The sequence below is a fragment of the Mesorhizobium sp. CNPSo 4688 genome, from assembly GCF_057784295.1.
The window spans coordinates 57672-112893 of record NZ_JBWLUY010000017.1; the positions used below are offsets into that span (position 1 = coordinate 57672).

General features: G+C 63.3%; 57 protein-coding genes and 1 pseudogene (1 of these 58 running past the window's edge). 29 read left to right on the forward strand and 29 right to left on the reverse strand.

The window, feature by feature from the left end:
- From AC04SH_RS27250 to AC04SH_RS27260, 3 genes are all read left to right on the forward strand, one after another.
- Positions 1-146, forward strand: partial view of a superoxide dismutase gene (locus AC04SH_RS27250; protein WP_477342469.1) — the 3' portion only. 457 nt of this gene lie to the left of the window's left edge; only the last 146 of its 603 coding nucleotides appear in the window; its start codon lies beyond the left edge, outside the window; the stop codon is at positions 144-146.
- Positions 147-307: 161 nt separating this feature from the next.
- Entirely contained in the window at positions 308-745 is a 438-nt protein-coding gene (locus AC04SH_RS27255; protein WP_112564124.1) for a c-type cytochrome, read from the forward strand.
- 9 nt (positions 746-754) lie between these two features.
- Positions 755-1705 carry a cytochrome c gene (locus tag AC04SH_RS27260; protein ID WP_488577298.1) on the forward strand — a complete coding sequence of 317 codons (951 nt, stop codon included), beginning with the start codon at positions 755-757 and terminating at the stop codon, positions 1703-1705.
- Between the two features lie 6 nt (positions 1706-1711).
- On the opposite strand, the gene AC04SH_RS27265 is transcribed toward AC04SH_RS27260, so the two are convergent.
- The 3 genes from AC04SH_RS27265 to AC04SH_RS27275 form a co-directional block, all read right to left on the reverse strand.
- Positions 1712-2101 (reverse strand): SET domain-containing protein, encoded by a 390-nt coding sequence (locus AC04SH_RS27265; protein WP_477302481.1) that lies wholly within the window; start codon positions 2099-2101, stop codon positions 1712-1714.
- A 147-nt stretch (positions 2102-2248) separates the two neighbouring features.
- The gene (locus AC04SH_RS27270) at positions 2249-2875 is read right to left on the reverse strand and encodes a LysE family translocator (RefSeq protein WP_488577299.1); all 627 of its coding nucleotides are present in this window, start codon (positions 2873-2875) and stop codon (positions 2249-2251) included.
- On the reverse strand, positions 2872-5016 hold the full coding sequence (locus tag AC04SH_RS27275) for a S9 family peptidase (protein WP_488577300.1): 2145 nt from the start codon (positions 5014-5016) through the stop codon (positions 2872-2874). Before AC04SH_RS27275 ends, AC04SH_RS27270 begins: the two co-directional genes overlap by 4 nt.
- A gap of 128 nt (positions 5017-5144) precedes the next feature.
- On the opposite strand from AC04SH_RS27275, the gene AC04SH_RS27280 reads away from it, so the two are divergent.
- Together AC04SH_RS27280 and AC04SH_RS27285 are read left to right on the forward strand one after the other, a co-directional pair.
- Complete coding sequence (locus AC04SH_RS27280; protein ID WP_488577301.1) at positions 5145-5516, forward strand: SH3 domain-containing protein; 372 nt, start codon at positions 5145-5147, stop codon at positions 5514-5516.
- 415 nt (positions 5517-5931) lie between these two features.
- Entirely contained in the window at positions 5932-6357 is a 426-nt protein-coding gene (locus tag AC04SH_RS27285) for a Ros/MucR family transcriptional regulator (RefSeq protein WP_023673680.1), read from the forward strand.
- A gap of 60 nt (positions 6358-6417) precedes the next feature.
- On the opposite strand, the gene AC04SH_RS27290 is transcribed toward AC04SH_RS27285, so the two are convergent.
- Both AC04SH_RS27290 and AC04SH_RS27295 read right to left on the reverse strand, forming a co-directional pair.
- A complete protein-coding gene (locus tag AC04SH_RS27290; RefSeq protein ID WP_352585234.1) occupies positions 6418-6846 on the reverse strand; it encodes a SufE family protein in 429 nt (142 codons plus the stop codon).
- A 115-nt stretch (positions 6847-6961) separates the two neighbouring features.
- The gene (locus AC04SH_RS27295; protein WP_488577345.1) at positions 6962-7336 is read right to left on the reverse strand and encodes a DUF5330 domain-containing protein; all 375 of its coding nucleotides are present in this window, start codon (positions 7334-7336) and stop codon (positions 6962-6964) included.
- Positions 7337-7873: 537 nt separating this feature from the next.
- Here AC04SH_RS27295 and AC04SH_RS27300 point away from each other — a divergent pair.
- From AC04SH_RS27300 to AC04SH_RS27310, 3 genes are all read left to right on the forward strand, one after another.
- On the forward strand, positions 7874-9619 hold the full coding sequence (locus tag AC04SH_RS27300; RefSeq protein WP_488577346.1) for a PAS domain-containing sensor histidine kinase: 1746 nt from the start codon (positions 7874-7876) through the stop codon (positions 9617-9619).
- Positions 9594-10382 carry a peptidoglycan-binding domain-containing protein gene (locus AC04SH_RS27305; protein ID WP_488577302.1) on the forward strand — a complete coding sequence of 263 codons (789 nt, stop codon included), beginning with the start codon at positions 9594-9596 and terminating at the stop codon, positions 10380-10382. The genes AC04SH_RS27300 and AC04SH_RS27305 overlap by 26 nt, the downstream gene beginning before the upstream one ends.
- 73 nt (positions 10383-10455) lie before the next feature.
- Positions 10456-10803 (forward strand): DUF1491 family protein, encoded by a 348-nt coding sequence (locus tag AC04SH_RS27310; protein ID WP_488577303.1) that lies wholly within the window; start codon positions 10456-10458, stop codon positions 10801-10803.
- On the opposite strand, the gene AC04SH_RS27315 is transcribed toward AC04SH_RS27310, so the two are convergent.
- From AC04SH_RS27315 to AC04SH_RS27335, 5 genes are all read right to left on the reverse strand, one after another.
- Positions 10790-11788 (reverse strand): hypothetical protein, encoded by a 999-nt coding sequence (locus AC04SH_RS27315; protein WP_488577304.1) that lies wholly within the window; start codon positions 11786-11788, stop codon positions 10790-10792. The two genes, AC04SH_RS27310 and AC04SH_RS27315, sit on opposite strands and share 14 nt — an antisense overlap.
- Positions 11789-12190: 402 nt before the next feature.
- Positions 12191-12739 carry a DUF1254 domain-containing protein gene (locus AC04SH_RS27320; RefSeq protein ID WP_488577305.1) on the reverse strand — a complete coding sequence of 183 codons (549 nt, stop codon included), beginning with the start codon at positions 12737-12739 and terminating at the stop codon, positions 12191-12193.
- Positions 12732-13316, reverse strand: a complete 585-nt coding sequence (locus tag AC04SH_RS27325; RefSeq protein WP_112564152.1) for a DUF1214 domain-containing protein — start codon at positions 13314-13316, stop codon at positions 12732-12734. The genes AC04SH_RS27320 and AC04SH_RS27325 overlap by 8 nt, the downstream gene beginning before the upstream one ends.
- 80 nt (positions 13317-13396) lie before the next feature.
- Positions 13397-15556 (reverse strand): transglycosylase domain-containing protein, encoded by a 2160-nt coding sequence (locus AC04SH_RS27330; protein WP_488577306.1) that lies wholly within the window; start codon positions 15554-15556, stop codon positions 13397-13399.
- A gap of 152 nt (positions 15557-15708) precedes the next feature.
- On the reverse strand, positions 15709-16347 hold the full coding sequence (locus tag AC04SH_RS27335) for a TetR/AcrR family transcriptional regulator (RefSeq protein ID WP_488577307.1): 639 nt from the start codon (positions 16345-16347) through the stop codon (positions 15709-15711).
- A gap of 111 nt (positions 16348-16458) precedes the next feature.
- Here AC04SH_RS27335 and AC04SH_RS27340 point away from each other — a divergent pair.
- Together AC04SH_RS27340 and AC04SH_RS27345 are read left to right on the forward strand one after the other, a co-directional pair.
- Positions 16459-16710, forward strand: a pseudogene (locus AC04SH_RS27340) (FAD-dependent oxidoreductase); the annotation flags it as partial.
- Between the two features lie 33 nt (positions 16711-16743).
- Entirely contained in the window at positions 16744-18297 is a 1554-nt protein-coding gene (locus AC04SH_RS27345) for a trimethylamine methyltransferase family protein (RefSeq protein ID WP_488577308.1), read from the forward strand.
- A gap of 170 nt (positions 18298-18467) precedes the next feature.
- Here the strand turns inward: AC04SH_RS27345 and AC04SH_RS27350 are convergent, their stop codons facing one another.
- The 4 genes from AC04SH_RS27350 to AC04SH_RS27365 form a co-directional block, all read right to left on the reverse strand.
- Entirely contained in the window at positions 18468-18827 is a 360-nt protein-coding gene (locus AC04SH_RS27350) for an SPW repeat protein (RefSeq protein WP_142866629.1), read from the reverse strand.
- A gap of 194 nt (positions 18828-19021) precedes the next feature.
- Positions 19022-19186, reverse strand: coding sequence for a hypothetical protein (locus AC04SH_RS27355; RefSeq protein ID WP_477234187.1), 165 nt, complete (start codon positions 19184-19186; stop codon positions 19022-19024).
- Between the two features lie 131 nt (positions 19187-19317).
- Complete coding sequence (gene groL, locus AC04SH_RS27360; RefSeq protein ID WP_488577309.1) at positions 19318-20946, reverse strand: chaperonin GroEL; 1629 nt, start codon at positions 20944-20946, stop codon at positions 19318-19320.
- A gap of 31 nt (positions 20947-20977) precedes the next feature.
- Entirely contained in the window at positions 20978-21292 is a 315-nt protein-coding gene (locus AC04SH_RS27365; RefSeq protein ID WP_488577310.1) for a co-chaperone GroES, read from the reverse strand.
- Positions 21293-21541: 249 nt separating this feature from the next.
- Between AC04SH_RS27365 and AC04SH_RS27370 the strand changes: the two genes are divergently transcribed.
- Positions 21542-21805, forward strand: a complete 264-nt coding sequence (locus tag AC04SH_RS27370; protein WP_488577311.1) for a hypothetical protein — start codon at positions 21542-21544, stop codon at positions 21803-21805.
- On the forward strand, positions 21802-22068 hold the full coding sequence (locus tag AC04SH_RS27375; RefSeq protein WP_142866625.1) for a DUF1488 family protein: 267 nt from the start codon (positions 21802-21804) through the stop codon (positions 22066-22068). Before AC04SH_RS27370 ends, AC04SH_RS27375 begins: the two co-directional genes overlap by 4 nt.
- A gap of 23 nt (positions 22069-22091) precedes the next feature.
- On the opposite strand, the gene AC04SH_RS27380 is transcribed toward AC04SH_RS27375, so the two are convergent.
- Both AC04SH_RS27380 and AC04SH_RS27385 read right to left on the reverse strand, forming a co-directional pair.
- The gene (locus tag AC04SH_RS27380; protein WP_477234196.1) at positions 22092-22283 is read right to left on the reverse strand and encodes a hypothetical protein; all 192 of its coding nucleotides are present in this window, start codon (positions 22281-22283) and stop codon (positions 22092-22094) included.
- A 7-nt stretch (positions 22284-22290) separates the two neighbouring features.
- On the reverse strand, positions 22291-22506 hold the full coding sequence (locus tag AC04SH_RS27385) for a hypothetical protein (protein ID WP_192256604.1): 216 nt from the start codon (positions 22504-22506) through the stop codon (positions 22291-22293).
- Between the two features lie 280 nt (positions 22507-22786).
- On the opposite strand from AC04SH_RS27385, the gene AC04SH_RS27390 reads away from it, so the two are divergent.
- Positions 22787-23194 (forward strand): DUF3168 domain-containing protein, encoded by a 408-nt coding sequence (locus AC04SH_RS27390; RefSeq protein WP_488577312.1) that lies wholly within the window; start codon positions 22787-22789, stop codon positions 23192-23194.
- 97 nt (positions 23195-23291) lie between these two features.
- Here AC04SH_RS27390 and AC04SH_RS27395 read toward each other — a convergent pair whose 3' ends face one another.
- Positions 23292-23678 carry an ester cyclase gene (locus AC04SH_RS27395; RefSeq protein ID WP_488577313.1) on the reverse strand — a complete coding sequence of 129 codons (387 nt, stop codon included), beginning with the start codon at positions 23676-23678 and terminating at the stop codon, positions 23292-23294.
- 281 nt (positions 23679-23959) lie between these two features.
- Here AC04SH_RS27395 and AC04SH_RS27400 point away from each other — a divergent pair, with 281 nt between their 5' ends.
- The 13 genes from AC04SH_RS27400 to AC04SH_RS27460 all read left to right on the forward strand — a co-directional run bounded on the left by AC04SH_RS27400 (position 23960) and on the right by AC04SH_RS27460 (position 38760).
- A complete protein-coding gene (locus tag AC04SH_RS27400; RefSeq protein ID WP_488577314.1) occupies positions 23960-24220 on the forward strand; it encodes a hypothetical protein in 261 nt (86 codons plus the stop codon).
- Positions 24221-24284: 64 nt separating this feature from the next.
- Positions 24285-24950 (forward strand): response regulator transcription factor, encoded by a 666-nt coding sequence (locus AC04SH_RS27405; protein WP_112564177.1) that lies wholly within the window; start codon positions 24285-24287, stop codon positions 24948-24950.
- The gene (locus AC04SH_RS27410) at positions 24934-26355 is read left to right on the forward strand and encodes an ATP-binding protein (protein WP_488577315.1); all 1422 of its coding nucleotides are present in this window, start codon (positions 24934-24936) and stop codon (positions 26353-26355) included. The genes AC04SH_RS27405 and AC04SH_RS27410 overlap by 17 nt, the downstream gene beginning before the upstream one ends.
- Before the next feature lie 175 nt (positions 26356-26530).
- Positions 26531-26974 carry an RT0821/Lpp0805 family surface protein gene (locus tag AC04SH_RS27415; RefSeq protein WP_142866619.1) on the forward strand — a complete coding sequence of 148 codons (444 nt, stop codon included), beginning with the start codon at positions 26531-26533 and terminating at the stop codon, positions 26972-26974.
- 106 nt (positions 26975-27080) lie between these two features.
- Entirely contained in the window at positions 27081-28220 is a 1140-nt protein-coding gene (gene ccmI, locus AC04SH_RS27420; RefSeq protein ID WP_488577316.1) for a c-type cytochrome biogenesis protein CcmI, read from the forward strand.
- A 3-nt stretch (positions 28221-28223) separates the two neighbouring features.
- Positions 28224-28664, forward strand: coding sequence for a cytochrome c maturation protein CcmE (gene ccmE, locus AC04SH_RS27425; RefSeq protein WP_488577317.1), 441 nt, complete (start codon positions 28224-28226; stop codon positions 28662-28664).
- A 2-nt stretch (positions 28665-28666) separates the two neighbouring features.
- Positions 28667-30658: a heme lyase CcmF/NrfE family subunit gene (locus AC04SH_RS27430; RefSeq protein ID WP_488577318.1), complete on the forward strand. Its 1992-nt coding sequence runs from the start codon at positions 28667-28669 to the stop codon at positions 30656-30658.
- Positions 30655-31122: a cytochrome c-type biogenesis protein gene (locus tag AC04SH_RS27435; RefSeq protein WP_488577319.1), complete on the forward strand. Its 468-nt coding sequence runs from the start codon at positions 30655-30657 to the stop codon at positions 31120-31122. Before AC04SH_RS27430 ends, AC04SH_RS27435 begins: the two co-directional genes overlap by 4 nt.
- Before the next feature lie 124 nt (positions 31123-31246).
- Positions 31247-32800, forward strand: coding sequence for a Do family serine endopeptidase (locus AC04SH_RS27440; protein WP_488577320.1), 1554 nt, complete (start codon positions 31247-31249; stop codon positions 32798-32800).
- A gap of 200 nt (positions 32801-33000) precedes the next feature.
- Positions 33001-33672 carry a response regulator transcription factor gene (locus AC04SH_RS27445; RefSeq protein ID WP_142866613.1) on the forward strand — a complete coding sequence of 224 codons (672 nt, stop codon included), beginning with the start codon at positions 33001-33003 and terminating at the stop codon, positions 33670-33672.
- Positions 33673-33780: 108 nt separating this feature from the next.
- On the forward strand, positions 33781-35256 hold the full coding sequence (locus AC04SH_RS27450; RefSeq protein WP_488577321.1) for a sensor histidine kinase: 1476 nt from the start codon (positions 33781-33783) through the stop codon (positions 35254-35256).
- 11 nt (positions 35257-35267) lie between these two features.
- Positions 35268-38222, forward strand: coding sequence for a bifunctional [glutamine synthetase] adenylyltransferase/[glutamine synthetase]-adenylyl-L-tyrosine phosphorylase (locus AC04SH_RS27455; RefSeq protein ID WP_488577322.1), 2955 nt, complete (start codon positions 35268-35270; stop codon positions 38220-38222).
- Positions 38223-38286: 64 nt separating this feature from the next.
- Complete coding sequence (locus AC04SH_RS27460) at positions 38287-38760, forward strand: EF-hand domain-containing protein (protein WP_477234226.1); 474 nt, start codon at positions 38287-38289, stop codon at positions 38758-38760.
- A 55-nt stretch (positions 38761-38815) separates the two neighbouring features.
- Here the strand turns inward: AC04SH_RS27460 and AC04SH_RS27465 are convergent, their stop codons facing one another.
- From AC04SH_RS27465 to pepN, 4 genes are all read right to left on the reverse strand, one after another.
- A complete protein-coding gene (locus AC04SH_RS27465; protein WP_477234228.1) occupies positions 38816-39253 on the reverse strand; it encodes a type II toxin-antitoxin system PemK/MazF family toxin in 438 nt (145 codons plus the stop codon).
- The gene (locus AC04SH_RS27470; RefSeq protein WP_477234230.1) at positions 39250-39510 is read right to left on the reverse strand and encodes a type II toxin-antitoxin system prevent-host-death family antitoxin; all 261 of its coding nucleotides are present in this window, start codon (positions 39508-39510) and stop codon (positions 39250-39252) included. Before AC04SH_RS27470 ends, AC04SH_RS27465 begins: the two co-directional genes overlap by 4 nt.
- Positions 39511-39598: 88 nt before the next feature.
- Positions 39599-41920, reverse strand: a complete 2322-nt coding sequence (locus AC04SH_RS27475) for a PAS domain-containing sensor histidine kinase (protein ID WP_488577323.1) — start codon at positions 41918-41920, stop codon at positions 39599-39601.
- 320 nt (positions 41921-42240) lie between these two features.
- Complete coding sequence (gene pepN / locus AC04SH_RS27480) at positions 42241-44880, reverse strand: aminopeptidase N (protein ID WP_488577324.1); 2640 nt, start codon at positions 44878-44880, stop codon at positions 42241-42243.
- Between the two features lie 314 nt (positions 44881-45194).
- On the opposite strand from pepN, the gene AC04SH_RS27485 reads away from it, so the two are divergent.
- Positions 45195-46097 (forward strand): DMT family transporter, encoded by a 903-nt coding sequence (locus AC04SH_RS27485; RefSeq protein ID WP_488577347.1) that lies wholly within the window; start codon positions 45195-45197, stop codon positions 46095-46097.
- A gap of 33 nt (positions 46098-46130) precedes the next feature.
- Here the strand turns inward: AC04SH_RS27485 and AC04SH_RS27490 are convergent, their stop codons facing one another.
- The 3 genes from AC04SH_RS27490 to AC04SH_RS27500 all read right to left on the reverse strand — a co-directional run bounded on the left by AC04SH_RS27490 (position 46131) and on the right by AC04SH_RS27500 (position 48810).
- On the reverse strand, positions 46131-46943 hold the full coding sequence (locus AC04SH_RS27490; protein WP_488577325.1) for a helix-turn-helix domain-containing protein: 813 nt from the start codon (positions 46941-46943) through the stop codon (positions 46131-46133).
- Between the two features lie 255 nt (positions 46944-47198).
- Complete coding sequence (locus AC04SH_RS27495) at positions 47199-48077, reverse strand: uracil-DNA glycosylase (protein WP_477234240.1); 879 nt, start codon at positions 48075-48077, stop codon at positions 47199-47201.
- A gap of 94 nt (positions 48078-48171) precedes the next feature.
- Positions 48172-48810, reverse strand: a complete 639-nt coding sequence (locus tag AC04SH_RS27500) for a hypothetical protein (protein WP_488577326.1) — start codon at positions 48808-48810, stop codon at positions 48172-48174.
- A gap of 219 nt (positions 48811-49029) precedes the next feature.
- Between AC04SH_RS27500 and AC04SH_RS27505 the strand changes: the two genes are divergently transcribed.
- The gene (locus AC04SH_RS27505) at positions 49030-50709 is read left to right on the forward strand and encodes an electron transfer flavoprotein-ubiquinone oxidoreductase (RefSeq protein ID WP_488577327.1); all 1680 of its coding nucleotides are present in this window, start codon (positions 49030-49032) and stop codon (positions 50707-50709) included.
- A 148-nt stretch (positions 50710-50857) separates the two neighbouring features.
- Positions 50858-51457: a DUF922 domain-containing protein gene (locus AC04SH_RS27510; RefSeq protein WP_488577328.1), complete on the forward strand. Its 600-nt coding sequence runs from the start codon at positions 50858-50860 to the stop codon at positions 51455-51457.
- A gap of 25 nt (positions 51458-51482) precedes the next feature.
- Here the strand turns inward: AC04SH_RS27510 and AC04SH_RS27515 are convergent, their stop codons facing one another.
- From AC04SH_RS27515 to AC04SH_RS27535, 5 genes are all read right to left on the reverse strand, one after another.
- Positions 51483-52496 carry an endonuclease/exonuclease/phosphatase family protein gene (locus AC04SH_RS27515; RefSeq protein ID WP_488577348.1) on the reverse strand — a complete coding sequence of 338 codons (1014 nt, stop codon included), beginning with the start codon at positions 52494-52496 and terminating at the stop codon, positions 51483-51485.
- Between the two features lie 122 nt (positions 52497-52618).
- Positions 52619-54079 (reverse strand): AMP nucleosidase, encoded by a 1461-nt coding sequence (locus AC04SH_RS27520; protein ID WP_488577349.1) that lies wholly within the window; start codon positions 54077-54079, stop codon positions 52619-52621.
- Positions 54080-54205: 126 nt separating this feature from the next.
- Positions 54206-54400 (reverse strand): hypothetical protein, encoded by a 195-nt coding sequence (locus AC04SH_RS27525; protein ID WP_488577329.1) that lies wholly within the window; start codon positions 54398-54400, stop codon positions 54206-54208.
- A 39-nt stretch (positions 54401-54439) separates the two neighbouring features.
- A complete protein-coding gene (locus AC04SH_RS27530; protein ID WP_488577330.1) occupies positions 54440-54598 on the reverse strand; it encodes a hypothetical protein in 159 nt (52 codons plus the stop codon).
- Positions 54599-54821: 223 nt separating this feature from the next.
- A complete protein-coding gene (locus AC04SH_RS27535; RefSeq protein WP_488577331.1) occupies positions 54822-55163 on the reverse strand; it encodes a DUF2147 domain-containing protein in 342 nt (113 codons plus the stop codon).
- Between the last annotated feature and the right edge of the window lie 59 nt (positions 55164-55222).

A 55222-nucleotide genomic window follows, 5' to 3' on the forward strand; every position in this document is an offset into this window, starting at 1 on the left:
CCTCGCCGATCCTCGGCGTCGATGTCTGGGAGCACTCCTATTACATCGACTATCGCAACGCGCGGCCGAAATATCTCGAGGCCTTCGTCGACAGCCTGATCAACTGGGACCATGTCCTCGAAATGTACGAAAAGGCGAAAGCCTGATCGATCCAGAAAGCCCCGGCATCCCCGGGGCTTTTCTTTTTTCAGATCGAAACGGAGGCATACTGCAAAGCGGCAGTTTCCGTGCGGCGAGCACGGAATAATCTCAGCCCGCCATCCGTTAACGTCAGGTCGCGACCTCTCATCATCCTGGAGCCAATTGAATGAGAAAGCTTGTCATCGCCATCTCTATGCTCAGCCTGGCCGCCTCGGCCGCCTTTGCCGACCCGATCCTCGACCGACAGGGACTGATGAAGGAGCGCGGAAAACTCGTCGGCGGCCTGTCGAAAATCGCCAAGGGGGAAGCAGACTTCGATGCCGCCGCCGTGTTGACGGCGCTGCAGGCGCTGCAGGTCAATGCCGAGAAGGTCGATGTCGATGCGCTGTTCCCGGCCGGCAGCGACAGTGGTGACACCACCGCTTCGCCGAAAATCTGGCAAGACATGGCGGGCTTCAAGACCACGAACGAGAAATATGTCGCCGACGTCAAGGCCGCTGTCGCCGCCGCACCTGCCGATGTCGATGCGCTCAAGGCGCAGATCGGCACCCTCGGCAACGATTGCGGCACCTGCCACCAGACCTATCGGGTGAAGAAGGGCTGATCCCGGGCAATGGCCCTATTGAAAAAACTCGTCGGCGCCGCCCTTGTCCTGGGCGTCGTCGGCGCCGGCGCCGGCTGGTTATTGTCGGCGCCAGTGAAACTCGACACTGAAACCCTGGCACAGCTTGGCTCCGGCGACGCCGCCAGGGGCAAACGCATTTTCTATGCCGCCGGCTGCACCTCCTGTCACGCCAAGCCCGGCTCGCAAGGCGAGGCCCGTCTCCAACTCGTCGGTGGCCTTGAACTCAAGACGCCGTTCGGCACCTTCGTGCCGCCCAACATCTCGCAGGATCCCAAGGACGGCATCGGCGCCTGGACGGTCGAGGACCTCGCCAACGCTATGCTGAAAGGCGTGTCGCCTTCCGGCGAGCATTTCTATCCGGCCTTTCCCTACGCGTCCTACGCCCGCATGAAGCCCGCTGACATTGCCGATCTCTATGCGTTCCTCAAGACGCTGCCGGCGGTCGCCGGCAAGGCGCCGGACAATTCCTTGAGCTTCCCCTTCAACATCCGCCGCGGTCTCGGCTTGTGGAAGCGGCTCTATCTCAGCAACCAGCCGGTGATTGCCTTTGCCGACGGCACGCCGGACCCGGTGCTGGCCGGCCGCTACCTGGTCGAAGGACCCGGCCACTGCAGCGAATGCCACACGCCGCGCGACTTCACCGGCGGTACCAGGAAAGGCCAGTGGCTCGCGGGTGCGGCGGCCGCCGAAGGCAGCGGCATCGTGCCGAACATCACATCGGGCGAAGGCGGCATCGGTGACTGGTCGGAAGCCGATATCGCCAACTATCTCGAAACCGGCTTCACGCCCGATTTCGATTCCGTCGGAGGCGCCATGGTCGACGTGCAGCGCAACATGGCCGAACTGCCGCCGGAAGATCGCGCGGCGATCGCCGCCTATCTCAAGGCGGTGCCGCCGCATCCCAACGGCTATCCGGCGCGCAGCAAGCCGGCTAAGTGATCCCGACTACAGGTGGCGGTCACCGAGGAAGTCGAAGCCCGTCTCGAAGAAGTGACTGTAATTGCAGGTCAGTTCCTCGCCGGGAGCGATGTCGCGCAAGGCATAGGTCTCTTCAGGGGAGGAGACATCGCAATTAGGTTCGTCGTCATGGTTCATGTAACGGGCGTCGTCGGCTTCGAAGACGATATAGGCCGGATCTCGCCGGTCGGGATAGGAATAGCGGTCGAGATAGCTCTTCACCGGCCCGCTCTCGCCCTCATAGGTCTCGACGTCGATGATCCGGTCGAATCTTGGGTCGAGCTTCCAGACCAGCGTGCCCTTGGCAATGTGTTCCTTGGCAAACACACCGATGCCCTGGATCGGCGATTTCTCGAGATAAGTGTCGACGAGCAGCATAGTGGACCCTTTTGCGTATGTCGTGATCTGGAAGGCGCCGCGCATTGGGTAACGCGCAGCCATTGCAATTGCGAGTGAAAATGAGCAGCGCGGAATTCAAAAAGTGATGATCGGCACGCCTCGGCGGCGCGCGCCTTCGCTCCGACGTCAGCGCTGCTGCAAGGCTAGGCGAATGCCCAGGGCGCAGTAGATGCCGCCAACGACCTTGCCTTGCCATTTCACCACCGATGGATTGCGGCGCAGGAACGTGCCAAGCCGGCCCGCGCTTACGGCAAAGACCACTGTGCTGAAAAGGCCGAGCAAAACAAAGATTATGCCCAGCGTCATCAGCTGGAGCATCACCGATCCGTTTTCAGGCCGCACGAACTGGGGCAGGAAGGCGAGGAAGAAAAGCGCGGTCTTTGGATTGAGCACCTCGGTCAGGACAGCCTGTCGAAACGCCTTGCCGGCGGAGATCGCAAGCGCGCCGGCAGCAGGGTTGGCCGGTGTTCTTTCGATGATCGCGCGAATGCCGAGGTAGACCAGATACGCCGCGCCAATGTATTTCACGATGCTGAACAGCGTTGCCGACGTGGCGATGATCGCCGAAATGCCGACCATCGCCATGACGGTATGGAACACATCGCCAGCCGCGACGCCGGCGCCCGTCGCGATGCCAACCCGGGTCCCGGAACTCGTCGCTCGCGCCACCGTCAAAAGTGTGGCTGGGCCTGGAATGAACACAAAGCCAAGCACAACCGCCACGTAGGCCATCAAGGTGGATAGATCGATCACGACGCCTCCTTTGCAATCTCGGCCTTGCCCATCACCTCAGGTTCGAGCTTGCTCGTAACCTTCAGCGCAAAGGAGTAGGTGTAGGCGATCTCCTCCAGCCTCGAAAACCGGCCCGACGCGCCGGCATGGCCGGAATCCATGTTGATCTTGAACAGCACCGGATTGTCGCCGCTCTTGCGTTCGCGCAGCCGCGCCACCCATTTGGCCGGTTCCCAATAGGTGACGCGCGGATCGGTCAGGCCGGCCAGCGCCAGGATCGGTGGGTAGTCGTGGTCCGCGACATTGTCATAGGGCGAGTAGGCGGCGATGATCCGATAGTCCTCCGCCGATGCGATCGGATTGCCCCATTCGGGCCATTCCGGCGGCGTCAGCGGCAAGCTTGCGTCGAGCATGGTGGTCATCACGTCGACGAAGGGAACCTCGGCAACGATGGCGCCGAAATTTTGCGGCGCCATGTTGGCGATCGCGCCCATCAGCATGCCGCCGGCCGAGCCGCCTTGTGCGACGATGCGGTCGTGTTGCGTATAGCGTTCGGCGACGAGGTGCTGCGCGACGGCGATGAAATCGGTGAAGGTGTTCATCTTGTGCGCCCGCTTGCCGTCGTCATACCAGCCATAGCCCTTGTCCTTGCCGCCGCGGACATGGGCGATGGCAAAGACAAAGCCGCGGTCGACCAGTGAGAACCAGTTGGTGTTGAAGGCGGCCGGAATGGCGATGCCGTAGGAGCCGTAGCCGTAGAGCAGGCACGGCGCCGAGCCATCGAGCGGCGTGTCGCGATGATGCAGGAGCGAGATCGGCACAAGTTCGCCATCGGCGGCGGGCGCCATCAGCCGGCGCGTGACATAGTGCTCCGGATCATGGCCGGAGGGCACTTCCTGGGTCTTGAGGAGCACGCGCTCCCGGCTGCGCATATTGTAGTCGAAGACCTGCGCCGGCGTCGTCATCGACGAATAGGTGAAGCGCATGATCTCGGTGTCGTATTCATAGGATCCCGAAAGGCCGAGCGAGAAGGCCTCTTCGTCGAACGAGATCAGGTGCTCCTCGCCGCTGCGGCGGTCGCGCACGACGATGCGCGGCAGGCCTTCCTTGCGCTCGAGCCTGACCATGTGGTCCTTGAAGCCGACCACGGACAGGATCAGTCGGCCCGGTTCGTGCTCCACCAGCTCTTCCCAGTTCGCGCGCACCGGGTCATCGGCCGGCGCCGTCATGATCTTGAAGTCCTTGGCGCCGTCGGCATTGGTGAGGATGAAGAAGACGTCGCCGCCTTCTTCCAGATCATATTGCAGGCCGGTCTCGCGCGCCGCCACCAGTTTTGGCTCGGCGGACGGCTCATCGGCGCGCATCAGCCGGTATTCCGAGGTTTCGTGATCGTTGATGCCGATCATGATCCATTTATTGGAGCGCGTGCCGCCGACATCCATGAAGAAGCCGGGATCGGTTTCCTCATAGATCAGCCGGTCATTTTGAGGGCTGTCGCCGAGCGCATGAAACAGCACCTTGGACGGGCGATGATTGTCGTCGAGCTTGGTGTAGAAGAAACCGTCATCAGCGGCATTCCAGGTGCCACCACCACTGGTGGCGTCTATCTGGTCAGGCAATTCCTTGCCGCTGGTGAGGTCGCGCACGCGCAGCGTGAAGAATTCGGAGCCCTTGTCGTCGAACGCCCACAAGAGCTTGCGGTGATCGGCCGAATGGTCGACGCCGCCGAGGCGGAAATACGGCTTGCCCTCGGCTTCGGCGTCGCCGTCGAGGAGGATCTGCTCATCGCCGCCATCGCGCGGCATGCGGAAATAGCGTGGTTGTTCGCCGCCAAGCTTGAAGGATGAGCCATAGGCATAGGGGCCATCCTTCATCGGCACCGTCGAATCGTCTTCCTTGATGCGCCCCTTCATCTCGCCGAACAGTTGCTTCTGAAGCTGTGCGGTATCGGCCATCAGCACTGTCTGATAGGCGTTCTCGGCTTCGAGATGGGCGCGGATGCTGCTATCGAGCAGGGAAGGATCTCGGAACATCGCCTGCCAGTTATCCGCCCTCAGCCAGACATAATCGTCGGTGCGGGTGAAGCCGTGATGCGTGTCGAAGACTGGGTGTTTCTCAGGGCTCGGCGGGCGAGCGGTCGGAAAGGCTGGGGTCTTGGTCATTGCGTCTCACTGAAGAAGTTACTTGAATGGCAAATGAACACGCCGATCAGCGCGGGTTCAAGGGCAGGCAGGCATTGGTGGCGGCGGGCTCGGGAAGATGAGCCGCAGAAGATGTACGGGAGGAGAGCATGACGAATTTCTATGTCAGCACCGCTGCGGCTCTCGCCGTCGCTTCGACCGTTCTGGCTTTCACCGGCCAGTCTCATGCAACCGCGTTCGCCGCTTGGCAAGTGGCTGGCGTGCCGTTCGGCGATACGCTCAACGTTCGCAAATATCCGTCCAACGCATCCCAGAAGCAGGCGGCCTATCCCAACGGGACCATCCTGCAGATGACCGGCAAGTGCACCGGGGGGCTGAACCTTCTGGAGATCGCCGGCAAGCCGGACTGGAAACAGAAACAGGCAATTCGCTACCAATGGTGTCAAGTTTGGCACGACCCGGCGCAAAATGGTGGTTTCGTTGCTGGCTGGGTCTACGGAAAATACCTCGTTCCCTATTGAATCCGGTCTAAAGCAGGTCTTCCTGCGGCGGGTTTCGTAAACACCTTGCAACTTCTGATTTTGTACGCATCCAGCAATTCAGCTATTCGAGCCTACAAAGCATAGGCTAAGCATCGCAATCCATTTTATGAGTCCTTGCTGATTTAGTGATGCATGACCCTACGTCATGCCAGTCCTGGTCCGACCAGAAAATATCGCGAAGTTACAGAGTGCACGAAAGATTGAAGCTGAAGAGCGACTATTCGATGAATATCGTTGAATATAGCGCAAGATGCGAATTGACTTACTTGGTCAGTAGGCTCATTAAGATGCCCGGACGCGAATCCATGAAGCTCTTCCCGCGTGAAATTCGCGCCATGCCCGATCTCTCAAAAAGGGCGCAAACAGAAACATCTTTCGTTGGGGCCTGAACACCATGGATATCGTCGAAACACCTTCCAGAAATAGCGATGCGCTGATCGAGCTGACCGCCGATGTGGTCGCCGCCTACGTCAGCAACAATCCCGTGCCAGTCGGCGAACTGCCGAATCTTATCGCCGACGTCCATGCTGCTCTCGGGCGCGTGGGCGGAGCAAGCGAACAGCCTCCGGCCGACAAACAGAAGCCAGCGGTAAACCCGAAGCGCTCTGTCCATGACGACTACATCGTCTGTCTCGAAGACGGCAAGAAATTCAAGTCACTGAAGCGTCATTTGATGACTCACTACGGTCTGACGCCCGATGAATACCGCGAGAAGTGGAACCTGGACGCCAGCTACCCGATGGTTGCCCCCAATTATGCCGCTGCCCGTTCGCAGCTGGCCAAGAAGATGGGCCTCGGTCGCAAGCGCAAGGGTCGGTAGCACCGGCTCCAGTTCGACAAGATCAACGGCGCCTTCGAGGCGCCGTTTTTGTTTCCGGAATTATGCGGTCTGCTTGAGCGCCATTTCGGCATCGCGCTTGATGCGCTTGACCATCGAGCGCAGACCGTTGGCGCGCTGCGGCGACAGATGTTCGTCGAGGCCGAGCGACTTCAGCGTCGCCTCGGCGTCGGTTTCCAGGATCTGGCTGGCGGACCGTCCCGAAAACAACGCCAGCATGATGGCGACCAGGCCGCGCACGATATGGGCGTCCGAATCGCCAGTGAAGGTGATGACGGGATCGGCGCCCGGGGCTTGTTCAGTGGTCAGCCAGACCTGGCTGACGCAGCCGGGCACCTTGTTCACGGCATTGCGTTCGGCGTCGGGAAATGGCGGCAGCGCTTCGCCGAGCTCGATCACATAGCGATAGCGGTCTTCCCACTCGTCGAGCAGGGAAAAGTCGTCGCGGATCGTCTGGATCGTCGTGGCCATTGCTTGGGATATAGTCATCCGCGGCCGCGGCGTCACGGAAAAAGAAGAAAAGCACCGCAGGCGCCGAGAGGTCCGACCGGCCTGCGGTGTCGCTGTAGAGACAGCGGAAACGGTGTTAGTTCTTCGCCACCAGCTTGGCAGGGATGTTGACGGTCGCCGGCAGCACAATGTCCTCGGCGACGCTGCCGGTGGCCAGTGAGGTATCGGGCGACGTCTCGGGCTCGGTGCCCTGGTCGTCCAGCATGGCGGCGGCGATCTTGGCGGTTTCCTTGGCCCGGGCGGTGATCGTATGCATCGCCGACTTGCCGGTCTCGCAGACATCGGGCTTGCGCTCGCAAATACCGGCGATGTCGCCGACCGCCTCGCGCGCCGCAAACAGTGCCTGGATCGGCCCGACGCTCTCGTGGCCCTCTTCGTCGGAGCCGGCGCTCAGTGGCAGCGCCAGCAGCACCAGCGAAAACCAGAACGCCATTCTTATCAGAAAGCCCATCGAATTGCCCTCTCGTCCATGACGGATCATGCGTCCATGCGCCATGACCTCTTTTATCACAGCGACAATTGACACATGAGGCGCAAAGGACGGCTTGCTTGCTCAGCGAAAATTTTCCTCAAATTTTAGGCAAATTCGAAACGAAGCACTTTGCAATGCATTGGCTTCAAATGCCGGCGGTTCTCTTCACCTTGCACTAACCATCTAAGCGATTGTTATGAATGGATATATCCAGAGGTGCTGGCATGCCGGCTCAGGATTTTGCCGCCGCAGGCACGCCTTTTGCACATAACGCTCCGTTTACTATGGCCGCAAATGACGGTGCATTCTGGCGCCTGCGCCGCGATTTTTGCCGCAGGGAGGTCGTTGTTCCGGTCAGCCTTATTCATTCCTTAAACGCTCGATGCGAGTTTCAAACAAACAAAAACGACCTGCAAAGCAGGGGCAGTCACGACCGGGTGCGAGTGCGTTGAGTTGAGTTTGATAAAGGCCAGATATCTTGAACTGCCTGGCGCGCTGGCGGCCGGTTGCGAACGCATGGTCCATCCGGCCATCGTTGGCCGGGACCACCGCCTGCGCCAGCGCCGGTTCATCGGCATCATGCTTGCCGCTCCGTTCTTTGCCGCGGGTGCCGCGGTGACACTGGTCACCTCGGGCATGGGCGCCGCCGTCACCGTCGCAACTATCTTTGCTGCCTTCGGTCTTTGCTGGTTCGCCGCCTTGCTGGTGGCGGCGTCGGGCAAGATGGCGCTGGTCGCCCAGGTCGCGCTTGCCGCCGGCGGTCTTGCCCTTGCCGGCGCCATCGCGGCAGCAGGCGGCCTGGCGTCGCCGGTAGCGCTGCTGGCTCTGGCGCTGCCATTCGAAGCCTGGTGGATCGCTGGTTCAAAGCGCGCGGCACTTTGGGGCGGCATTTCCGCCCTTGCCGCAGTGCTGCTGCAGCCCTTTGTCGGCACTGTCGTCCCGCTCGGCGCGGTGCAAGTCGCGGTGTGGCACTGGCTTCTGCCGTTGGCCTGGGGGCTGACGCTGGTTCCCCGGCTTGCAGCCCTTGGCGATGCCGCACGCGCGCAGCCCGCGCTCCTTCCAAGCGACCGCCTCGAGGACATGATCGACGCCGTTGTCCTGCATGTCGCCCGGCATGGCGAGGTTCTGGATGCCTCGGCCAAGGCGCGCACCATCCTGAAGCTGCCGCCGGAACTGCTTTTCGGCGCCGGCCTGTTTGACCGCATCCATCTGTCCGACCGCGTTGCTTATCTGAGCGCGCTTGCCGACCTGCGCGACGGCGCCTTGGCGCGGCGGCTCGATCTTCGGGTACGGCTGCCCCAGGACGGCAATGCTCCGATGGCCGACAATTACCGGCCATTCCAGCTCGAACTGGTTCGGGCCGAAGAGCATCAGGAAACCTTCACCCTGCTGCTGCGCGAGAACGACGAGATCGCCGAACTGCGCGACGAGCTTGCCGCCGCCAATGAGGCTGCAGCGTCGGCCGAGGTGGCGAAGGGCCGCTTCCTGGCGGTCGTCAGCCACGAGCTTCGCACGCCGCTCAACGCCATCATCGGTTTTTCCGATATGCTGCTGCACGAGATGTTCGGCGGCTTCAAGGACCCGCGCCAGAAGGAATATGTCGGCCTGGTCAGGGATTCGGGCCAGCATTTGCTTGCCGTCGTTACCTCGATCCTGGACGTGTCGAGGATCGAGGCCGGCGCCTATGCAACCGAGCCCGAACCGTTCCGCTTCATCGAGGCGGTCGAGATGTGTCAGTCGATGATGCAGCTGCAGGCCAACGCCAAGAACATCGACCTCCAGGCGCAGATTGCGCCCGATGCCGGTGAGATCAATGCCGACCGTCGCGCCGTGCAGCAGATCCTGATCAACCTCGTCTCCAATGCGATCAAGTTTACGCCCGACGGCGGTGATGTCGTCGTTGGCGCCAAGCGGATCGGCTCGCGGCTGCATTTCTGGGTCAGGGACACCGGCATCGGTATCGCCGAAGAGGATTTCGCCAATCTCGGCAAGCCGTTCATGCAGATCCAGAATGACTATACGCGCCGCTTTGAGGGCACCGGGCTCGGCCTGTCGCTGGTCAAGGGCCTCGTGGCCTTGCACGACGGCACGATGTCGATCGAGAGTATGCCGGGCGAGGGGACCACGGTCACGATCAGCCTGCCGGTGAACGGGCCGAAGAAGCGCACGACCGACAGGAACGGCGTGCTGCCGATGCCCGCGACCAGGACGAAGGGCGACGCGAAAGGGGACAGGAATGGCTCGCTCCGCAAAACAGCCTAAGGCGGTCAAGCGCCGCAGCGGCGCTTTCGAGGCCGGCGCGGTTGCGCTTGGCGGCGCGATCTCGCGCAATCCGGTCCTGGTCGGCGGCTCGACAGCCTTTCTGGTGACGCTGTTCTACGTTTCCGCCAACGCGCTGTGGTACCAGCCGTTTCCGCATGCCGGCGCCTTCTTCGCCACCCGCAGCATCGAGGGTTTTCCGCACCCCGGCGCGGACGAACCCGAAACCACCATCAACATACTGCGGCCTGGCCCGGCGCCGGCCAAGAGCGACCCGACGGTCGAGCAGGTGCAAGGCATCCTCAAGGACCTCGATTTCTACGCAGGCACCGTCGACGGCATTTCCGGGCCGAATACCCACAAGGCCATCCAGGCCTACCAGCAGAAGGTCGGTCTGCCGGCATCGGGAGAGATCGACGCCGTCCTGCTCGACCAGCTCGGCGCCAAGCAGACGACGGCCGGTATTCCCCATCCGGCGCCACGGCCCGTGGATATGGCCGCTGCTCCCGCTGCCGCGCCCGAGGCTGCCCCCGCGCCAATTCCGGTCTCAGCACCGGCATCCGCCCAGGCGCCCGATCCTCGCATCGTCAAGATCCAGGCCGGGTTGAAGGCATTCGGCAATGACGACATGCAGCTTGACGGCGTCGTCGGCGCCCGCACCAAGGCCGCGATCAAGGAATTCCAGTCGCTGTTCGGCCTGCCGCAGACCGGCGAGCCGGACGAGGTCGTCTACGTCAAGATGCGCGAAATCGGCCTGACCAACTGAGCAGACCGGACGACCGCTCGCCGATGGGCGAAAATCCGGCTAAGACCCTGCGCATGTCGTCCGGAACCATGCCATGCGCGTAACCACCGATCTTTGGGTGTCGGCCCTGTTGCGTCGCGTGTTCGGCGCCGGCGGCTTTGCGGCCGTCGTCAAGCGCGGCGCGACCGAGGCCGGCGCTGTCTTCGTGCTGTCGCGCGGCCGGCTGGGCGAGGTCTCCCTGTTCGGCCCGGCGCCGCAGACGAGCTACGATTCGGCCAAACCGGATGACCGGTTTTTCACGCTGCTCGGCGCCGGCGGAGATGCCAGCGTGCTCGACGCCAGGCTGGAGCGGGAAAAAAAATTCGATCCCGATATCTGGGTGGTCGAGATCGAGGCCGGCTCGGTTCCGGTCGAGGAGCTTCTCTCCGTCAAGATGCCTTGAGGCTGGCTTTGTTGTCGTCGGGCGTCTGGTCGGCGTTTGCGGCGACTGGTGCGTTGCCGCGCACCGCTCGCGACACTGTTTCGACCTTCCAGCCGCGGAGCTTTTCGAGGGCTGCCTCGTGGTGCAGCAGGCGGTAGCGGTCGAGGAAGATGCGGATCGCCTGCGGGTGCGGGAACTCCCGGGGGTAGACCGCGACCGTGATCAGGAACGCCCTGTCCTCGCTGAGGTCGAGCGCCCGCAAGGCGGCAAGCAGCGAGAGGTAGCTCGACTGCTCGGTCAGCGCGCGCGCCGTCGAAAAGTCCATGTCGAGCGCGTCGGCAAGCGCGGTCTGGAAGAAAGCGGCGTTGCCGGTCAGCGCCGTCTCCCGCAGCTTGCCGTAGGTTGCTGAGCCGACGAAGGGATTGACCGAGGTCGCCTCGCCCTCGGCGAGCATCATCGAGCGTAGCCGGCGCCTGGCGTTTTCGGCAGCGCTGCCGGGTAGTTTTGGCGGGCTGGGAGCGGGGGCAGCGAGTTCGGCACTGTCGCCCGCCACCTCGGCGATCGGCTCGGGCTGCCGCACCCGCACCAGCGTCGGTTTCTCCAGCGCCTTGATCAGCTGCGCGATGGTCGGGTTCAAATCCTTGCGGCGGGCAATGGCGCGCGCGTGCGGCAGGCCGTGCCGGCCGATCAGCGCAATCAGGTCGATATCGCTCAGGGCGCGGGAGCGGACCAGCAAGGGCGCGCAGACATCGACCGGCTCCTCGCAAAGCCGCCGCACCAGGGCAGCCGGCGCATATTCGCATTCAGAGAGGGCAGCGGCGACATAGCGGCGCGATTCGACCGACACGCTGTCGAAGAGCGGCAGCGTCAGATCCTCGAGCTGGGCGATCTCGCGGCGCGATGGGCGGGTCAGCGAGCAGAACGCCGACACCGCGGCACGAAACAGCCTTTCGGCTTTTCCCGATTCCGTCCGTATAGCGATTTGCCTGAAATCCGAAACTGACACGGAAGATACGCCCGATACTCGACACGACCCGGACCATGCTCAACCGCAACTGTGTCGGTTTCGCGTGAGGTCTGGAACAAACATCAAATTAGCGGCGATCCGTTAGCGCTCCGTTAACCCTCTGCCTGCCTTAATCACATTTGGAGGCGTTGCGTTGTGCTCCGGGGCAACCGAGAGGAATACGCGAACCATGGGCATGGTACTGTCTTTCGTGCCGCGACCGGCACCAGTCAATCGAGCAGTTCAGGACACCGGCACGCCGGCGGCGGTGATCATTTTCCCAGGCGTCCGCTACGAGCATCCGCCATTGGCGGGCGAGGCGCGGCCGGCCGGTTCGGACAAGCCAGGCACACCAAGCAAGCCTGTTCCGCACCACTGAGCAGGCTCTCTTCGGGGCTAAAATCAGTAGTCCTGTAGTTCGCAGGAGCTCTGGTCCAGGAACTGCGACACAACCGGCTTCCAGCTATCGTCAGGCACGAAAGCACGGATGACGAAGATGCCTTCCTCGATCGGCGCTTCGACGAAGATCGCCCCTTGCAGGTCTTCTGGAAGTTCCCGTCGCACGTCGATCATCTGCGCCGGCGTCAGCACCACGGTGTCGAGCTTGTTGTCGGTCGCGGTGTGGTCGTTGAAGGAATAGAAATTGTGGCCGTTGCGGTCATAGACCGAAACCGACCAGAATGGCACGCTGCCCGGCGCCTTGATCCGCACCATGCCTTCGGCAAGGTCGAAGCGGCAGGCGGCGGCGTAAAACAACGGATCGACCGACTTCACCACGGGCGCGCCGCCGGCCTCGGCGTCGAGCCTGGTCATCTTGTAGAGGTCTGAAGCCATCGCCAGCCGCGACCAGGCGTCGCGCTCGGTAAACTCCGGCACCAGCAAAAGCACCACGATGTGGACGATGCCGGCACCGAGCAGGCCGAGCAGGATGGCGTGCAGCAGCCTACGCATTGCAGCCCGCCTTGACGATACGGGGCAGCGTCACGTCGGAAAGGCCGGTGCTTGAGGCGATCGGCGTGTCGTAGAAGGTGAGCACGAAATACATCCGGCCAAAGCCTTCGGTCAGAAGCCAGTTGCCGGGCGCCGGGCGATTGCCGACGGCAATGATCACCGAATTGTCGGGCTGGCGCAGCACCTGGTAGGATTGCAGCGCCGCCAGGCGCGGCTTGCCGGTGTCGACCACGCCGAGCGACTGGTCGGCGGCATAAAGCGTCCAGAACCGGGCGGTCGGGAAACTGCCTTCGATCCTGTAGTCGCATTGCCGCTGAAGCTCATCGCCGGCCGCATCGCGTTCGGCGATGAAGGACAAGCCTTCCGCCTTGCCGAGCGCCAGTACGCCCTCGCGCGCCACGCGCGCCTTCGAATAGGGGTCGGCATCTTGCGTGCCGATCTCGGGGAAGGCGGTCCATTGGCCGATGCTGATCGCGCCGACACCGCTCTGCGCCTGCAGCGCATACCAGACACTGCCGCCGCCGCCGCCGATGGCAATGGCAAGCGAAAGCAGCGTGAAAAAGGCGGTCTTGAGCATGAAGAACCGGGACGAGAGAATTGTCGTTCGGGGATATAGCGGGGCAGGCCGCAGGGCAAGCGGCCCTGTGGAATGACGGATCAGAGCGCCGACAAGGTCTCCGGCGCCGATGGTGCGACCAGCACGGGCGCGGCCTGGAACACCTTGGTCATTTCGCGCAGTGTCTGCGTCGTGCGGCTGGACAGCACGGGCGGGCGCTCGGCGGCGGCATCCGCTGCCGTCTGATCGGCATTTTTCTTCTCCGCCTCCTCGGCCTTGGCGGCGATTTCTTCGTCGACAAAAGGCTTGTCGAGGCCGGGGATTGGCTTCAAGTCGATGTTCTGGTGCGCGTAGACCATCAGTCGCTGCCACACCATCGCCGGCAACGTACCGCCCGTCATGTTGCGGGTCGGGGTGAAGTCGTCATTGCCGAGCCAGACAGCGGCCGTGTAGTTGCCGGTGAAGCCGACGAACCAGGCGTCGCGGTAGGATTGCGTCGTTCCGGTCTTGCCGGCAACGACGATGTTGGGCAGCTGCGCACGCCGCGCCGTACCGATCGCCGGTACCGCAGCCAGCATGGTGTTCATGTATTTCAACGCCTGTTCCGACAGCACCCGATGCGGCGCAGGCGCATCCTTGGCCCAGTCGTAGACGACATCGCCGGTGCGGGTGACGAGCTGGGTAATGCCGTGGCGGGAGCCGGCGAAGCCGTCCTGCGCGAACACGCTGTAGCCCGTCGCCTGGTCCATCACCGTCATGCCCGATGTGCCGAGCACCATGGTCTTGTGCGATTCCAGCGGCGATTCCACGCCGAATGATTCCGCCATCGCCTTGATCGGACCGATGCCGAGATAGTCCTTGGCCAGCCGCACCGGCACGGTGTTGATCGACTTGGCGATCGCCGTGATCAGCGTCACATTGCCGGCCGAGCCGCCATTGTAATTGTGCGGCGACCAGCCGCCCCAGCTGATCGGCCCGCCTGAGACGACGGAGTCCGGGGTGAAGCCATGCTCCATCGCGGTGGCGTAGACGTAAGGTTTGAAGGACGAACCGGTCTGGCGCAGCGCCTTGGTGGCGCGGTTGAACTGGCTGGCGCCATAGTCGCGGCCGCCGACAATGGCGCGCACCGCGCCATTGGTCTCGATCACTACAACGGCGCCTTCGGTGACGTTGTATTCCTTGCCGAACTGGCGGAGATGGAATTCAACCGATTCTTCCGCCGCCTTCTGGATGTTGGCGTCGAATGTGGTGTGCGCGACCAGCGAATGCTGGCCGGGCTTGGCGATCTTCTTGACCTCGTCGAAGGCCCAGTCGAGGAAATAATCCGGGCTCTTCTGCTCGCCGCGGTCGACGATCTCGGCTGGATGCAGCCTTGCTTGCAGCACCTGGCCTTCGGTCATGAAGCCGGAATCGACGAGGTTGGACAGCACCACATTGGCGCGGGCGCGGGCAGCCGGCAGGTTGATGTGCGGCGCGTATTTGGTCGGCGCCTTGAACAGGCCGGCCAGCATCGCCGCCTCGGCGAGGTTCAGATCCTTGACGCTCTTGCCGAAATAGAAATCCGCCGCCGCCTCGATGCCGAACGTGCCGCCGCCCATATAGGCGCGGTCGAGATAGAGTTGCAGGATCTCCTTCTTCGACAGATTGGCCTCCAGCCACAGCGACAGGAAGGCTTCCTTGATCTTGCGCTGCAAGGTCCGCTCATTCGACAGGAACAGGTTCTTGGCCAGCTGCTGGGTGATGCTGGAGCCGCCCTGGACCACGGAATTGGCCCGTACATTCTCGAAGATGGCGCGCGACAGGCCGAGCACGTCGATGCCGTAGTGCTCGAAGAAACGCCGGTCCTCGGTCGCCAGCACCGCCTTGATGACATGGTCCGGCATCTCGTCGACCGGCACCGAATCGCGCTGGATGATGCCGCGCTGGCCGATCTCGTTGCCGTAGCGGTCGAGGAAGGTGACGGCGAAATCGCCCTGGCTGCGCCAGTCGCCTGTGGTGATCTGGAAGGCCGGCATGGCCAGCGCCAGGAGCACGACGAAGCCGCCGGCGCCCATGGTGAAACTTTCGCTCAGCACCTCGATGATGCCGCGCCGCCAACCGGTGACGCGGAAGCGCCGCGAAAAAATGGTCGCCGATTCCCAGAACTGGCCGGCCTTGAAGCGGATTTCGTAGAGTGAGGAATCGATCCACGCATCCACCGCCAGCAGCGCTGCGGCGATCGGGCCTCTTCTCCTTGGACGTCGTTCTAAAGGACTGGCCATTCCCGAAACTCACCCCACCCAAGACCTGAGAACCGCAAGCGGGCAATTTCAGGGCGGGCACACCCGGCGAAGACTATTCATCCATTTCAGCCCGGCTCACAAGGGCAGCCAGGCCACACCGCACGGATTGTTGGCCGCCAACCGCTATTCGATCAGCGCGCGGCGATGAAGTGCATGAAATGCGCTACATCCGCATCGCTCGGCTCCTGGCCGGTGAAGGCGCGCAGATAGGCGGCGAGATGGCTGACCCGCGCCTCGACCGGCTCCTTGAGGTCGAGCACGTAATAGCCGATCTGCATGTAGTAGAGGACGCGTGCCCGGATGAAAGCGTCTTCCTCGTCATAGCCGTGGCGACGATACATCTCGCGGATGGCGCCAAGACGGTCGTTGTCGGCCTGGTCGATGGCGGCACGAACATCGTCTGAGCGCCGTGCCCATTCGCGGATGGCGAAATCGAGCCTTGGATCGAACAGGCGCTCGTCGGCCCAGCATTCGAAGACATTCATGACGGCCATGATGATCGTATCGGCCGCCCGCTTTGCGCGCTCGACGATCGCCTTGGTGTTGGTGTCATGCCAATGGGCGAGCAACTGGTCGAGCAGGTCCTGGCGGCTCTGGAAATACCAGTAGAAGCTCGAGCGCGAGACGCCGAGTTTCTGGCCGAGCGTCAGCACCCGCACGCTCTCTATGCCGTCCGAGATCAGCGTCTGCAGCGCCAGATCGATCCAGTCCTGGCGGGTCACCTTGATGTTGCCGGGCGCCGGTTCGTCCTGCGGTGCGATCATGATCATGGACACACAAGTGGCATGGCGCGCAGCATCGCGCAAGCTCTGGACATAAGTGCCTAGACACATGTGTCCAGTATATGTATCGTGTGGGCATCGAACGGGAGGGAGAGGCCCGTGAAGTCGCATTATTGGGCGGTCGTCATCGGCGGAGGCGTGGTCGGCGCCTCGGTGCTCTACCATCTGGCGCGCTTCGGCTGGAGCGAGGTGGCGCTGATCGAGCGTGCTGAGCTGACCGCTGGTTCGACCTGGCATGCGGCGGCCGGCTTCCACGCCCTCAACGCCGATCCCAATGTCGCGGCCCTGCAGGACTATACGATCAAGCTCTATCGCGAGATCGAGGCCGAGTCCGGCCGGAACGCCGGCCTGGGTAAGGCAATGCGGCAATGAGGAGTTTTGGCCATGGTCGATGATGTCATAAGGGAGACCAGGCGTGAGCGCCGGCGCGGACACACCGGTGAGGCCGGCAGCGGGTCGAGCCGCCACCCGAATTATCGTTCGCTCAAAAACCCGTTCCTGCCGCAGCCGGTGTTTTCGGACGATCGCGTCGCTGCCATCCACGACACGGCGCTGCGGGTGCTGGAAGAGCTCGGCATCAAGGTGCTGCTGCCCGAGGCGCGCGCGATTTACGCGAAAGCCGGTGCGCTGGTCGATGAGGACAGCCAGATGGTGCGCGTCGGCCGCGATATCGTAACGGCCGCGCTGGCCTCGGCGCCCAAATCCATCCGGGCGCTGGCCGGCGATCGCAGCCGCGACCTCACGCTCGAACTCGGCTCGATGACGTTTCTGGCCGGCGCCGGCGCGCCTAACGTCACCGATCTCGAACGCGGCCGCCGGCCAGGCACGCTCGCCGCCTTCGAGGAATTGACCAAGCTCATCCAGCATTTCGACGTGCTGCACATGCTGTGCCCCTGCATCGAACCTCAGGACATCGACAACCGGTTGCGCCACTATGCCGCCAACCGGGCGCAGCTGACGCTGTCGGACAAGTTTCCCTTCGTCTTCGCGCGCGGCACGCCGCAGGTCGAGGATGGGTTTGAGATGATCCGGCTGGCGCGTGGCCTGTCGCAGGACGAGTTCCTTGCCGGCGTCCATTGCTACACCGTCATCAACACCAACTCGCCGCGCCAGCTCGACATCCCGATGGCGCAAGGCATCATCGACTTTGCCAGGGCGGGCCAGGTCTCTGTCATCACACCCTTCTGCCTGGCCGGCGCCATGGCGCCGATCACCGTGGCGGGCGCATTGACGCTGCAGCATGCCGAAGCGCTGGCTGGTCTCGCGCTGGCGCAGGTGGTGCGGCCGGGCGCGCCGGTGGTGTACGGCTCTTTCTCCTCCAATGTCGACATGAAGTCGGGCGCGCCGGCCTTCGGCACGCCGGAGCATGTCAAGGCGACGCTGGGCGCCGGCCAGCTGGCGCGCTTCACCGGCCTGCCCTGGCGCTCCGGCGGTGGAAGTGCGGCCAACATCTCGGATGTGCAGGCAGCGCATGAGACGCAGTTCGCGCTGTGGGGCTCGGTGCTTGCCGGCGCCACCGTCTGCATCCATGCCGCGGGCTGGCTGGAGGGCGGCCTCAGCGTCTCCTACGAGAAGCTGATCACCGATATCGAGGCGTTGCAGACAGTCGCCGAACTCTGTGGGGCGACCCCGGGCGATGAGGACGCGATCGGCTTCGAGGCCATCGCCGAAGTCCAGCCGGGCGGACATTTCTTCTCCGCCGGCCACACCATGGCGCGCTACCGCACCGCCTTCTACGAGCCACTGGTTGCCGACTGGTCGAATTTCGGCAACTGGACGCAGTCCGGCTCGAAGTCGGCCACCGAGCGCGCCACCGGCATCTGGAAGCGCACGCTGGCCGACTTCCAGCCGCCGGCTTCGGCGGCTGCTACATCAGGTATTCTCGATGAATTCATAGCGCGGCGCACCGAACAGGGTGGGGCAGCACCGGTCTCGTGAAGGGAACGCAACCGGCAATGATGGTCTGCTGCGCCGCCGGAATATTGAGCGGGCGGTCCTGTTTTTCACGCTATACGCACGCGGCCCGGCTCACGGGCCGACGTATCGCTCTCAGCGATCAGCGGAGCCCGCCGCTCACGCGCCGGGCTCCTCCCTTTTGTCGTCACCGATCACGCATGCGCGTGCGGGTGACGGAAGTCCCAGACTGCCCAGGCCGATGCGAGAACCACCAGCACGCCGAGAACCACATGGGTCCCCATTGCGTTTGCGTTCGCCATAAAACCAAGCAGCCAGGGCGAGACGATCAGCCAGAGTCCGAGAACCATGTTCACCCACTCTTCCCACTCGGCGAATACGGAAAGCGTCGCGACAGCCAAGGCCCCGATCACAACGCCGACAATCCAGGCGTTATATGCGGGAGTCATTTCAGCAGCGAAGCCGACTACCCAGGGTGAGATGAACAAGCAAACGGCAAGGATCAGATTAATCAGATCCTGGGCCCGTTTTCCTTCCATGAGTTTATTGGCCATGACAACCTCCATAGAGAAGCTTGACCAAAGCACTACGTTTCGCGTGCACCGCACGCTTAGTTGTTGATATAATTACGCTTCAAATGACCTTCAAGGACCTGCCCCAGGGCGGTCGATGGCTGCGAATTCATAGCGCAGTACACCGAAACAGGGTCGAGGCAGCCCCGGCCTCTTGAGGGAATGCGGCGCGCGCCTCACATGGGCCGCTTGTCGCCGGTCTTCGGTGGTTCGCGGCGTATCGTGCCGGCATCGGTCTGCCTGTGCTTGTCGGCGGCAAGCCGGCGAATGCGATCGAAGCGGCTTTCCTCGGCCGGCTTGGTCGCGGGCACAGCATTCGGCTTCGGGGCGAAATTGATCATCTGTCGATCTCCCTGTCGTTGCTGACTGCTGACTGACGGAAATCCTTGGGCGCGCCGGGGAAATGCCCCCGGCGGCCGCTGTTCTGTTTACGCCCGTCCGGCTTTCCCGGGCAGGCCTTTCAGGCGGGTGGTCAGTAGCCGCCCATGCCGCCGCCAGCGCCCGCAGGTGCTGCATCCTTGGCCGGGACGTCGGTGATCATGGCTTCGGCGGTGATCAAAAGCGCTGCGATCGAACCGGCATCCTGCAGTGCGGTGCGCACCACTTTCGCCGGGTCGACGATGCCGGCCTTGATCATGTCGACATAGACCTCGTTCTGGGCATCAAAGCCCTGATTGTGATCCTTGCTGTCGGACAGCTTGCCGACGACGATCGAGCCTTCGACGCCGGAATTCTCGGCGATCTGGCGGATCGGCGCTTCGAGTGCCCTGAGCACGATCGAAATGCCGGCGGTCACATCGTCATTGGCGCCGGTCAGTCCGGCCAGAGCCGACCTGGCACGCAGCAGTGCGACGCCGCCACCGGGGACGATGCCTTCTTCCACTGCCGCGCGCGTGGCGTTCAGTGCGTCGTCGATGCGGTCCTTCTTTTCCTTCACTTCCGACTCGGTGACGCCACCGACGCGGATGACGGCAACGCCGCCGGCGAGCTTGGCCAGCCGCTCCTGCAGCTTCTCCTTGTCATAGTCGGACGTCGTCTCTTCGATCTGCCCCTTGATCTGGGCGATGCGCGCCTGGATGGTCGCCTTGGTGCCGGCGCCGTCGATGATCGTGGTGGTGTCCTTCTCGATCAGCACCCGCTTGGCGCGGCCGAGCATCTCGATGGTGACGTTTTCGAGCTTGATGCCGAGATCCTCGGAAATCATCTGGCCCGATGTCAGCACCGCGATGTCTTCCAGCATCGCCTTGCGGCGGTCGCCGAAGCCTGGCGCCTTGACGGCCGCGACCTTGAGGCCGCCGCGCAGTTTGTTGACGACCAACGTCGCCAGCGCTTCGCCCTCCACGTCTTCCGAAATGATCAGCAGCGGCCGGCCGCTCTGCACCACCGCCTCAAGGATCGGCAGCATCGCCTGCAGATTGCCGAGCTTCTTCTCGTGGATGAGAACGTAAGGCTCTTCCAGTTCGACGCGCATCTTGTCGGCATTGGTGACGAAATAGGGCGAGAGATAGCCGCGGTCGAACTGCATGCCTTCGACGACGTCGAGTTCGGTGTCGGCGGTCTTGGCCTCCTCGACGGTGATGACGCCGTCATTGCCGACCTTGTCCATCGCCTTGGCGATCATGGCGCCGACGGTGGCGTCGCCATTGGCGGCGATGGTGCCGACCTGGGCGATCTCGGCCGACGACTTAACCTTCTTGGCCTTCGCCTTGATGTCTTTGACCACGGCGGCGACAGCCTGGTCGATGCCGCGCTTGAGGTCCATCGGGTTCATGCCGGCGGCAACGAGCTTGGCGCCTTCGCGCAGAATCGAGGCGGCCAACACGGTGGCAGTGGTGGTGCCGTCACCCGCAAGGTCGTTGGTCTTCGAGGCCACTTCGCGCACCATCTGCGCGCCCATGTTCTCGAACTTGTCGGCAAGCTCGATTTCCTTGGCGACGGTGACGCCGTCCTTGGTGATGCGCGGCGCGCCATAGGCCTTGTCGATGATGACGTTGCGGCCCTTGGGGCCGAGCGTGACCTTCACCGCATTGGTGAGGATCTCGACGCCGCGCAGCATGCGGTCGCGCGCATCGGTGGAGAATTTGATTTCCTTGGCAGACATTTTTTATCCAGTTCGTTCAGAGGGAGTGAGGTCAGGCAGCTTTCTTGGCGGCCGCGGTCTTCTCGATGACGCCCATGATGTCGGCTTCCTTCATGATCAGAAGGTCCTCGCCGTCGATCTTGACCTCGGTACCCGACCATTTGCCGAACAGGATGGTGTCGCCAGCCTTGACGTCGAGCGGAACAAGCGCGCCATTTTCGTCGCGTGCGCCAGGCCCAACGGCGATGACTTCGCCTTCCTGCGGCTTTTCCTTGGCATTGTCGGGGATGATGATGCCGCCCTTGGATTTGATATCACCTTCGGCGCGCCGAATGACGACGCGATCGTGGAGTGGCCGAAACTTCATGAGAACTTCTTTCTGGGGCCGGCATAGGCGGCCGCGTCTCTCATATAGGCGCTCTGGCACTCGATAGATAGGAGTGCCAAAAATTATTCGCGGGGCAGCTCAGAATATTAAAAAGTATTATGTGGCCCGCGGATTTCCAGATATCGCGCTCCGTTTAAATAATTCAAAAAATTGAATTTCTGCGCCAAAGCGACTATTTATATGGAAAGTTTCATTTCAACGGTTTCAGGCACAAGGGAGATTTAAGCGATGGCCGACGGCAATCAGAGTATCATGGAAAAAGCTGAGGCCCGCTTCATGGACAAGCAGAAGAAGACGGCCGAGCGCAACAAGGCAACCTCCGACTACATGTCCGAGGCGAGGGCTAGGGAGATCAAGACCGCGAGGCTCAGGGGATTGCGCCTGGCCAAGGAAGAGGCCGACCGCGTTGAGGAAGCCTTGAACCCGACACCGAAGAAGAAGCGGGCGGCAGTCAAGAAAGCCGCCGCCGCACCCAAGGGAGCCAAGTCATGAGCCTGACATTCCCCAATCCAAGCCGCAGCTATGACGAGGCCGGCAAGCGTATCCGCTTTGTCGGCCATGATGGCATGTTCCAGATTTCCTTCTCTGTCGCTGCCGATGCAATCTCGAAGGCGCCATCTGGGACGGCGACCTCGGAAGCCACCTATCTGGCCGCCTTCGATACGGCGTCCAACTCCATCCATGACATCGCCAGCAAGGCGTATGCGCGCACCCGCAAGAGCATATATGTGCTCACCGCCGCCGATTTCAGCTAACGCTCGCCTGTGATCGACCTGGATCAGGATTTGCGGTCGGCTTTTGCCCGCCGCTTGACGTCCCGGCTGTTCAGGCGGTCGGCCATCGCCTCGGCATCGCGCACATTCATGCCGACCATGACCTGATGCTTGAGCTCGACAGGCTGGCCGGTGAAGATGTCGAAGATAGTCCAGCTCTCAGGCTGGTCCATGCGCAAGGCGTAGCGGTTTGCCATCGCGGCGTCAGGCCCGTGACATGAAAAATGCCGCCGCCAGGATCAGGATCGTCCAGACCAGCACCGACAGCTTCAAGATCAGGCCGCCATGCGCGGAAAGAACCTTCCGCATGCGCAAAGCTGCGCTGTTCATGCTCTTGGACAGCGTGGGTGCTGCCGCAATCACGACCGGCGGCTTGACGCCGAGCTTTCCAAAAGCCGGCAGCAGCGATGGCGTTCGCATGAAATGACCTCGAATTGTCGGAGAAAACAGGCCTCCTCATAACACCCTTCTTGAAACTCCCTGCATGCCAAATAAAAACCGGTCCCTGAAACGGCCATGCCGCCCGATTCGCAACTTGCAGCGGGCCGGCCGTTGTCTGGCGAAACCGGTGCAACGCAGTTAGGTTGCGCGCGAAACTGCCGGCGAGCGTGAAGTTTGTTCCAGAGCATGATGCCGAAAAGTGTGAAACGGTTTCGGATGACATCATGCTCTTAGGCGTGACAGGCGAACGGAGACGAGGATGACGGCGCCCGGCGATTTGCTGCAAGCCTTGTTCATGAGATTGAAGAGCGACGCCTCGCTGACGGCGCTGCTCGGCGGCGCCGGGTTGCGCGAGCAGGCGGCCGACAGTGCCGCTTTCCCCTATGTCACCTATGGCCGGACCAGCGCTTTCGATCTCGACACCGGCGCCGACAATGATGCCGACCAGCTAATCACGCTGCATGTCTGGTCGAAGGCGCAAGGCGAGGCCGAGACGCGTCTGATCATGGACAGCATCCGGGCGCGCCTCGACGGCGCTGCATTCGCCACCGGTTCGCGCGAGCAGACCCGACTGTCCCTCGAGTTCGCCGAGGCCCGCTACGACGAGGACCTCGCGCTCCATCACGGGCTGCTGCGAATTCGCGCCATCACGCAGAGCGCTACCTAGAGCGTTTTCACCGTTTCACGGAAACGGCGAACCGCTCTATCTCTTTGTTTGACGCAATTCCCAAGGGAAAGCGCTTCACACTTTTCCTGGAATTGCTCTAAATCTGCGCCTGGATCTCGGCCTTGTCGATGACCGACCACACCTCGCGAATGCGACCCTCTCCGAATTCGTAGAAAACATTCTCGGCGAACGACACGCGCTTGCCATTCACCGGCAGGCCGAACAGCATTCCCTTGGGACGACAGTCGAAATGCAGGCGCGCCGCCACGCGCGGTGGTTGGCAGACCAGCAGTTCGATGTTGAAACCGAGATCGGGAATGGCCTCGAAATCGCCTTCGAGCATGCGGCGATAACCTGAAAGGCCGAGCATTTCGCCATTGTGCTGAACTTCATCGCCGACAAACTTTCCGAGATTGGCCCAGTCCTGGGCATTCAGGCAGGCGATGTAGCCCCGGTAGAGGTCGGCAAGATCATTATCCGTCATGGCCCACTCCGATGGTTTGGCGTTTCCTACGCTAATTAGGGCGCCCGTGAGAATGGTCGCACCTTGACCTCTTCCCAATCCCATCCACGACTTGAGAGCCTATTCGCAAAAACCATAGCCGCGCTGCCGGTTTTCCGGCTATGAATCCCATGCCCGGTCTGAGGGGACTAGGCGGCAAGATCGCATTCATTCGTTTCGCGCGCAGGGGATATTGCGGGGATGGGTTTTCAACCATTCACCGTTCATTTCACGTTCAGCACAGTTGCGTTACAACGCCGTCCATGAAAACGCTTCGCTCTCATTTCAGAACCGCGACACTGGCGCTTGGCATCGCCTCCGTGTTGGCGTCGCAGGCGACGCCGGCGGCCGCGGCCGACTGCTACGCGATCGGCCAGCAGGTTGCCGAGCAGAATGGCGGCACACTGGCCAAGGCCTCGCAGTCGACGCGTGGCGGCCAGGAGGTCTGCGTCATCGTCGTGCTCGTTCCTGGCAAGAACGGTCAGCGCCCGCGCCGTTCCGAGATCGTCGTCCCGGCGAACTGACCCCATTGTTTCCCAGGCCGCCGGAATCGGCCTATATCTGAGACATCAACAGGCCTGACCAATCATGCGCGTACTCGTTGTCGAAGATGACAAGGATCTGAACCGGCAGCTGGCCGACGCGCTGGTCGATGCCGGCTATGTCGTCGACCGCGCCTATGACGGCGAGGAGGGCCATTTCCTCGGCGACACCGAGCCTTACGACGCCGTCGTGCTCGACATCGGCTTGCCGCAGATGGACGGCATCAGCGTCGTCGAGCGCTGGCGTCGCAACGGCCGCAAGATGCCTGTGCTGATCCTGACCGCGCGCGACCGCTGGAGCGACAAGGTATCGGGCATCGACGCCGGCGCCGACGACTATGTCACCAAGCCGTTCCACATCGAGGAGGTGCTGGCGCGGGTGAGGGCGCTGATCCGGCGCGCCGCCGGCCATGCTTCATCCGAACTCACTTGCGGGCCGCTGCGCCTCGACACCAAGGCCTCCAAGGCCGATGTCGACGGTCAGCCGCTGAAGCTGACCTCGCACGAGTTTCGACTGCTGGCCTATCTGATGCACCATATGGGCGAGGTGGTGTCGCGCACCGAACTGGTCGAGCATCTTTACGACCAGGACTTCGACCGCGATTCCAACACCATCGAGGTCTTCGTCGGCCGGCTGCGCAAGAAGATGGGCATCGACATGATCGAAACCGTGCGCGGCATGGGCTATCGCATGCGTGAGCCGGAGGCGTAAGGCGGAACCGCTCCCCATACCAGCAAGGAAGCCTTTTTCGGCACGGCTCTGGCCGCGCTCGCTGGCCTTCCGCGTCATCGGCTTTTCCACCATCTGGGCGATCCTCACCCTGATCGTCATCTTCACCCTGATCACTACGCTCTACCGCCAGGCCAGCGAGCGCGGCTTCGACAGCCTCTTGTCGGCGCACCTGTTCAACCTGATCGGCTCCGTCGGCGTTTCCGAATCCGGCCAGCTCACCGGTGCTCCCGACCTCGGCGACCTGCGCTTCTCGGAGCCGAATTCAGGCTGGTACTGGTCGGTGGAGCCGGCTTCCGAAGGGGTGCATGGCAACCTTCATTCGTCCTCGATGACCACGACGATCCCGTCGCCAACCGTAGTCGAGGTGCCTTTCAATTCCAGTTTCCAGCGCAGCTATTCCACCGACGGCATCGGCGACGAGGAACTGCAAGTGTTCGAAAGCGAATTCGTCCTCGACGCCAAGAACCGCGCCGCGCGCTTCCGCGTCATGGGCAACAAGACCGAGCTCGAGCAGGAGATCGCCACCTTCCAGCGCCGCCTCTTAACCTATCTCAGCCTGTTCGGCGTCGGCATGATCGCTATCAACGCCATCGCCATCCTGCTTGGCCTGCAGCCCTTGCGCCGGGTTCGCAACGCGCTTGCAATGGTCCGCGAGGGCACGGCGCAGCGGCTCGACGGCCAGTTCCCGGCCGAAATCGAGCCGCTTGCCAACGAGACCAATGCGCTGATCGAAAACAACAAGCGCATCGTCGAGCGCTCACGCACACAGGTCGGCAATCTCGCCCATTCGCTGAAGACGCCGCTCGCCGTGCTGATCAATGAGGGGCGGGCGCTCGGCGGCGCCAAGGGCCAGCTCATCGCCGACCAGGCCGCCTCGATGCAGAAGCAGGTCGATCACTATCTGCAGCGGGCCCGCGTCGCCGCGCAGCGCGACAGCGTCGTCTACCGCACGCCGGTGACGCCGCTGGTGCAGCGCATGGTGCGCGTGCTGCAAAAGCTCAAGCCTGATGTCAGTCTGTCGCTTGTCTTGCCGGCCGCCGATATCGTCTTTGCCGGCGAGCGCGAGGATCTAGAGGAACTGCTCGGCAATCTGCTCGACAATGCCATGAAATGGGCAAAGAGCACTGTCGCTGTGTCCGTCACGCCGGCCGGCGCCGCCGGCTTGTTCGAGATCGCGATCGAGGATGACGGCTCTGGCATTCCCGAGGACAAGGCGCGCGATGCGCTGAAACGAGGCCGGCGCCTCGACGAGACCAAGCCAGGCACCGGGCTCGGACTTGCCATTGTTGCCGACCTCGTCAACGAGTATGGCGGCGCTCTGGCGCTGGACCGCTCCGCCATGGGCGGGCTGAAGGCGGTGGTGCGCTTGCGGAGCCTGCAATGATGCATTTCCAGGGCCAATCGACATGACTGGGCGCCTGTGTTATGGCGACCTGTCGATTGCTCCTCGGATGGTCGGCAAACGGCCAAATTTCCGACAAATATCAATACTATGGCCAGCAGACATCCTCGATGACGCGGCCCCAAGCGCATCCCGTTCAAGAAAACCGGTTGTTGGCATGAAGATTCGCGTTGCGCTCGTTTCCGCACTGCTCGCTCTCTCCGGCTGCGGAACCCTGAGCAAGGGCGGCGGCCCGGATATCTCCATCACCAACCCGCCCGCGACGCCTCCTTCAGGCGCCAAAGTCGCGACGACGATCATTTCGGCCATGGCCGGCGGGCTCGTCGGCGGATCGATCGGCAGTGGCCTGAACGAGACCGAGAAGCGCAAGGCGCTCGAGGCGGAATACAAGGCGCTCGAATACACGGCGAGCGGCCAGAAGGTGACGTGGAAGAGCGACAGTTCGGCCCATTCCGGCGAAGTCGTCGCCGCCCAGCCGTATCGCGTCGGCTCGCAGGATTGCCGCCAATACACCCATACGGTGTTCACCGGCACGGCCGGCCAGACCGCGCGTGGCACCGCCTGCCGCAACGCTGACGGCAGCTGGACGCCGCTGACCTGAGTATCCGGTCCGGCTGATTGGGACCGGGCTTGTTTGCTCGCTGCCGTCAAAGCGTCGCAGTGTGTCTGTGTTGGCAGAGCAGGGCTCTCGCTCTATTGGAAGAACCATGCTGTTCTGGGTCATAGCCGCAATCCTCACGCTGGGTGCAAGCCTGGCGGTGCTGCTGCCGCTGACCGGCGGCGGCAGGGGCGCTTCGACCAGCAATGACCATGACCTCGAAGTCTATCGCGACCAACTGGCCGAGCTTGAGCGCGACGTCTCACGCGGCCTGATCCAGCCGGCGGAAGCCGAGGAGGCGCGTGCCGAAATCGCCCGCCGCATCCTTCGCCTGGGCAATACCAGTCAAGCCGATGCGCCTGGCATGCCGCAGCCGTCGCGAGCGGCCAGGCTGGTGGCGACATCTGCGGTGCTGGTGGTCCCGCTGCTCAGCTGGGGCCTGTACAGTCAGCTTGGCTCGCCCGATTTGCCGTCGCAGCCGCTTGCCGAACGGCTGGCCAAGAACCCCGCCGATTCCTCCGTCGATGAACTGGTGGCGCGCGCCGAGGCCCATCTTGCCGCCAATCCGTCCGATGGCAGGGGATGGGACGTGCTCGCCCCGATCTATCTGCGCCTGCAGCGCTTTTCCGATGCCGTGACCGCCTATCGCAACGCCATCCGCCTCGATGGCGACACCGCTACCCGCGAGGCTGGTCTCGGCGAGGCGATCGCCAATGCTGCAGGCGGCATTGTCTCGGCCGATGCGCAATCGGCTTTCGAACAGGCGTTGAGGCTCGACCCGGCAAACCCGAAAGCCTCTTTCTACCTGGCCATGGCGCTGGCGCAGGAAGGCCGTCTGGCGGAGGCGACCGCTGCCTGGCAGAAGATGCTCGGCCTCCTGCCGCAGGATTCGCCATGGCGCGATGCCGTCCAACAGGCGCTGGCCGATGCTGCCAACCGCAGCGTCGCGTCAGGAGAGCCCGCGAAAGGCCCCGATGCCGCAGCCGTCGATGCTGCCTCGTCCATGGCGCCGCAGGACAGGCAGGCCATGATCGACACCATGGTCGCCGGCCTCGATGAAAAACTGCGGCAAAATCCGCGCGACACGGAAGGATGGATGCGGCTCATTCGTTCCTATGTGGTGCTGGGCAAGGCCGACCAGGCGCGCGACGCGCTGCATCGCGGTATTGCCGTTTTCGGCGCCGATAGTGAGGAAGCGAAGAAATTCACCGCCTTTGCCGCCTCGCTCGGCCTGACGGCGACGGAGTAGGGCATGACGCGCAAGCAGAAGCGATTGTCGGTGATTGTCGGAGGGCTGGCCTTCCTCGGCGCTGCCACCGGGCTGACCTTCTATTCGCTCGGCCAAAAAGCTTCGTATTTCTACATGCCTGCCGACCTGACCACCGCCAGCGTCCAGCCGGGACAGCGCATCAGGCTCGGCGGCCTCGTCGAAAAGGGCACGGTCGTGCGCGGGCAGGGCGCGACGGTTGCCTTCTCGGTCACCGACACCCACAAATCGGTCAAGGTCACCTATACCGGCATCCTGCCCGATCTGTTCCGCGAGGAGCAGGGCGTCATCACCGAAGGCGCTTTCGGGACGGATGGCGTCTTCGTCGCCGACAGCGTGCTGGCCAAGCATGACGAGCGCTACATGCCCAAGGAAGTGGCCGATGGGCTGAAGGCCAAGGGCGTCTGGCAGGAAAGCACGAACTGACAATGGTTGAGACCGGACATTTCGCGCTCGTCCTCGCTTTCGCCCTGTCGCTGGTGCAGACGCTGGTGCCGCTCATCGGCGCCCGTACCGGCAATCAGAGGCTGATGGCTGTCGGCGGCCCGGTCACCGTCACCGGCTTTGCGCTCACAGCGCTTTCCTTCGCAGCACTTGCCGGCGCCTATGCCGCCTCCGATTTCTCGGTGGCCAGCGTTTGGGAAAACTCGCATTCGCTGCAGCCGCTGATCTACAAGATCACCGGAACCTGGGGCAATCACGAAGGCTCGATGCTGCTCTGGGTGCTGATCCTGACCTTCTTCGGCGCGCTGGTCGCCGTCTTCGGCTCCAATTTGCCGGCAACGCTGCGGGCCAATGTGCTGGCTGTGCAAGGGGCGATCGGCGCCACCTTCTTCCTGTTCATTCTGGCGACGTCCAATCCGTTCATCCGGCTCAATCCGGCGCCGATCGAAGGCCGCGATCTCAACCCGGTCCTGCAGGACCTCGGCCTCGCCATACACCCGCCGCTGCTCTATCTCGGCTATGTCGGCTTCTCCATATGCTTTTCCTTCTCGGTCGCGGCCCTCATTGAAGGCCGCATCGATGCCTCTTGGGCGCGCTGGGTGCGGCCATGGACGCTTGTCGCCTGGATGTTTCTGACCGGCGGCATCGCCATGGGCTCCTACTGGGCCTATTACGAGCTCGGCTGGGGCGGCTTCTGGTTCTGGGATCCGGTCGAGAACGCCTCCTTCATGCCGTGGCTGGCAGGCACCGCGCTCTTGCATTCGGCGATCGTCATGGAGAAGCGCTCGGCGCTCAAGATCTGGACGCTGCTGCTCGCCATCCTCACCTTCTCGCTGTCGCTGCTCGGCACCTTCCTGGTGCGCTCCGGCGTGCTCACCTCGGTGCATGCCTTTGCCACCGACCCGACGCGTGGCATCTTCATCCTGTGCATATTGACGTTGTTCATCGGCGGCTCGCTGGCGTTGTTTGCGCTGCGCGCCTCCAGGCTTACGGCCGGCGGCCTGTTCCACCCGATCTCGCGCGAAGGCGCGCTGGTGCTCAACAATCTGTTCCTGACAACGGCCACCACCACCGTGCTCGTCGGCACGCTCTATCCGCTGGTGGTCGAGGCGCTTTCGACCGGCAAGATCTCGGTCGGCGCGCCGTTCTTCAACCTGACATTCGGCCCGCTGATGGTGCCGCTGCTGGTCCTGGTCCCCTTTGGGCCGCTGCTTGCCTGGAAGCGCGGTGACCTCTATGCCGTCGCCCAGCGTCTGATGGCCGCTTTCGCCGCCGCCCTTTTGTCCATGCTGGTCACCGGTCTGTTCATCGACGGCGCATCGGTGTTCGCCGCCCTTGGCGTCGGCCTCGCCTGCTGGCTGGTCTGCGGCGCGGTCACCGACCTTGCCGTCAAATCCGGCTTCGGCAATGTGTCGCCGGCCATCATGCTGCGCCGTTTCGCCGGCCTGCCGCGTTCGGTCTTCGGCACCGCCCTGGCCCATCTCGGCCTTGGGCTGACGACGCTCGGCATTGTCGGCACGCTGTGCTTCGGCACCGAAAAAATCCTGTCGATGCATGCCGGCGAGAGCGTCGAACTCTCCGGCCACACGCTGCGCTTCGAGGGGCTCTACCCCGCGCAGGGCCCGAACTATAGCGAGGACCGCGGCCGCTTTTCGCTGATCGGGGCTGATGGCGCCGTTTCGGCTGAAATCACCTCGGCCAAGCGCTTCTTTCCGGTGCGGCAGACGACGACGACCGAATCCGGCATCGAGACGATCGGCTTCAGCCAGCTCTATCTGTCGCTCGGCGACGAGGGCACCGACGGTTCGGTCGTCGTGCGCCTGTGGTGGAAGCCGCTGGTGACGCTGATCTGGGGCGGTGCTCTGGTGATGATGGCGGGCGCGGCAATGTCGCTGTTCGACCGCCGCCTGCGTGTCGGCGCGCCCTCGCGCCGCCGCAAGCCGGCAGCTGCCATGCCATCGGCAGGCCTGCCGTGAGCACCAGGTTCTCGCTGGCCTCGCTCGTCCTGCTGCTGACGCTGTTGTTCGCCGGCGCGGCGCAAGCAGTGAAACCCGACGAGGTTCTCGCCGACCCGGCGCTCGAAGCGCGGGCGCGTGTCTTGTCGGAAGGCCTGCGCTGCATGGTCTGCCAGAACCAGTCGATCGACGAATCGGATGCAGACCTTGCCCGTGACCTGCGCATCCTGGTGCGCCAGCGCCTCGTTGCCGGCGATACCGATCAGCAGGTGATGGACTATATCGTGTCGCGCTACGGCGAGTTCGTGCTGTTGAAGCCGCGCTTCAGCCCGCGCAACGCCTTGCTCTGGGGCACGCCGGTGCTTCTGCTGCTGATCGGGGGCGTCTTCATCGTGCTCACCACGCGCTCCCGTCGCTCGCTGGCGACCAAGGCGTTGAGTGCCGAGGAACAGGCCGCGCTGGACACCATCCTTCGGCGGGACTGAACAGCCGCCAACATTACAAAACTTTCATGCTTCGGAAATGGCGCCGTAATGTGCGCCTCGCTATTCCTCTTGTCCGAGGATGCTCTGCCTGAGCCGCATCCAGTGAAAAGAGGATACGAGATCCATGTCTATTGCCCCCAATTCATATTCCCGCACCCGCAAGCGCCTGTTGGCCGCCGCCGCTTCGCTCGCCATTGCCGGCGCCATCGGCTTCGGTGCCGTTGCCACCGGCACGGCCCCTGTTCTGGCTGACGCCGTCCGGGTCGAAGCGCCGCAGGTGCCGGGCTTTGCCGATGTCGTCGAGCGCGTTTCGCCGGCCGTGGTCAGCGTCAAGGTCAAGGCCAAGATCGAACCTGCCGCCGATGACGGTTCCGAACAGTCCGATGATCCGGACGGCATGAACAACCTGCCCGACAATCCGCAGCTGCGCCAGTTCTTCAAGCAATTCCGCGGCTTTGGCGATCAGAACGGCCAAGGCGGCGGCAACCGTCGCTTCAGCCATCGCGACCACAACAACGACCAGCCCCGCCCGGTGGCGCAGGGTTCGGGCTTCTTCATCTCCGATGACGGCTATCTCGTCACCAACAACCATGTCGTCGAGGAAGGCTCTGCCTTCACCGTGGTGATGAATGACGGCAAGGAACTCGACGCCAAGCTGATCGGCACCGATCCGCGCACCGATCTGGCCGTGCTCAAGGTCGACGGCGTCGGCAAGTTCACCTATGTCGACTTCGCCGACGATTCCAAGGTTCGCGTCGGCGACTGGGTGGTGGCTGTCGGCAATCCGTTCGGCCTTGGCGGCACCGTGACCGCCGGCATCGTCTCGGCCCGTGGCCGCGACATCGGCGCCGGCCCTTATGACGACTTCATCCAGATCGACGCCTCGGTCAACCGCGGCAATTCTGGCGGACCGACCTTCAACCTCAACGGCCAGGTCGTCGGCATCAACACCGCGATCTTCTCGCCCTCGGGCGGCAGCGTCGGCATCGCCTTCGACATCCCGGCCTCGACCGCCAAGCAGGTTGTGCAGGATCTTATGAAGAGCGGCTCGGTGCAGCGTGGCTGGCTCGGCGTCGAAATCCAGCCGGTCACGCCGGATATCGCCGAATCGCTGGGCTTGAAGTCGCAGAACGGGGCTCTGGTCTCCAGCGCCCAGGACGGCGGTCCCGGCAAGAAGGCCGGCATCACCGCCGGTGACGTGATCACCCAGGTCGAAGGCAAGGACGTTGCATCGCCGAAGGAACTGGCTCGCCTGATCGGTGCCTATTCGCCCGGCAAGTCGGTCGACGTCACCGTGTGGCGCGACGGCAAGAGCGAGACGATCAAGGTCGACCTCGGCACGCTGCCGTCCACCGACAAGCAGGCCTCGGCCGACCCGCAGCAGCCTGCAGCACCGGCAAAGCCGGCCGCGCTGGCCGATCTCGGCCTCACAGTCACCAAGTCGGAGAACGGCAAGGGTCTGGTGGTGACCGATGTCGACCCCGACAGCGATGCCGCCGACCGCGGCATCCAGCCCGGCGATGTCATCACGTCGGTCAATTCGACGGAGGTGAACGGCACCGAGGACGTCGCCAAGGCGATGGCCGATGCGGTCAAGTCCGGCCGCAAGGCGGTGCTGATGCAGATCACCCGCGATGACTCGAACCGCTTCGTCGCGCTGCCGGTCGCCAAGGGCTGACATCGAACACTTTTCCAGTGCGGCGGTTTCAACACCCCCGAGCTGCCGCACGGGAAAGCAAGGGGCCGAACGCGTTAGTCAGTCATCGTGTTCTGCCCCCGGCGGCAGCGGGCCCCCATCGCCCGCTGCCGCTCTAACAGCAAAGTTTCACGCTCATGGCGGCCCCTCAATCTTCCAGCGAAATCGCGTATAACGGCTCTATGAAGATTCTCGTCATAGAAGACGATCGCGAGGCGGCCGACTACATGCAGAAGGCCTTTGCAGAGGCCGGACACACCGCCCATGTCGCCGGCGACGGCGAAACCGGCTTCGCGCTTGCCGATGCCGGCGACTATGACGTGATGGTGGTCGACCGTATGATGCCGCGCCGCGACGGGCTCTCCGTCATTGCCGGCCTGCGCTCGCGCGGCAACACCACGCCGGTGCTGATCCTGTCGGCGCTGGGCGAGGTCGATGACCGCGTCACGGGCTTACGCGCCGGCGGCGACGACTATCTGACCAAGCCCTATGCCTTTTCCGAATTGCTCGCCCGCGTCGAGGTGCTGAACCGCCGCGCCAGCGCCAGGGAAGCCGAAACCGTCTACCGGGTAGGCGACCTCGAACTCGACCGTCTCTCTCATTCCGTGAAGCGCGCCGCGCGCGAGATCACGCTGCAGCCGCGCGAATTCCGCCTGCTCGAATATTTGATGCGCCATGCCGGCCAGGTGGTGACACGCACCATGCTGCTCGAAAATGTCTGGGACTATCATTTCGATCCGCAGACCAACGTCATCGACGTGCATGTCTCGCGCCTGCGCGGCAAGATCGAGAAGGGTTTCGACAAGCCGATCCTGCACACCGTCCGCGGCGCCGGCTATATGCTGAAGAGCTAGAGCATGATCCCAAAAAGTGGGTACCGGTTTTTTGGAAAAGATCATGCTCCAACAAAGGGGTAGATCATGATGAGATTTCAACCAAATCTCATCATGATCTAGACATCCATGGCTCTTTCCTTGCCGGCCATCATGAGAACGACGGCGGCGCGGCTTTCGGCGCTTTATTTCCTGCTTTTTGCGCTCTGTGCCGTGCTGCTCGTCTTCTACATGACGTCGCTATCGGCGCGCATGCTGACCGGCCAGACCCAGCAGACGATCAATGACGAGGTGCTGGGCCTGGCGCGAGCCTATCAGCGCGGCGGCCTGCCGGTGCTGGTGCGCGTCGTCGAGCAGCGCTCGCGCCAGCCCGGCGCCAATCTCTATCTGATCGCCGATGCCAACGGTCAGATCCTGACCGGCAACGTGCAAAGCCTGGAGCCGGGCGTGCTCGAGACCGACGGCTGGACGACCGAGCCATTCTCCTACCGGCGCTTCGGCGAGGGCGAGCTCGAGCGGCAGCGCAATCAGGCTGCCGACCCCAACGGGGCGCAGCCCGGCGAGCCCGAAATTCAGGTGGAAGGCGAGAAGGGCCACAACGCCATCGCCCTGGTGCTCAGGCTACCCAACCAGATGATAATGCTTGTCGGCCGCGATCTCGGCGAGCCCGAGCGCTTCCGTGCCGTCATCCGCCGCGCCCTGATGCTGGCGCTCGGCATGATGGGACTGGGCGGGCTGCTGATCTGGTTCTTTGTCGGCCGCGCGGCGCTGAAGCGCATCGACAGCGTCTCGGAGGCGAGCCGCCGCATCATGGGCGGCGACCTCACCGGCAGGCTGCCGGTGACCGGTGCCGGCGACGAGTTCGACCGCCTGTCGGAGAATCTCAACACCATGCTGGCCAGGATTGCGACGCTGAACGAAGGCCTGAAGCAGGTCTCCGACAACATCGCCCATGATTTGAAGACGCCGCTGACCAGGCTGCGCAACCGCGCCGAGGCCACGCTTTCGGGCAAGCACAAGACCGCTGACTATCGGCAGGCACTGGAGGGCACGATTGCCGAGTCCGACCAGCTGATTAAGACCTTTAACGCCATCCTGATGATCTCCAGGCTGGAGGCGGGCTATTCCTCGGAAAGCACCGGCAAGGTCGATCTCGCCGCCGCAGTGCGCGATGTGGTCGAACTCTACGAGCCGGTGGCGGAGGAGGCGGGTGTCGCACTTGAGACGAATATCCAGGGGGATTTCGCCGTCAACGGCAATCGAGAGCTGATCGGCCAGGCGCTGTCCAACATTGTCGACAATGCGATCAAATACTCCACCGATTCGACCGAAAAGCCGGCAGTGCATGTGACGCTCCAACGCCTCGGTCACGACATACGGCTTTCCGTCGCCGACAATGGCCAGGGCATCCCCGACGATGCCGACCGCGCCAGGGTGACCGAGCGATTCGTGCGGCTGGAAAAGAGCCGCTCGCAGCCGGGGTCCGGCCTCGGCCTCAGCCTCGCCAAGGCGATCATGACGTTCCACAATGGCAAGCTCGAACTTCTGCCCGCCAATCCCGGATTGTCCGTTATCATGAGTTTCCCGGTGCGGGAGGACCATTGATGGCGGTGAGAATGGCTGCGAAACCGATCGAGACCGAATGGCAGTTTCAACTGGCGGCAAAGCTCGCGCCGCTGGATGGGAGCCGCGCCCGGCGCAAACTGTCGGAGCTCGCCGCCGAAGCCGTGGACGAGAACCTGCCGCGGCTGGCGAAGTTTTTGGGCGACAAGGGTGCCGTCCAGGATTTTCTCGCCGCCGTCTTCGACCTCTCACCCTTCCTGCGCGATGTCGCGCGCCGCCGGCCGCAAATCCTCGACGCGCTGTTTGATGATGGTGTCGAGGCCAGGCTGCTCAGCATTGCCGAAGCGATCGGCAATGCTGCCTTTGCCGAGACCGTTTCGGAATCCAGCCTGATGATGGAGCTCAGGCAATGGAAGGCGGAGGCGCACTTCCTGATTGCGCTTGCGGACCTCTCCGGCGAGGCCGATGCCGCGCTGACGGTCAGGCGCCTCAGCGATCTCGCCGATACCTGCACTCGCGCCGCCGTCGACTTCCTGCTGCGCGAGGCGCACAGCCAGGGCAAGCTCAAACTGCCGGATCCCAACAATCCGGCGGAGCAGTCCGGCTGGATTCTGCTCGGCATGGGCAAACTCGGCGCCCATGAACTGAATTTTTCCTCCGACATCGACCTTGTTGTCTTCTTCGACCCGGATGCGAAGGCGATCGTCGATCCGCTCGACGCCACCGAGCTGTTTGCACGCCTGACCCGCAGGCTGGTGCGCATCCTCCAGGACCGCACCGAGCATGGCTATGTCTTCCGAACGGATCTCAGGCTGCGACCCGACCCCGGTTCGACGCCGCTGGCGATCCCGGTCGAGGCAGCGCTCCGCTATTACGAGGCGCGCGGCCAGAACTGGGAGCGCGCCGCCATGATCAAGGCGCGCCCCGTGGCCGGCGATCTCGCCGCCGGCGAAGCATTCCTGCGGGAGCTACAGCCCTATGTCTGGCGCAAATACATGGACTACGCGGCAATCGCCGACGTCCATTCGATCAAGCGCCAGATCCATGCCCACAAGGGCCATGGCGAAATCGCGGTGAAGGGCCACAACGTCAAGCTCGGCCGTGGCGGCATTCGCGAGATAGAGTTCTTCGTCCAGACCCAGCAGCTGATCGCCGGCGGCCGTTTTCCCGAACTGCGCGGACGCGAGACCGTGCCGATGCTGGGTGCGCTGGCGGCGCGCGGCTGGATCACCGCCGATGCCCGCGACACGCTCACCCGCCAATACTGGTTCCTGCGCCGCGTCGAACATGCCATCCAGATGGTCGCCGACGAGCAGACGCACATCCTGCCGGACGATGATGAAGGGCTGGAACGCATCGCTCATATGCTGGGCTTTGCCGACGCCGCCATATTTTCCGAAACTTTTCGCGCGGCTTTGCATGAGGTCGAGCGCCATTACGCTGCGCTGTTCGAAACAGCTCCGGAACTGTCGGCAGGCGTCGGCAATCTGGTCTTTACCGGCGATGTCGACGATCCTGACACGCTGCGGACCTTGCACGGGCTCGGCTTCAAGCGGCCGAGCGACATCTGCCGCGTCATTCGCGGCTGGCATTTCGGCCGCTACCGCGTCACCCAGTCGGCTGAAGCGCGTGAGCGGCTGACCGAACTGACACCGGCGCTGCTCAAAGCCTTCGGCCAGACGCGCCGGGCCGACAAGGCTTTGGTGCGCTTCGACGAATTCCTCGCCGGTCTGCCCGCCGGCATCCAGCTGTTTTCGCTGCTGCAGTCCAATCCCGCTTTGCTGAAGCTGATGGCGACCATCATGGGTGCCGCGCCCCGGCTGGCTGCGATCATCACCAAGCGCCCGCATGTCTTCGACGGTCTGCTCGATCCGGCGCTGCTGAACGAACTGCCCAACCGCGCCTATCTGTCGGCGCGGCTTGCGGCTTTCATCGAAGGCGACAGGGCCTATGAGGACGTGCTCGATCGTCTGCGCATCTTTGCCTCCGAGCAGAAGTTCCTGATCGGTGTACGCCTGCTCGCCGGCTCGATCACCCCGAGCCGTGCTGGCCGTGCCTTTTCCGACCTCGCCGACCTGACCATCGACGCCGCACTGCAGGCAGTGACGGCCGAATTCGCACTCCGCCATGGCCGTATCGCCGGCGGCACGGTGTCGCTGCTCGGCATGGGCAAGCTCGGCAGCCGCGAATTGACGGCCGGCTCAGACGTCGACCTCATCCTGCTCTACGACCACGACGCCGATGCCGAGGAATCCGACGGCGACAAGCCGCTGGCGCCGTCGCATTACTACACCAGGATGACGCAGCGGTTGATCGCAGCCGTCTCTGCGCCGACCGCCGAGGGCGTGCTCTACGAACTCGACCTGCGCTTGCGGCCATCCGGCAACAAAGGGCCGGTGGCGACCCATGTCGACGCCTTCAAGAAATACCAGCGCCAGGAAGCCTGGACCTGGGAGCACATGGCGCTGGCCCGGGCCCGCGCCATTGGCGGCGACGCGGCACTGTGCGCCGAGGTCGAAACCGAGGTGGCGGCACTTCTGGCCTTGCCGCGCGATGTCGACAAGGTGAAGGCCGAGGCATCCGAGATGCGCGCGCTGATCGAGAAGGAAAAATCGCCGCGCGATCTCTGGGACATCAAGCTGATCCCGGGCGGCCTGATAGACCTCGAATTCATCGCGCAGGTGGCCGTCATCACCGGTCAGGTCGAAGCCGGCGGAAGGCTGACCGCTACCGGCGAAATCCTGTCGCATCTGGTGCCGGATTTCGTTGACGCCGATGTCAGGCAAGAGCTTTGCGAAGCCTACCAACTTTATCTGGCGCTGACCCAGATGACGCGGCTTTGCCTCACCGGTGCCTTCGAACGTGACGACGTTCCGCCGGGATTGTCGGATCTGCTTCTGGCGGTGACTGACCTGCCGGATTTCGGTGTGCTGGAAGCACATCTCAAGGAAACGTCGCAAAAGGTCAGAAAAGACTTCGACCTTTTGCTTCGTACGAAAGGGTCGTGAGGGCGTGAAGCGCTGACGGCTGTTTCGGATCGCATCGGGGGTGACGATGCAACAGGAGATATCAATGAGAAAGACAACCGGACTTGCCCTTGCCTTCGTCGCCTTGGCCGGCGCCGTTGGCACCACCGCCTATGCCGAGAACAATGCCAGCGCCAGAATGCGCGAGGGCACGATGATGCGCCTCGACAAGGCGATGAAGGATTCCAACGGCACCATCAACTTCGACCAGTTTTCCGACGCCATGAACGCACGGCTGAAGAAGCTGGTCGCCGACAATGGCGGCAAGCTCACCGTCGCCCAGCTCGCCGACGCGCTGGAGAAGGCGCGTTTCGAGGAAATGGCCAAGCGCATCGTCGCCCGCTACGACACCAAAGGGGACGGCACGCTGACCACGGAAGACATCACCGGGCGCGAGAAGAAGGTGTTTGCCATGCTCGACCGCAACAATGACGGCAAGATCGAGCGCAACGAGCTGCCGAAGAACGGCCGCATGGGCCGCCACCGCCAATGGGACGGCGGCGACGACAGCATGCAGTGAATGGCGACAGGTCTCCGGCGGCGAAAGCCGCCGGGGACCTTACACGACCGCTCGGCTACTCGCTTCTTTGAACACGGCGCAGAGCGCGGCTCGCATGAGCCTGCAAAATCCGCTCGCGCAGATACGCGTAGAAGCGAGGCGGCAGCATCCCATAGTGAAAGCGGGTGGGCCTGCTTCCCGCAATGGACCTGAGATCAGGCCCGGGCCAAAGGAAATCGTTGGTTTCGCTGATAAGCACCCATGACGGCATATCGTCGAGTCCGAGATGGGCCTTGAGTGGCGCAGGTATTTCTATCGCATCGGCGGGATCACCCGGAGCCGAGTGAGTAATCGGAACCACTGTGACGACCTCGCGGCCCTCCACGATCCGACGCGCGGCAACGATTGCGCAGGGCCGATTCTTGCGACCTTCTTCCGCACCTTTGCTGTGCTCGTCCGCCCATAGATAGGAGTAGGAAATCACCAGACCGGGGACAGGCTTGGGCAGGCTCACGGCGTCCAATCTTTGAGCATCGCATCCAGCTCGTCATATTCTGATGGGACGGCGCTTTTGGCGATCGCGTCCAAGGTCTCGTCGTCCAGGTCCTCAACGGCACGGGCGACCCGTCCCTTGACCAGCACTTCAAACATTGCCGCCGAGAGAAGCACCGTATGGGTGCGGCCATTTTTCGTAATCGCAACCGGCGCCCGCTGTGCGGCGTCCTGGAAGCGTCCGACGTTCTGCTGGAATTCGGTCGATGTCACGCGCATGAAAAGCTACCTCTTTGTCTATAATAGATAGAATAGATAACCTTTTCAAGGATGGTTGTTTCAGCACTCGGGGATAGAGTGGCCTACCTCAGGCCGCTGCCTTCACCGACGGCGCTGCCTTCTTCACCGGGATGCGCACCGACACGATGGTGCCGACGCCTTCGGTCGAGCGGATTTTCAGCGCGCCGCCCTGCAACTCGGCCAGTGAGCGTGAGATGGCGAGCCCAAGGCCGGAGCCAGCGTGGTTCTTGGAGAACTGGTTCTGCACCTGTTCGAATGGCCGCCCAAGCTTGCTCAGCGCTTCCTTCGGAATGCCGCAGCCATTGTCTTCGATGGTCAGCACCAGCGCGCCCGAAGTGTTGCGGGCACGCACCGAGATATGGCCGCCCTGGCCGGTGAACTTCACCGCATTTGACAGAAGGTTGATGGCGATCTGCTTGATGGCCCGGCGGTCGGCGAACAGAGTCATCGTATCGGCGATGCGGGTTTCGACCGTGATCGATTTCTCCGCCGCCTGCAGCGAGATCACGCGCACCGTCTCGCGGATCAGCGGGCAGAGATCGATTTCCTCTCGGTCCATCGAGAATTGGCCGGCCTCGATCTTCGACATGTCGAGTATGTCGTTGATGACGCCGAGCAGATATTTGCCGCTGCCGTTGATGTCGTTGGCATATTCCTCGTAGCGCGGCGAACCCAGCGGCCCGAACAGGCCCTGTTCCATCAGTTCTGAGAAGCCGATGATGGCGTTGAGCGGTGTGCGCAGTTCGTGCGACATGTTGGCCAGGAACTCGGACTTGGCCCGGTTGGCGGCTTCGGCGCGCTCGGTTTCCTTCATGTATTTGCGGTTGAGCTCGACCAGTTCGCTGGCGCGTTCCTCCTCGGCCCGACGGGCGAGGCTGAGGTCGTGGATGGTCGCCATCAGCCGACGCTCGCTGTCGACCAGCTTTTCCTGGTGCAGTTTGATCTGGGTGATGTCGGAGCCGACCGAGACGGTGCCGCCATCCCTGGTCCTCAATTCGTTGACCTGAAGCCAGCGCCCATCCGAGAGCTGCCGCTCGAAGGTCGCGCCGCCTTGCGGTCCGTTGGTGTTGGCCAGCCGCCGTTCCGAGGCGAAGGCTAGCATGCGCTCCTCTAGCACGGCGCGCGCAGCACCGGGCATGACGTCGCGGTCCGAGAGGCCGTTGTCCTTCTGGAATTTGGAATTGCACATGATCAGGCGCTGGGCGGCATCCCACAGCACGAAGGATTCGTTGATGTTCTCGATTGCGGTCCTGAGCCGCAGGTCGGCCGCCTCCGAGCGCAACGCCAGATGCCGCTGTTCGGTGACGTCGACGGCAATGCCGATCAGCTGGATTTCAGGCGCTTCCGGGTCGATCACCTGGGCCCTGGCGCGCATCCACACCCACTGGCCGTCGGCGTGGCGCATGCGGAACACCTGGTCGATATGGTCGATCTCGCGCTCGACGATTTTGTTGGCCAGCTCGAACAGGTCGCCGTCCTCGGGGTGGATGATGTCGTCGACTTCGCCAAACGACAGCATCGAGTTGCAGGGCTCGTAGCCCAGCATGTCGTACATCGAGCGCGACCAGTACATCTTGCCGCGCACCATGTCCCAGTCCCACAGGCCGCAGCGGCCGCGCACCAGGGCCATGTCGATGCGCTGGTGGGCTTCGAGGTAGATGCGGTCAGCCGTCTGCGCGCGAGATGCCTGGCCGAAATAGGCGTAGAGGATGATGATCAGCACGCCCGCTGTCAGAACGAACAGCGTGACATTGAGCGACACGGTTTTGCGCCAGCTGTCGAACACCGCTTCCTGCGGTACCAGCACGGCGGCGGCGTTCTTCCTGTCGCGGGTCAGGTTCACCGCCGCGTACCAGTCCTGTCCGCCGATGCTGACATCCATGACGCCAGCGCGGTCGCCGAACATGAACAGGGGCTGGCCGTCAAGCACCAAGCTGTCGAGCGATCGCCCTTGCCAGCCGGTCGAAAGCGGCGACGCGGCGATGATCTTGAAAGCGCTGTCGGTGATGACGAGCACATGACTTCTGCCCATGGCGCCTTGGCGGCTCGTGCTTTCCAGCAGATCGATGGCGCCGCTGGCGGCCGCGTTCGGATCGGCCGAGATTGCGTTCGCCATCTGGCCGGCAGCAAGCCCCAGCACTGCCTTGACGTCGCGCTCAACCTCGTCGCGCTCGTTCATCAGCGAGAGGACGCGCAGTGCGGCGATGACGATCAGGAAGATGACGATGAGCGCCGGTATCGAGCGACGCAGAAGGGGTTCGGCAGCCAGGAGCCGCCGGTAGGCTGGTTCAGCAATGAGCCGCGTATTGCCGGCGAGGCCGTCGCCTCGCGCCTTGCGCCGCTCAAAAGCCGTCCCTTCGGGCGCGCCCCACGCGTCCGCCTTGGCCATAAATGGCACTCCCCGAATTTCCGTACGCTTGACGATCCGGCAACACCGCACGTCCGAATCGTCTGTAAAGAATCAAAGGTGATTCGCCTTGTCCAGTGGCGCGGGCGAAAAACATTAAAAATTGATTGAAATAACGCAGCGCCGGCTCTCCCTCCCCCTTGAGGGGAGGGTGGCCCGAAGGGCCGGGTGGGGTCGTCGGCGAAGTGCTCGACTTGTTCAATCACGGTCGAAGTTGGTTGAAGTCGCGCACTGCCGCAACGACCCCACCCGTCCATCCGCCTTCGGCGGCTGTCCACCCTCCCCTCAAGGGGGAGGGGTAATCACGCCAGGGTGCGCTCCACAATATCGCGCAAATCCGCCGAGAGGTTCTCGGCACCGGCGATCGCCAGCAGCGCTTCCCGTGCCTTGCCCTGTCTGCCCGGTTCCAACGAACGCCAGGAGCGCAGCGCCGTCGCCAATCTTGCCGCGACTTGCGGGTTGCGCTTTTCGACCTCGAGTACGGTCTGCGCAAAAAACCGGTAGCCTTCGCCGTCGGCGCGGTGGAAGCCGGTCTGGTTGGCGCTGGAAAATGTGCCGACCAGCGAGCGCACCCGGTTCGGATTGGCCATCGAAAAGGCTGCGTGGCCGGTCAGAGCGCGCACCCGCTCGACGGTCTTCGGTCCCGGCACGCTGGCCTGGATCTGGAACCATTTGTCCATGACCAGCGGATCGGCGCCATAGCGCGCCTCGAAGCCGGCCAGCGCCTTGACCGCCTCGGGCGACCCGTCATGGCGATGCGCAAGCACGGTGAGCGCTGCGGCGCGGTCGGTCATGTTGGTCGCGGCTTCGAAATGCCGGGCGGCGAGCGGGGCGCCTCCCGGCAACAGCGAGAGGTAGTCGAGCAGGATGTTGCGCAGCGCCCGTCGTCCCGCATTTGCCGCATCGGGGCTGAACCGACCATCGTCGGCAAGGCGGCCGTAAAGATTGGCGAAGGCGTCCTGGTTGGCGCGGGCGATCGCCAGCGCCAGCGCCTCGCGGGCGGCAAATATGGCGTCGGGATCGATGGTCCTGCCGATGTCGCGGGCAATATCGGCCTCGCCGGGCAGCGAAAGCGCCAGCGCGCGGTAGGCGGGCTCAAGCGTCTCATCGCCGGCGATCTTGCCGGCAAGTCCGGTCAGCCTGGCGGTGAAGGCCGGCTTCGCGCCACCCAGGATCTGGCGGAAGGCCGCTATCAGTGCATCGGTGAGCAGCGTGTTGAACGCCTGCCAGCGCGCGAACGCGTCGCTGTCATGACCGGCAAGGAAGAACTGGTCGTCGGTCTTCTGCTCGACCGAAAGCGTGATCGGTGCCGAAAAGCCGCGGTTGAGCGACACCGCCGGCCGCTCGTCAACGCCGGAGAAGCGCACCATATGGCGGCGCTTGCGGATATGGATGACGCCATCCTCGACGGCGGCGCCCTCGACGCCGCCATAGACGACCGGCTCGCCGCCGGCGCCGACTAGGCCGAAGGCGAGCGGAATGTGCATCAGCCGCTTGCGGCTTTCCGACGGTGTCGGCGGCACCGACTGCTCGATCTCGAGCGTGAACTCGCGCGTGGCCGGGTTGTGCGTCGAACTGACGGTCAGGTTCGGCGTGCCCGCCTGGTGGTACCAGAGTGCGAACTGCGACAGGTCGCGCCCGGAAACGTCCTCGAACACCTTCAGGAAATCCTCGATCGTCGCGGCTTCGCCGTCATGGCGCTCGAAATAGAGGTCCATGCCGGCGCGGAAGGCTTCCGGCCCGAGAATGGTGCGGATCATGCGCACGACTTCCGAGCCCTTTTCGTAGACCGTCGCCGTGTAGAAATTGTTGATCTCGCGGTAGCGGCGCGGCCGCACCGGATGCGCCAGCGGCCCCTGGTCCTCGGGGAATTGATGCGCCCTCAGCGTGCGCACCTCGGCAATGCGCTTGACCGCGCGCGAGCGCTGGTCGGCGGAGAATTCGTGGTCGCGAAAGACCGTCAGCCCTTCCTTCAGGCAGAGCTGGAACCAGTCGCGGCAGGTGATCCGGTTGCCGGTCCAGTTGTGAAAATACTCATGCGCGATGATCGCCTCGATATTGGCGAAATCGGCATCGGTCGCGGTCTCCCGGTCGGCAAGCACATATTTGTCGTTGAAGATGTTGAGGCCCTTGTTCTCCATGGCGCCCATGTTGAAGTCGGAGACGGCGACGATGTTGAAGACGTCGAGGTCGTATTCGCGGCCGAACGCCTGCTCATCCCATTGCATCGAGCGCTTAAGCGCATCCATGGCGTAGCCGGCAAGCCCCTCCTTGCCCGGCTCTACATAGATGCCGAGCTCGACCTTGCGGCCGGACATCGTGACGAAACTGTCGGCGACCTGGCCGAGATTGCCGGCCACCAGCGCAAACAGATAGGACGGCTTGGGGAAGGGGTCGTGCCATCTGGCATAGTGCCAGCCATCGGCCAGCGCGCCGCTCTCCACGGGGTTGCCGTTGGAGAGGAGCAACGGCGCCTCGTCCTTCCTTGCCTCGATGCGCACGGTGTAGACCGACAGGATGTCGGGGCGGTCGAGGAAATAGGTGATGCGGCGAAAGCCCTCGGCCTCGCATTGCGTGCAATAGACATTGCTGGAGCGATAGAGGCCCATCAGAGCCTCATTGCTGGCCGGTGCGATCTCGGTCTCGAGCAGCAGCTCGAAGCGGGCCGGCGGCTTCAGAATGGTCAGCTGGTCCGGCGTGGCGAGATAATCCGCCGGCGCGAGCTCGCGGCCGTCGATGGCGATGCGCTTTAGCACCAGCCCGTCGCCGTCGAGCACCAGCGACGCCGAGGCGGCGGCGCCATCGCGGCGTTCGATCGTCAGCACGGCGGTGACGCGCGTTGCGTCTGGCGAAAGGCGAAAGGTCAGGCCAGTTTGCGGAATGGAAAAGTCGCTGGGGCGATAGTCTTCGAGCCTGAAGACCTGGCCGGTATCGGTTCGCATTCCCTGGGGTTTCCCTGTCGTTATCGGGCCCACTGACGTGTCCGCTGGCCCATAAAATCTGAAGTTGCGCGCTCTTTACACGAAACGGCCCCTCGACAAAACTGCGCCAATGCCTATTTCACGGCGTTCTCCTTCCATCGCGAGGCCTTGATGACCATCGTCACACCGAAGTTCGGCATGCGCGCCTCTGTGCCGCGTCGTGTGACGTGCATCTCAGCGGCGATCCGGGAAGCTACACCGCAGTGAAAGCCGGACCGGGAAACGATGCGGCCGAGAAACTGGCCGATCACCCTGGTCGTGTCCTGACCGGGATTATGCTCAAGATCATGTCGGTGGCGGTGTTTGTCGGCATGCAAACCTGCATCAAGGCAGCCGGCACCGTGCCTGCCGGCCAGATTGTCTTTTTCCGCTCCTTCTTCGCCATCTTCCCGATCATCGTCTTCCTGGCCTTGAAGGGTAAACTGGGTACGGCGTTTGCGACCAAGCGACCGCTGAACCACATTGCTCGCGGCGTCGTCGGCGTTAGCGCCATGGGGCTCGGCTTCTTCGCGCTGACGCGGTTGCCGCTGCCGGAAGCGATCACGCTGAACTATGCCCAGCCGCTGCTGGTGGTGGTGTTTTCCTCACTTTTCCTCGGCGAGGCCATTCGCGTCTATCGCTGGAGCGCGGTCGCCGTCGGCCTGGTCGGCGTGCTGATCATCTCATGGCCGGAACTGACGCTTCTCACGTCGGGCGCCGCGCTCGGCGACCAGGAGGTGCTGGGCGTGGTTGCGGCGCTGGTTTCCGCGGCGATCTCCGCCAACGCCATCCTGCTCGTGCGCAATCTTGTTCAGACCGAACGGACAGCGACCATCGTGTTGTGGTTTTCGGCAACGGCGAGCGTCATGGCGCTGTTTACACTGCCCTTCGGCTGGCAGGCGCTGACGCCGCTGCAGGCCGGCCTGCTGGTTGCCGCTGGTTTTTGCGGCGGGCTGGCGCAGATCCTGATGACGGCCGCCTACCGCCATGCCGAGGCCTCGGTGGTGGCGCCGTTCGAATACACCTCGATGATCCTTGGTGTCGTCGTCGGTTATTTCGCCTTCGGCGATGTCGCCACCATCAACACGCTGGTCGGCGGCGTGATCGTCGTCGCCGCCGGCATCTTCATCATCTGGCGCGAGCGCCAGCTCGGCCTGGAACGCACCCGCACCCGAAAAGCGGCGCCGCCACAAGGGTGATGAGAGGCCCGCGCAGGGCAGGGCAGGGCTGGCTCAGTTCGCTTCCGCCCGCTCCTTCGCCAGCCGCACCAACACCGCCCTCGTCTCCTCGTCGGCCGGGAAGAAAGACTCGATCGCCAGTTCCGACAGCGTCACGTCGAGCGGGGTGCCGAAGACGGTGATGGTGCTGATGAAGGACAGAACCTGATCACCATGCGCCAGCCGCAGCGGATGGACGATGCCGTTGGGCTCGACCGGCACAGGCCGCGCGCCCTTGAGGCCGGACGGATAGGTTCGCAATTCACGCTCCAGCTCGACCAGCACGGGATCGCCAGCGGCATCGTTCTGGCGTTTCAGCCGCTCCAGCAGATGCGCCCGCCACTCCCCGAGATTGACGATGCGCGGCGCGATGCCGTTCGGGTGCAGGCTGAGACGCAGGACGTTGACCGGCGGCTGAAGCAGCGACGGCTCGGCCACATCGGTCAGAAACGGGCCGATGGCGGCATTGGCCGAAATCAGGTTCCAGTGCCGGTCGACGGCGAGCGCTGGAAACGGCTCATGGCCCTTGAGAACGGTCTCGACTGCCGCCATTGCCGGCGCCAGCGTCGTGTCGGTGAGCGGCCGTTCGCTGAAGCTCGGCGCGAAACCGGCGGCAAGTAGCAGCTGGTTGCGCTGCCTGAGCGGGATCTCAAGCTGCTCCGCGAGATGCAGCACCATGTCGCGCGAGGGGGCCGCGCGGCCGCTTTCGACGAAGGAGAGATGCCGCTGCGAAATCTCGGCCTCCATGGCGAGATCGAGCTGGCTCATGCGCCGGCGTGTGCGCCATTCGCGGATCAGGCTGCCGGCGGAGGTCTGGGCTGTTGTCATGGGTGCAGGACTAGGCCGGGGAGCGGCGTATTTCAATTACTTCCGAGGTCATGGTGAGGCCGAGGCGACAGTTGATCTCCCCCCTTGTGGGGGAGATGCCTGGCAAGGCAGAGGGGGGCGCTGTCCCGCCGACCTGTCCGCTATTTTTTGGGCTGCTTCTGCTGGCCGAAAATAAGGGAGATTGTGAGGCTAGCGATCCTTCGCGCCCCCCTCTGTCCTGCCGGACATCTCCCCCACGAGGGGGGAGATTGCTAGTCACCCCAACCCCTTCAGCTTCGCCTTAACCTCAAGGAAATCCCGCCAAGCCAGCTTCTTGTGCGCCGGGGTCCTGAGCAGGTAGGCCGGATGCAGTGTCGGCATCGCCGGAATGGCAATGCCAGACGCCGTCGTGTGAACCCGCCAGTTGCCGCGCAGCCGCAAAATGCCTTCGCTCGTGTTGAGCAAGGTCTTGGCCGATGGGCCGCCGAGATTGACCAGCACCTTCGGATTGACCAGCTCGATCTGCCGCTCGATGAAGGGGCGGCAAATTTCGGTCTCGTGCGGCGTCGGCGTGCGGTTGCCGGGCGGCCGCCAGGGGATGACGTTGGCGATATAGGCGGAAGTGCGGTCAAGCCCGATCGCCGCCAGCATGCGGTCGAGCAGCCTGCCGGAGCGGCCGACGAAGGGCAGGCCCTCAATGTCCTCGTCGCGGCCGGGCGCCTCGCCGACCAGCATCAGCGATGCCTGCGGATTGCCGTCGGCGAAGACCAGGTTCTTGGCGGTGAATTTGAGGTTGCAGCCGTCGAAGGACGCCATGTACTGGCGCAACGCGTCGAGCGTCGAGGCGCTTGCCGCCATTTGCCGGGCAAGTGCTGCCTGTGCCTCATCGGGCACGGTCGCGGTGGCCGGCACGGAGCGCGCCGGCGCGTCCGGCACCTGGCTCGCATCCAGCCTGGGGCTGGCTGTGGGTTGTTCCGGTGCCTTGTTTTCGCGTGGAGGCGCGGCCGGCGGCGCTGCGCGCTCGGCAGGCCTTGTTGCGGCCTCGGCAAACCGGTTCACCGGCGTGTCTTCCAACGCCTCGTCGACGCCTGCGCTGGCGTAGAATGCCAGAAGGTCGGCAAGGTCGGATCGGTTGTTGGGGGAGGCGGCAGTCATGCCGGGCACATTCGTCCGCCCCACCACGATTTGCAAGTTTGATGATTGGCGAAACCGGTAGTGGAAGCTGATCTCCCCACGAGGGGGGAGATCGCTAACCCGTTGGTATCCGCGGATCCTGTACCAGATAGAACGTCCAGCGCGGCGTATAGTCGGTGATCAGAAATTCGAAGCTGCCCGTCTTCAGTGGGTCGATCTTGCCGTTTTTGAACAGCAGCCGGTCATAGGGTTCGAAATCGCGGTCGAAATCGGCATAGGCGCTCGACAAGATATTATCGGGCGTCTTGTTGCGCTGGTCGAACGACAGGCCGTCGCCGAACACGCTCGGCTGGTTGAGGATCTCCTGCAGCTCGAACTGGAATTCGACCCAGGCCTGGCCGCTGTTGTTGAGCACCTCGATGCGCATGTACAGGACGCCGTTGGCGAATTCGCCGTTGGTGCTGAACGGCTGGATCGGTTTGGTGGTGCGGATGGTGAGCGTCACCGGCGTCGACGAATTCAGCTCCTCTGAGATGACCAGCGGGTCTTCCTTGGTGCCGAGGCCCGAGGCGCCGGTGATGTGGAAGCCGCCAAGCTCGTCGGAAAAGGAATAGGCCCCGGTCGCCCACACCTTCACCGGATCGGCATCAGCCTCAACCGGCGCCAGCAGCGAAAGGGCGAGAAGAAGCGCGCGGCGGGTCCGGCCGGGCGGAAGGGGAAAGCGCGTCAATGAAGAGCCGGACGGCGTGCGCATGGGCCGAAGTATGGCCGATAAGCGAGCCGTCGAACAATTAAAATATGGGAACCGTAAGTCCAGCCGGTGCAAAACACTTGCAGCACCACTGTTGTCCGCGACTTTTTGGCGAAAACGGCATTGTCACGTCAGCGCCGGTTTCCTGTCGCGGATTGATGCGCTATGCAGCGCAAGAGCCAGCAAAATGCCCGGAAACGGTTAGCCAGTGCGGAGGGGTTGATGAGCGACATCGAACGCGAGAGCATGGAATTCGACGTGGTCATCGTCGGGGCCGGCCCGGCGGGCCTTGCCGCAGCGATCCGTCTCAAGCAGGTCAATCCCGAGCTTTCCGTCGTCGTGCTGGAAAAGGGCGGCGAGGTCGGCGCCCACATATTGTCCGGCGCCGTCGTCGATCCCATCGGCATCGACCGCCTGCTGCCCGGCTGGCGCGACGAAGACGGCCATCCCTTCAAGACGCCGGTCACCGAAGACCATTTCCTGGTGCTCGGCCCTGCCGGCTCGTTCCGCCTGCCCAACATCATGATGCCGCCGCTGATGAACAATCACGGCAACTACATCGTCTCGCTCGGTAATGTCTGCCGCTGGCTGGCTGGCAAGGCCGAAGCGCTGGGCGTCGAAATCTATCCGGGCTTTGCCGCCGCCAGCCTTGTTTACAACGATACCGGCGCCGTCACCGGCGTCATCACCGGCGACATGGGCGTCGAAAAGGACGGCACGCACGGCCCGGGCTTTGCGCCGGGCATGGCGCTAATGGGCAAATATGTGCTGATCGGCGAAGGCGCGCGCGGCTCTCTCGCCAAGCAGCTGATCGCCAAATACAAGCTGTCCGACGGTCGCGAGCCCGGCAAATACGGCATCGGCCTCAAGGAACTGTGGCAGGTCAAGCCGGAGAACCACCGGCCGGGCCTGGTGCAGCATTCCTTCGGCTGGCCGCTCGATCTGAAGACCGGCGGCGGCTCGTTCCTGTACCATCTGGAGGACAACCAGGTTGCGGTCGGCTTCGTCCTGCATCTCAACTACAAGAATCCCTGGCTGTCGCCGTTCGAGGAATTCCAGCGCTTCAAGACGCATCCGGCGATATCGGGCACCTTCGCGGGCGCAAAGCGCATCGGCTATGGCGCGCGCGCCATCACCGAAGGCGGCTGGCAGTCGGTGCCGAAACTGTCCTTCCCCGGCGGCGTGCTGATGGGTTGTGCTGCCGGCTTCGTCAACGTTCCGCGCATCAAGGGCTCGCACAATGCGGTGCTGTCCGGCATGCTGGCGGCCGACCATGTCGCGCAAGCCATCAGCGCCGGCCGCGCCAATGACGAATTGGCCTCCTACGAGGCGGCCTGGCGAGCGACCGACATTGGCATGGACCTGAAGAAGGTGCGCAACGTCAAGCCGCTATGGTCGCGCTTCGGCACCATTATCGGCGTCGGCCTCGGCGGGCTCGACATGTGGCTGAACACGCTGTTCGGCTTCTCGCCCTTCGGCACGCTGAAGCACGGCAAGGCCGATTATGCCACGCTCGAGCCGGCCGCCAAGCACACGAAGATAGCCTATCCGAAGCCCGACGGCGTGCTGACCTTCGACCGGCTGTCCTCGGTGTTCCTGTCCAACACCAATCATGAGGAAAACGAGCCGGTGCATCTCATCGTCGGCGACATGGCGCTGCAGCAGCGCTCCGAACACGACGTCTTTGCCGGGCCGTCGACCCGCTATTGCCCGGCCGGCGTCTACGAATGGGTCGACAAGGACGGCAACGCCGCCGCCGATCCGGCCGCAAAGGATGTGCGCTTCGTCATCAACGCGCAGAACTGCGTGCACTGCAAAACCTGCGACATCAAGGATCCGAACCAGAATATCAACTGGGTGCCGCCACAAGGCGGCGAAGGCCCGGTCTACCAGGGCATGTAAGCCGCTGGCCGGGCCGTCTCGACCGCCGCCAACAAAGAATACCGGCGAAGGCCCGGTCTACCAGGGCATGTAAGGCGCCCGGCGCCATTGATTGTTGAAACCGTCGCCTGCTTGTGGTCTCATTGTCACGTCCATGGGGGATAGTGGCATGCGCGTGTTGGTCTTATTTTGCATCGCCGTCATAGGCGCGACCTGCGGCATCGTCGGGACGGCGTCTGCCGGCGTGAAAACCGTCGTCAAGACGCGAACCTACGACATCACCGGCGCCACGGGCGCTGGTCTGGTCGTAGCCATGAACCGCAGGGGGCCTAAGCACGGTTTCATGACCCACGCCATCGCGCAGACGAGCTACACCGCGGACTGGAGCCTGGACCTCGGCCAGGTCAACGGCGTCTGCCGCCTGCGCCAGGCCAATGGAACGCTCAACATCACCTACACCTATCCGCGCATGGCCTCGGCCGTCACGCCGGCGCTGCGCAAACGCTGGAACCGGTTCTTCACCGGCGTTCTCGCTCATGAAGGAACCCATGGCCGTATCGCCGGGCAGATGATGCAGGCCGCGGAGCGGTCGGTTCGCGGCATGAAATTTGCCAACGATCCGCAATGCAATAAGACGCGCGCCGAAGCCCGGCGGCGCCTGGAAGCCACCGCCAAGGTCTATGAAGTGAAACAGATCGCCTTCGACGCGCGCGAGCACAGTGAAGGCGGCCATGTCGAGCGCATCATCGAGGCCCTGGTGGGCTTGTGAAACCTCAAGCCCGTAACGTGTTGATCTAGCCGCGCGTGCCGGGCTGGATCAGCGACACGGTCGCGGTGGCGTCCTCGTCGACCGGCTTGTTCTCGTCGCGCTTCAGCGAAAATTCCACCATCACCGGCAGATGGTCAGAGCCGGTGTCTTCCAGCCGGGTTGACGACAGGATCGTCACCCCACCCTTCGAGAACACCTGGTCGATCGGCAGGCCGGCATAGCGGCGCAGGAAGTCGGGCAGCGTCCGGTGAATCCAGCTCGGCCCGGCCGATGGCATCACGGTCAGCCCGCCGAGCGAGGCGACGCGCCGCACCGCAGCGCTCCACGGCACGGCGTTGCAGTCGCCGGCCATGATCGCCGTCTCGCCCAGCGAGGTGAGGGTCTTGGTCAACTCGCCGATCTGCCAGTATTGCTCCTTCGGCCACGGCCAGCTCAGATGGATCGCCGCGACATCGACGCCGATACCGCCGAAGTCGACCGTGGCGGTGGCCATCGCGCCGCGCGGTTCGCAGTATGGTTCGGTACCGACGGCAAACGGCCGCCTGGACAACAGCGCCACCCCGAACACGCCGTTGGGATAGGCGCACAGGATGCGGTAGGGATAGGCGCTGCTGATATAGCCGAGCTCGGTTGCCCACATCGCCGATACTTCGTCGAGCGTGATCACGTCGGGGTTGGTCCGGCCGATCAGCGAAAGAACCTTCTTGGGCGTCGGATTGTTGAAGCGCAGGTTCATCTGCAGCAGCCGATAGACCGTCTCATTGGCGGGCTCGGCGTCACCGGCGGCCTGCACCGGCCACAGCCGCGGCAAGGTGCTCAACGTGCTGGCTAAGGCGGCCACGGCCAAGAGCAGGCCCACACCCGCCTGCAGGCGAAACGAGGTGGCAAGCAGCGGCAGCGCAATCAGCGCCATCAGCACGGCAAAATGGATGCGGAAATGGGCGAAGGAATCGAAGGCCGGATGCAGTGTGCCAAAGAACCCGGCCACAAGCGCGGCCGAGAGGCCGAGCATTGCCAGGAACGCCATCGAAGCCATCATGTTTCGCACGCGTGCCATAAGACCGGGTTTTGATTGCCGAGGTGTCAGGCCTGTTATCGGCGCAAATGCGGCCCAATCAAGATGACGAAACGCCTCGCGGCCAACATTTACGGGAAGCCAGTCTACTGGAAGGCCGTCTCCGAAAAACTTCTAAGCTTGCGCGAATGGAGCCGTTCCATCGGCATTTCCGCCAGCTTCTCCATCGCCTTGATGCCGATGGTCAGATGCTGCGCCACTTGCCGCTTGTAGAATTCAGTCGCCATGCCGGGCAGCTTCAACTCGCCGTGCAGCGGCTTGTCCGAGACACACAGCAGCGTGCCGTAGGGCACACGGAAGCGGAAGCCATTTGCGGCGATGGTGGCCGATTCCATGTCGAGCGCGATGGCGCGTGACTGCGACAGCCGTTGCACCGGTCCGCGCTGGTCGCGCAGCTCCCAGTTGCGGTTGTCGATAGTGGCGACGGTGCCGGTGCGCATGATGCGCTTGAGATCGTAGCCGGAAAGCCCGGTGACTTCGGCGACCGCCTCCTGCAGCGCCACCTGGATCTCGGCCAGCGGCGGGATCGGCACCCACACCGGCAGGTCGTCGTCCAGCACATGGTCCTCCCTGACATAGGCATGCGCCAGCACATAGTCGCCCAGCGCCTGCGTGTTGCGCAGGCCGGCGCAATGGCCGAGCATCAGCCAGGCATGTGGCCTGAGCACCGCGATATGGTCGGTGATCGTCTTGGCGTTGGATGGGCCGACGCCGATGTTGACCATGGTGATGCCGCCATGGTTCGGCTTCTTCAGATGGTAGGCCGGCATCTGCGGCAGGCGCGGCGTCGCCACGCCTTCGCTGGGCGCGCTCTGCCCGGCCTTGGTGACGACATTGCCTGGCTCGACGAATTCGGTATAGCCGTGGCCGCCTCCCGCCATCTGGGTCCGGGCGCGGGCGACGAATTCATCGATGTAGAACTGGTAGTTGGTGAACAGCACGAAGTTCTGGAAATGCTGCGGGCTGGTCGCCGTGTAATGCGTCATGCGGTGCAGCGAATAGTCGATGCGCTGCGCCGTGAATGGCGCGAGCGGCCTCGGTTCGCCGAACGCCACTTCGAATGTGCCATTGGCGATCTGGTCGTCGGTGCCGTCGAGATCCGGAACGTCGAACAGGTCGCGGATCGGCCGCTTGATGCGCTCGGCGGCGGCGCCGTCGACATGCGTGCCTTCTAGGAAGGCGAAATGCAGCGGGATCGGCGTGGTCGATTCCGAAACCGTCACCGGAACGCCGTGATTGCGCATGATCAGCCGAAGCTGCTCGACGAGATAGGTTTCGAACAGCGCCGGCTGAGTGATGGTGGTCGAGAAATGCCCCGGCGTCGGCATATGGCCATACGCCTGGCGCGAGTCGATCTGGGTGAATGAATTGGTGGTGACGCCGATCTCCGGGTAGAAGGCGCGGTAGCGCTTGCTCTCGTCGCCGCCGGCGGCAAGTGCCGCAAAGGAATCACGCAGGAATTTGGTGTTGCGGTCGTAGAGCCCCTGCAACGCGGCCACGGCCTTTTTGGCGTCGTCGAAGCTCTTCTTGCCGAAAGGCTCCGGCATGACGACCGATTCGATAGCTTGTGGGTAGATTCGCTTTTCCATGTCTCAATATAGAGACTCAGAAGAGCACTTGGGAGGGGGAGGGTGGCCACCAAGACGGCCAAGGCGAAGATTTTGTTCTACACCTTACCCGCGCTGCAGGCTGACCAGCAGGACAAAGCCAACGCCATGCTTCTTCGTCGCCGGCGCGTCGATCGTGGTGTCGGCGCCGGCCCGCATCATCGGCATTGCCAGAACCGGCGCCGACAGCACGATCAGGACGAGCGCCGCCCGCGGCAGAAGCCGGAGGGTCTTGAGGGCGTTGATGGCTGTGCGGTTCATGGCTTTGGCTTTTCTGTCTGGATCTACGTCTTTGTCGTCTCAGGGGCGAAAATGGTTCATGCAATCGAACTGGCAGGCGTTGGAACTTGCTGCATCCCAGGAGCGCGCCGGACGGCCGGCCTCGGCCACGAGAATGGCGAAGAACATGCCGAACAGGCTCATCAACAGGCAGACGATGGTGAAGCGGCGAGCGAGCATTTGCGTGGTGTCTCCTTGAACACGCCTTCAAAATGCCCTCATGCGACTGAACCGGCTCTGATGCCGGCGTTCATCTGCGGTTCAAAGTGATTGACGATGTTTCAGGGAGCGCGTCGGCTCGGCTACGAGGCCGCGAGGTGCCGATGCGGGTATGTCGTGGACCGTCCTGGAAAAAAAACGGGGCCTGTGAAGGCCCCGTTGTCGTCATGTCAAAACAGCAAGCTCAGAGCTTGTGCCAGGTCTGGCTCTTGCAGATCAGCCCGCCGAGCACGCAGCCGCTCATCTTCAGCGAGGTACCCGACAGTGTGGCCTTGCCGGAATAGGTCTTGTCGTTTGCCGGATCCGTGATGTTGCCGGCATATTTGTTGTCGCCGGCCGGCTTGAGCGAGCCGATGGTCTTGCCGGCATATTTGCCGGTCTTCAGTGTGATGGAGAATGAGCCGCTGCCGCCGATGAGTGCGGTGTCGCCGGCTTGCGTCTTCCAATTGCCTTCGATCGGATCGGCCCAGGCCGCGCTCGCCATCATCACTGTAGCCGCCAGGGCCAAGCTCACTTTCCGAAACATATCTGTCCTCCCTGTGGTTTTAGGTGGGGCGCCCGCCTCTCTGCCCCTTACGCAAACGT

Bases quoted from the DNA above. Each gene is read 5' to 3' on its own strand.
- AC04SH_RS27255 (WP_112564124.1), top strand. From the start codon at position 308: ATGAGAAAGCTTGTCATCGCCATCTCTATGCTCAGCCTGGCCGCCTCG.
- AC04SH_RS27260 (WP_488577298.1), top strand. From the start codon at position 755: ATGGCCCTATTGAAAAAACTCGTCGGCGCCGCCCTTGTCCTGGGCGTC.
- AC04SH_RS27265 (WP_477302481.1), bottom strand. From the start codon at position 2,101: ATGCTGCTCGTCGACACTTATCTCGAGAAATCGCCGATCCAGGGCATC.
- AC04SH_RS27275 (WP_488577300.1), bottom strand. From the start codon at position 5,016: ATGACCAAGACCCCAGCCTTTCCGACCGCTCGCCCGCCGAGCCCTGAG.
- AC04SH_RS27280 (WP_488577301.1), top strand. From the start codon at position 5,145: ATGACGAATTTCTATGTCAGCACCGCTGCGGCTCTCGCCGTCGCTTCG.
- AC04SH_RS27285 (WP_023673680.1), top strand. From the start codon at position 5,932: ATGGATATCGTCGAAACACCTTCCAGAAATAGCGATGCGCTGATCGAG.
- AC04SH_RS27290 (WP_352585234.1), bottom strand. From the start codon at position 6,846: ATGGCCACGACGATCCAGACGATCCGCGACGACTTTTCCCTGCTCGAC.
- AC04SH_RS27295 (WP_488577345.1), bottom strand. From the start codon at position 7,336: ATGGGCTTTCTGATAAGAATGGCGTTCTGGTTTTCGCTGGTGCTGCTG.
- AC04SH_RS27300 (WP_488577346.1), top strand. From the start codon at position 7,874: ATGGTCCATCCGGCCATCGTTGGCCGGGACCACCGCCTGCGCCAGCGC.
- AC04SH_RS27305 (WP_488577302.1), top strand. From the start codon at position 9,594: ATGGCTCGCTCCGCAAAACAGCCTAAGGCGGTCAAGCGCCGCAGCGGC.
- AC04SH_RS27310 (WP_488577303.1), top strand. From the start codon at position 10,456: ATGCGCGTAACCACCGATCTTTGGGTGTCGGCCCTGTTGCGTCGCGTG.
- AC04SH_RS27320 (WP_488577305.1), bottom strand. From the start codon at position 12,739: ATGCGTAGGCTGCTGCACGCCATCCTGCTCGGCCTGCTCGGTGCCGGC.
- AC04SH_RS27325 (WP_112564152.1), bottom strand. From the start codon at position 13,316: ATGCTCAAGACCGCCTTTTTCACGCTGCTTTCGCTTGCCATTGCCATC.
- AC04SH_RS27330 (WP_488577306.1), bottom strand. From the start codon at position 15,556: ATGGCCAGTCCTTTAGAACGACGTCCAAGGAGAAGAGGCCCGATCGCC.
- AC04SH_RS27335 (WP_488577307.1), bottom strand. From the start codon at position 16,347: ATGATCATGATCGCACCGCAGGACGAACCGGCGCCCGGCAACATCAAG.
- AC04SH_RS27345 (WP_488577308.1), top strand. From the start codon at position 16,744: ATGGTCGATGATGTCATAAGGGAGACCAGGCGTGAGCGCCGGCGCGGA.
- AC04SH_RS27350 (WP_142866629.1), bottom strand. From the start codon at position 18,827: ATGGCCAATAAACTCATGGAAGGAAAACGGGCCCAGGATCTGATTAAT.
- AC04SH_RS27355 (WP_477234187.1), bottom strand. From the start codon at position 19,186: ATGATCAATTTCGCCCCGAAGCCGAATGCTGTGCCCGCGACCAAGCCG.
- groL (WP_488577309.1), bottom strand. From the start codon at position 20,946: ATGTCTGCCAAGGAAATCAAATTCTCCACCGATGCGCGCGACCGCATG.
- AC04SH_RS27365 (WP_488577310.1), bottom strand. From the start codon at position 21,292: ATGAAGTTTCGGCCACTCCACGATCGCGTCGTCATTCGGCGCGCCGAA.
- AC04SH_RS27370 (WP_488577311.1), top strand. From the start codon at position 21,542: ATGGCCGACGGCAATCAGAGTATCATGGAAAAAGCTGAGGCCCGCTTC.
- AC04SH_RS27375 (WP_142866625.1), top strand. From the start codon at position 21,802: ATGAGCCTGACATTCCCCAATCCAAGCCGCAGCTATGACGAGGCCGGC.
- AC04SH_RS27380 (WP_477234196.1), bottom strand. From the start codon at position 22,283: ATGGCAAACCGCTACGCCTTGCGCATGGACCAGCCTGAGAGCTGGACT.
- AC04SH_RS27385 (WP_192256604.1), bottom strand. From the start codon at position 22,506: ATGCGAACGCCATCGCTGCTGCCGGCTTTTGGAAAGCTCGGCGTCAAG.
- AC04SH_RS27390 (WP_488577312.1), top strand. From the start codon at position 22,787: ATGACGGCGCCCGGCGATTTGCTGCAAGCCTTGTTCATGAGATTGAAG.
- AC04SH_RS27395 (WP_488577313.1), bottom strand. From the start codon at position 23,678: ATGACGGATAATGATCTTGCCGACCTCTACCGGGGCTACATCGCCTGC.
- AC04SH_RS27400 (WP_488577314.1), top strand. From the start codon at position 23,960: ATGAAAACGCTTCGCTCTCATTTCAGAACCGCGACACTGGCGCTTGGC.
- AC04SH_RS27405 (WP_112564177.1), top strand. From the start codon at position 24,285: ATGCGCGTACTCGTTGTCGAAGATGACAAGGATCTGAACCGGCAGCTG.
- AC04SH_RS27415 (WP_142866619.1), top strand. From the start codon at position 26,531: ATGAAGATTCGCGTTGCGCTCGTTTCCGCACTGCTCGCTCTCTCCGGC.
- ccmI (WP_488577316.1), top strand. From the start codon at position 27,081: ATGCTGTTCTGGGTCATAGCCGCAATCCTCACGCTGGGTGCAAGCCTG.
- ccmE (WP_488577317.1), top strand. From the start codon at position 28,224: ATGACGCGCAAGCAGAAGCGATTGTCGGTGATTGTCGGAGGGCTGGCC.
- AC04SH_RS27430 (WP_488577318.1), top strand. From the start codon at position 28,667: ATGGTTGAGACCGGACATTTCGCGCTCGTCCTCGCTTTCGCCCTGTCG.
- AC04SH_RS27440 (WP_488577320.1), top strand. From the start codon at position 31,247: ATGTCTATTGCCCCCAATTCATATTCCCGCACCCGCAAGCGCCTGTTG.
- AC04SH_RS27445 (WP_142866613.1), top strand. From the start codon at position 33,001: ATGAAGATTCTCGTCATAGAAGACGATCGCGAGGCGGCCGACTACATG.
- AC04SH_RS27450 (WP_488577321.1), top strand. From the start codon at position 33,781: ATGGCTCTTTCCTTGCCGGCCATCATGAGAACGACGGCGGCGCGGCTT.
- AC04SH_RS27455 (WP_488577322.1), top strand. From the start codon at position 35,268: ATGGCTGCGAAACCGATCGAGACCGAATGGCAGTTTCAACTGGCGGCA.
- AC04SH_RS27460 (WP_477234226.1), top strand. From the start codon at position 38,287: ATGAGAAAGACAACCGGACTTGCCCTTGCCTTCGTCGCCTTGGCCGGC.
- AC04SH_RS27470 (WP_477234230.1), bottom strand. From the start codon at position 39,510: ATGCGCGTGACATCGACCGAATTCCAGCAGAACGTCGGACGCTTCCAG.
- AC04SH_RS27475 (WP_488577323.1), bottom strand. From the start codon at position 41,920: ATGGCCAAGGCGGACGCGTGGGGCGCGCCCGAAGGGACGGCTTTTGAG.
- pepN (WP_488577324.1), bottom strand. From the start codon at position 44,880: ATGCGAACCGATACCGGCCAGGTCTTCAGGCTCGAAGACTATCGCCCC.
- AC04SH_RS27485 (WP_488577347.1), top strand. From the start codon at position 45,195: ATGCTCAAGATCATGTCGGTGGCGGTGTTTGTCGGCATGCAAACCTGC.
- AC04SH_RS27490 (WP_488577325.1), bottom strand. From the start codon at position 46,943: ATGACAACAGCCCAGACCTCCGCCGGCAGCCTGATCCGCGAATGGCGC.
- AC04SH_RS27495 (WP_477234240.1), bottom strand. From the start codon at position 48,077: ATGACTGCCGCCTCCCCCAACAACCGATCCGACCTTGCCGACCTTCTG.
- AC04SH_RS27500 (WP_488577326.1), bottom strand. From the start codon at position 48,810: ATGCGCACGCCGTCCGGCTCTTCATTGACGCGCTTTCCCCTTCCGCCC.
- AC04SH_RS27505 (WP_488577327.1), top strand. From the start codon at position 49,030: ATGAGCGACATCGAACGCGAGAGCATGGAATTCGACGTGGTCATCGTC.
- AC04SH_RS27510 (WP_488577328.1), top strand. From the start codon at position 50,858: ATGCGCGTGTTGGTCTTATTTTGCATCGCCGTCATAGGCGCGACCTGC.
- AC04SH_RS27515 (WP_488577348.1), bottom strand. From the start codon at position 52,496: ATGATGGCTTCGATGGCGTTCCTGGCAATGCTCGGCCTCTCGGCCGCG.
- AC04SH_RS27520 (WP_488577349.1), bottom strand. From the start codon at position 54,079: ATGCCGGAGCCTTTCGGCAAGAAGAGCTTCGACGACGCCAAAAAGGCC.
- AC04SH_RS27525 (WP_488577329.1), bottom strand. From the start codon at position 54,400: ATGAACCGCACAGCCATCAACGCCCTCAAGACCCTCCGGCTTCTGCCG.
- AC04SH_RS27530 (WP_488577330.1), bottom strand. From the start codon at position 54,598: ATGCTCGCTCGCCGCTTCACCATCGTCTGCCTGTTGATGAGCCTGTTC.
- AC04SH_RS27535 (WP_488577331.1), bottom strand. From the start codon at position 55,163: ATGTTTCGGAAAGTGAGCTTGGCCCTGGCGGCTACAGTGATGATGGCG.